This is a genomic window from Anaerovibrio lipolyticus DSM 3074, from assembly GCF_900141865.1.
In the GTDB taxonomy this organism is placed as follows: Bacteria; Bacillota; Negativicutes; order Selenomonadales; family Selenomonadaceae; genus Anaerovibrio; species Anaerovibrio lipolyticus.
Genome location: NZ_FQYW01000009.1, coordinates 115,343 through 156,482, shown reverse-complemented (window position 1 = coordinate 156,482; position 41,140 = coordinate 115,343). Strand labels below are relative to the sequence as shown.

Sequence of the window (41,140 nt, the reverse complement as noted above, 5' to 3'; positions counted from 1 at the left end):
TCAACAAATCAAAATTTATAAATTGCAATAAATAAAATAATAAAATGGGGGTGCCCGGTATGGCATCGAATTTTGAGCATTTATTGAAGAAAAACGGATATGAGCATTTTGCCCAAGCAGCGGTGGAGGCTGAGCGGTGTCTGGCAGTGTCGCCTGCCAGTGCGGCTATTCATGCCCGTAAGGCATTGGAATTAGGGGTAAAGTTTATATATTCTGTAGAGCCAGAGCTGGATATTCCCTACAGGGAAACTTTGTCTGCCCTTATTCATAACTATGTTTTTAAAGATATAATAGGCCTTCAGTTATTCCATTTGATAAAGTTTATTGTGCATTTAGGTAATACTGCGGTACATTCCAATAGCCCTATTAAACGGGATGATGCGGTGTTGGCGTTACGCAATTTGTATAATTTCTGCGATTGGATAGATTATTCCTATTCTGATGAATATGAACAAAAAGAATTTGATATTAGCATTTTGCCTTCTTCGGAATCTGAGCGTCAGACCAAGGAACAGCTTCAGGAGCTAGCGGATAAATTAAATAGTAAGACCCAGAGTATCGAGGAACTGACCAAAGCCAATAAGGAGTTGATGGCCCAGCTCCAACAGATGAAAGAGATCAATCAACAGCAGCGCACCTTCCAGATAGATAAGATCAGCGAAGCGGAAACTAGGAAGAAGTATATTGATGTAGCGCTGATGGATGCTGGTTGGCGTTTGGCTGAATCTGGTGTGATGTTTCCTAATTGTTACCCAGAAGTACCAGTGGAGGGAATGCCAAATACTACTGGACAAGGCTTTGTGGACTATGTGCTTTACGGGCAGGATCAGCTACCATTGGCAGTAGTAGAGGCAAAAAAAGCGTCGGTGGATTCATTGGTGGGGAGTCAGCAAGCAAAGCTATATGCTGATTGTTTGGAAAAACAGTATGGCCGCAGGCCGTTGATATTTACCACAAACGGTTTTGAGATTTTCTACAATAATGACTATATGCAGGAGACAAGGCGTCCAGTTTCTGGCTTTTTTACCCAAGATGAATTGCAGCTGGAGATGGACAGACGGCAAAGCCGAATACCACTGACTCATATAGAAATAGATGATAAGATTACCAACAGGCCATATCAGAAGGCGGCAGTTATTGCCATCTGTGAGGATGTTACCAATCATCACCGCAAGTTTTTGGTGGTTCAGGCCACCGGTACGGGAAAAACTAGAGTTGCCATTAGCTTGGTGGATGTTTTATTAAAGCATAATTATGTGAAGAATATATTGTTTTTGGCAGATAGAACGGCTCTGGTTCGACAAGCTAAGCGTAATTTTGTGGAATTGTTGCCAAATCTCACTTGCTGTAATCTCATGGAGAATAAAGAAGATCCAGAGCAATGCCGCATGATTTTTTCCACCTATCCTACTATAATGAATGCTATTGATGAGACCAAGAGTAAGGATGGCAACCGCCTGTTTACGCCAGGGCACTTTGACCTTATTATTTTGGACGAGGCCCATCGTTCAGTATATAACAAGTATCAGGATATATTTAATTATTTTGATGCTATGCTGGTAGGCCTTACAGCTACTCCAAAGAGTGAGATCGATAAGGACACCTATGGGGTGTTTGATTTGGAAAAGGGAAATCCTACCTATGCCTATGAGCTGGATACGGCCGTGGCAGAGAAATATTTGGTAACGTACAGCACTATCGAATACAAGGACAAGATAATGGAGAATGGTGTTCATTATGATGAGCTTTCTCAGGAGGAAAAGCGTCATTTTGAGGAAACCTTTGCTGATGATCCTGCGATCAGTGTTACTAAGGAAGTGCCTAATACTGCGATTAATAAGTGGCTGTTTAATCAGGATACTATAGATAATATGCTGAAAGAGCTTATGGACAAGGGCTTGAAGGTATCCGGCGGTGATATTTTAGGCAAGACTATCATATTTGCCCGTAGTAGTCTACACGCCAAGGCTATCGTTGAGCGGTTTAATAAGCTGTTCCCGGAATACGGCGGGGATTTTATCAAAGAAATTGATTACAGTATTAAATATGCGGACAGCTTGCTGGATGAGTTTAGCACCAAGGATAAATACCCTCAAATTGCGGTGTCGGTAGATATGCTGGACACTGGTATTGATGTGCCTGAAATTCTTAATTTGGTATTTTACAAGAAGGTTAAGAGCTATTCAAAATTCTGGCAGATGATTGGCCGTGGAACTCGTCTTTGCAAGGATTTGTTTGGACCAGGGCAAGATAAGGAGAAGTTCCTTATTTTTGATTTTTGTGGTAATTTTGATTTCTTTAGGGAAAATACCAATGGTCAGGAAAATCGTAAACAACTTACCTTGGTAGAGAGAATTTTTAATACTAAGACGGAAATATTGCGTTCGCTGCAGGAAGCAGAATACACTGCCGATGAGGAATATGTTGCTTTCAGACGCTCATTAGTAGAGGATATGTGTCACGATGTGACCAGTCTGAATGATGATAGCTTCCGGGTGAAGATGCGGCGAGAACAGGTGGACACCTATCGTGATATAAATAATTGGCAGGATTTGAATGAGATAAAGGTTGCAGAGATAAAAAACAAGATCGCTCCGATTATTGTGCCAAAGGACAAGGATGAGCTGGCACGGCGGTTTGATTTTGTGATGTACAGCATTATGCTTGGAAATCTTAATAAAACCAGTATAGATAAGCCAAGGGGCATTGTGGTGGAGAGCTGTACAATGCTTACAAAGAAGTATACTATTCCTCAGGTAGCTGCCAAGCGTGAGCTTATTGAGCGGGTGCTGACGGATGAGTATTGGAATGAATCAAGACTGCCGGACTATGAGCAGGCCAGAGAAGCTCTTAGAGAGCTGATGCAGTTCATTGATAAGGAGAAGCAAAAGATATACTATTCCCACTTTGAAGATAACTTCACCGATATTAATCCAGGGGAGCCATTGAGTGGCGGCACCCAGTTAAAGCCATATAGGGAACGGGTGCAGAGCTATTTAAAATGTCACGAAGATACCTTGGCGGTGTATAAGCTTCGCAATAATAAGCCGTTGACATCTGTGGACATGAAAATGCTGGAAGATATTTTGTGGCGGGAGCTGGGCACAAAGGACGAATATACCAAGGATTATGGTGAAAAGCCTATTGGCCTGTTGGTTCGTGAAATCGTAGGTATGGAGCAGTCTGCGGTAAATGAGGCATTTAGTGAATTTATATCCCAAGGAAACCTTAATAGCAAGCAGATTGATTTTGTGAACATGATTATTACCTATATCGTGAAGAATGGTAATATTGTTGATGTGAAAAAGACCTTTAGTCAGCAGCCGTTCAAGAATTTTGGGGGTGGAGTGAGCGTACTGTTTAGGGATAAAATGCCTACAGTAAAACTGATTATGGAGCGCGTGGCCCAGATAAAGAGAAATTCTGAAGAAATTGCAGATGTTTTGTAGTTATATGAGGTCTGGTACACTTACATCTCAGGGGTTCTTGCACATTTATTGACTTTTTTTTCTGAAAAATCTATAATTGTTGTAGGAAAAGATTGACTAACGACATATAGGCACAAAAAGAGACCCTCGATAGATGAATGGCCTGGAAAACTATCATCTTCGAGGGTCTTGCACTTTTAACGGCCGTGCTCAGTCGGGGCTGGCTGCTTATGGCAGGTGTCTGTCAAGCCACTTGCAAATATAGTAAGCAACTATACTTGCAAGGTAATGTTTTATGGGGTATAATTATTGCAAGGCAAATGGTGTTTAAGAAGGTTGATGGTTCATATTCACCAAAAGATGAACCCCTGTGATGAGTCTGCTACACTTATCACAGGGGTTCTTGCACGTTTATAGACCGTGCTCAGTCTTCGGCTGACTGCTTATTTTAAGAATCTGTCCAGCCATTTACAAATATAGAAGGCTACTATACCTGCAATAACAGATTCAAGGAAGGTTAAATGGTTCATAAGACACCTCCCTCTGCTACCGTAGTATAGGGGAAAAGCAGCAATTTAATTATAACATATCTTTTATAATTATATAAAGTAAATGTTAATATATACTTACAATAATAATACAAAATAACTATTTTACTAAAAATAAATAGTGCAACAAACTGTTGCACTTTCAGAAGGGATAAAATCTATATGATGACGGCGCAACAGCTAAAAAACAGCATATTACAGCGGGCTATTGAAGGAAAGCTAGTGGAACAACGCCCCGAAGAAGGCACTGCCAAGGAACTTCTGAAAGAGATAAAACTTGAAAAAGAAAAACTTGTAAAAGAAGGGAAAATCAAGAAATCCAAGCCCATGCCAGCTATTACGGAGGATGAAATTCCTTTTGAGATCCCAGAGAATTGGGAATGGGTAAGATTAGGGAATATAGGTGGATTAGAACGTGGTTCTGGATTGAAACGTTCAGAAGTTATAGCTGAAGGAAAACCTTGCATAAGATATGGTGAATTATACACAACTTATAACACAAGATTTTCACAAGCTGTTTCCTGTACATCGATTGATGTGTTTGATAGCTGTCATAAAGTTCATTTTGGCGATATTTTGATGTCACTTACAGGAGAAAATAAACAGGATATTGCCATGGCTCTCACTTATGAAGGCAAAGAAGAGTTGGCTATGGGTGGGGATATGACAAAGTGGTTTGCTCATGGTATGAATCCATTATATTTGACCTATGTGCTAAATTCTCCTTACGGAATATCATGTAAACAGTCTTTGGCAACAGGTAATATTATTATTCACATTTCAAATGATAAACTAGGAAGTATAATATTACCTATTCCACCATTATCCGAACAGCGTCGCATAGTAGAACGACTGGAACAGCTTCTGCCCCTTTGTGATAAGCTGATGATGGAGCAGTAAAGGGCAGTAGTCAGTTATTCGGAAATATCGAATAACTGGTCATTTAAAATATAAAAGGAGCAGAATTATGGCCATAGATTTTAACCGCAAAGACCTCATACAAAAGGCACTGGATAATATATCCCACGCGTATGCGCCGTACTCGCATTTTTATGTATCAGCGGCGGTGCTAATGTCGGATGGGAAGGTGTACACTGGGGTGAATGTGGAAAATGCTTCCTATCCGGCGGGGATATGTGCGGAGAGAAATGCTATTTTTCATGCCATAGCCCAGGATAAGGCTGCCAAGCTGGTGGCGGTGGCCATTGTGGGGGGGCCAGATGGGAAAATACGGGATTATTGCGCCCCCTGCGGTGTGTGCCGACAGGTGATGAGGGAGTTTGGCAAACCCGAAGAAATCAAGGTTATTATGGGAAAATCCACGGAAGATTTTAAGGAAATGACCTTGGCAGAGCTTCTTCCCATGAGCTTCGGTCCTGATTTTTTAAATGAGCATAGCTCTATTACAACATAATCAGTGTAAGAATGCTTGAGAATAGGTAATATGAAAACGGCCTATCAGAGTTTGTTAAGATACTCTGGTAGGTCGTTTTGTGGATTTGATTGCTAAATCATGTTTTGATATTCATACTGTTTACAGCTTTGCAAATTCAATCTCAGAAGGAACCTCCGGAGCTATGCCATCTGGATTGATGCTCTTCATTTTTCTGAGGGTCAGATCCAGATTGTGGAGGCGGTTGGCCTGGGACAGCTTAAAGGCCTCGCACAGCTGTGAGTATTGTGGTGTACTGCCACGGAGGCTGCGGTATTTAGCAGAGAAGGTGCAGTATTTAAAGAGAATTTCACGGGCTTCCTTGTTAAGACGGGACATACCCTGTGCCTCATTGAGGATATATTTCTCATAGTCAGCCACAAATACTACCTTATAATCGTTGCGGGCCTTCTGCAGCGCCATTTTGATGCTTTCCTTGGCGTCACTGGAGAGGTAACCGTTCTTGCGGTAGAACTGGAGATAGTTGGTGTACTCGGAGGTAAGGGATGGCTCGGAAATATCAGAGTAGCGTACACCCATGATACGACGGCACATTTCCCAACGGAAGAAGGCACACATCTTTACAACAGTTGCATCCAAATCCTCAGTATGGAAGATGGACAGCATCATGTGGGCAGGGGTCTCCTTACGAGGACCTTCTACCTCTTGCCACATAAGACCGCGGGTACCAATATTTGGCATCAGGATAATATATGGCTTAATTTCAGTGTTGTACATGAAATGCTGAATCTTGAACTCAGGATAAGATTTCAGCGCCGGACGGTAAAACAGACTGTAATCAATGTCCAAAACCTTCTGGAAGGATGCTCTTACATTTGATGGGGTAAGGAGGCATTTATCCAGTGGACGAATCACATCCTGGGCGTTAAACATTGGCACGAAGGAGGCCAGATGACCATGGGTTGTCTTGTTGGCGCCCATGAACATGTTGTGAATCTCATAATCAACCTTGGCACGACCGTCTTCCTTCAGCTTGTCAGCCTCTTTCTGAGTCATTCTATTGTTGCGGACCTCCTCACGGAGATAATCCAGCCAGTCACTGTCAAACTCATTCTTGGAAGGCATTGCCTCGCCCTTGTAGATCTTTACCAGCCAATCGTAGAAGGAAAGGATGCGTCCCTGTGGATCATGCTCCCAGCCTACTACAGTCTTGTAAAGGAACTCGGTATTGGCTTCACCGGCCATGCCCTCGTCAACGAAGCCGAAGTAGAAGAACATCTGAACCTCTACAGGCAGGTGGTCAGTTTCCAGGCTCTTATAGAATGCTTCCTCGTAAATCTTATAGAAGCCATCACAAAGGCTTCTGCGGAGGCGGCGCATTTCATCAGAGTGGGAATGGCGGTCCTCAACATCTATATATGCCTTAACATCCTTGCGGAAGTTATCAGCCACCTCAGAATCCACACCAGAGAATGCCAAAATCATATCAATTGCATTCTTGATGGCTGGAGCAGCACCGGATGAAGCAGAGCTGTTACCGCCAACACGAGACTTAACATCATAGAATTCTGAAGTGAAGTCAGCAGATGTAGACTTAGTGGTGTTAATAAATTCCAGAACAGAAAGAAGCTCCTGTATGAAGTAATGGCCAAGAGAAGTGGCACGCATAACTGTTTCAACACAGAAGTTTACATTGAGCGGGTAGAAGCTCTTTTCCAGCTCATCCTTGTTATCACAGAAGGCATTACAAATATCTGCCTGCCAGCCCGAAAGGGCCTCAGAAGGCTCTGGTGCAGCCAAAACATCCAGCAGAGGATATTTTGATGGAGCTTTTCCCAGCTGTACACACATAAACTGATATTCATTGTAATTGTATTTTAGTTCTTTGCAGAGATCATTTGCGGCATCTGTAGCCTCAGATAAAGCATGGAGCGTGTTTTTTACTGCTTCCATGCTGGCAGAAGCAATTGCAGGGGCCACAGCAGGGGTACTGGTTACGGCGGTTACAATATCATCCTCGGATTCATAATCAAAGCGCAGGATGATAGTGGTGTCTTTTGCCACATAATTAAAGGTATATCTTTCACCTGGCTTGTATGTTGCCCCTATCATAGAGCCATTGGTGAGAATTACCTCTGTGTTGGTGCCGTCTGTCATGGCAATTTCACCAGTCAGGACGATATCCAAATATTCCACTGGTTCGTCACACTGGTAAAGGGTTTGACCCTTTTCAATTTTAATCTTCTCCAAGAAGAGACCTCCCTAACATCATATAAAATATACACATTATCCATTAATTCAATTCTACCTAAATTGCAATATGTAAGCAAGGGAAATGAGTCCAATCTTTTAGGTGAAAAAATAGCACATCAAAGATAATAAATAATAATTTTTAATACACAGATTTTTTGTTGTATAATAATAAGAGTTTTTATTAAATAAAGTTTGGAGTAGTTAATATGATTTCAGTAAATAATAACCATTTTTCTGCACAAATAATTTCACGCACGGCTCTGGTTATTACCATGACAATAGTGCTTAATCAGATTCGTTTTTTCAAAATGCCTCAGGGGGGCGATGTGGGTTTTGGTACTATGATACCTCTCATATTGTTGGCTTGCTGTTATGGTGGTCGTATTGCTCTTTTGGCTGGTTTTATTTGTGGTATTATTGGACTTATGATGGATCCGTATTTTTATCACCCAGTTCAGGTATTGTTTGATTATCCATTCCCTTATATGGCCATGGCAGTGGTGTCTATATTTAAAAAGCGAATTATTTTAGGTGCCATGGTGGCGTATATTTTAAAGTTCATGTGTCATTTTACTTCTGGAGTGGTGTTTTTTGGCTCATACGCACCGGAAGGAACATCTCCTGTGGTGTATTCTGCTATTTATAACGGATGTACAGTTATACCTGAGATAATTATTTGCTGTCTTATTCTTCATTTTCTACCAACGGAGCGAATTATTACGGCTATGCAAAATGATTCTATTTAAAATACAACAATGTATTTTTACAGTGGACTATATAAAATATTGTCCTACAAAAAGGGATAATTTGCACACAATTGTCTGACAGTTTGCTGTTTTTATAAAAAAATATTACAAAATCAAATATTTTTCTTGACCTATATTAGGGATAGTGTTACTATATGTCACAACAAAACAACACAAATGCAAAGACTCAGGACGCGAGTGCAGATGTAGTGCTTTTCAGCGAGCTTCAATGTGGTGTGAGTGAGGCAAAGCATATTCTGTATTTTATCACCTGTCAGCAGAGGACTGAACCCAGTATAGGTATACTGCAATAAGTTTCTCCGGTGTCTTCACCGTTATCAAAAAGGGCAGATGCTGGTCTGCTATAAAGTGGCTGTCTGTATAGACAGTAAGAGAAGTGGTACCGCGGAGTTAATCCTTCGTCTTCAAGAAATTGAGGACGGAGGATTTTTTGTTGGTGTTGTGAGGCCTAATGTTTCTATTATTAATCTTGAAAGAAGGAATTATTATGAATGGATTAATGGTCGTTGGTTTTGCAATTGTATTTTTTGCAACAGCCTATCTCGTTTACGGCAGATGGCTGGTAAACACCTGGGGTATTGATGTGGATGCCAAAACTCCGGCTCATGAATTTGAGGATGGCAAGGATTATTCTCCTGCATCAAGGTTTACAGTATTTGCCGATCAGTTCTCATCTATCGCAGGAGCAGGCCCTATAACTGGACCGATTATTGCCGCTATGTTTGGCTGGCTTCCTGCACTTCTCTGGCTGCTGGTGGGTGGTGTGTTCTTCGGTGCAGTTCAGGATTTCACCGCTCTTTATGCTTCTGTAAAAAATCAGGGTAAGTCCATGGGGTTGCTTATTGAACAGTATGTGGGTAAAACAGGCCGTCGTCTGTTCCTGCTGTTCTGCTGGCTGTTCACCCTATTGGTAATCGCCGCTTTTGCAGACATCGTTGCCAACACCTTCAATGGCTTTGCCAAGGATGGCAGTCTGGCAGTTCCAAATGCTTCCGCAGCATCTATTTCCATGCTGTACATCTTTGTAGCCATGGGCTTTGGTTTCTTTATCCGTAAATTCCAGCCTAAGGAAGGGGTAAAGCTGGCTGTAGGCTTTGTTCTTTTCCTTGCTATGATGACTGCTGGTATTGCGTTCCCTATGTACTTTGATGCCACTGTATGGCGTTATGTGGTATTTGGTTATTGCTTCATTGCTTCTGTACTTCCTATGTGGCTTTTGATGCAGCCTCGTGATTATCTGTCTTCCTTCCTGCTTCTTGGTATGCTGGCAGGAGCTGTTATCGGTGTTTTGGTGGCAAATCCTACCATCAACATGCCTGCCTTTGTTGGCTTTGAGGTAAATGGTTTGAGCTTGTTCCCAATTCTCTTTATCACCATTGCTTGTGGTGCGGTGTCCGGCTTCCATAGCCTCGTTTCCTCCGGTACCTCCTCCAAGACTGTCAATAATGAAAAGGATATGCTGTCCGTAGGTTATGGAGCTATGCTTGTTGAATCCCTGCTTGGTGTTGTGGCTCTTGTAATTGTTTGCTCCGCTGCCAGCGATGGTGTATTGCCACAGGGTACTCCTTTCCAGACCTTTGCCGGGGCCGTGGGTGGATTCTTTATGATGTTTGGTCTTCCACAGCATGTGGCAGTTTGCTTTATGACCATGTGTGTATCTGCCTTGGCAATGACTACTATTGATTCTGTTGCCCGTATCGGTCGCATGTCCCTGCAGGAGCTGTTTGCGGCTGATGAAGGTGAAGAACAGAATGCTGTGGCAAAATTCTTTAGTAATAATTATGTATCTACCGCAGTTACCCTTTTATTGGCTTATCTCCTGTGTCTGGCAGGCTATATGAACATCTGGCCACTCTTTGGTGCTGCTAATCAGCTTCTGTCAGCTTTGGTTCTTATTGCTTTGGCTGTATTCCTCCGTACTACTGGCCGCAAGGGCTGGATGCTCTACGTGCCAATGACCTTTATGTTCCTGGTTACCATGAGTGCATTGGTTCTCAGTGTTATGGGCATCTACACCAAGCTGGGTACCGGTGACTTCGTATTTATGGTGGATGGTCTTCAGCTGATTTTGGCTCTGGCTCTTATGACCTTGGCAGTTATGGTGGTTAAGCACTGCGGCAAGGAGCTTATTTCAGGCCGAGTAGAGGATGATGAGGAAGAATCCAAGGAGCCTGTAGCTGGGATGTAAGATGTCTTTTTAAAGATAAAAAATAAAGTCATTTTTTTAGGAACACTTGCTTTTTGTCAAGTGTTCCTTTTTTTGCAGGAATTTTCTTTTTGGTGGAGAATTAATGTAAGTGTATATATGTGTGATATCATCACAGATTTTGGGGGAGAAGATATGTACGGTGATTTGCTGAGCAAGGAGAAAGAAATACTTCAGACTTACTCAAAGAACATTGATACCTACAATGAATTAGGTGAAATCCTTCATAATAAACTGACGGAGATGATAAAAAAGCATAATTTCTTTACGATGGAAGTTAGCTACCGAATAAAGACAGTTGATAGTCTGGCAGATAAGCTGCGCCGCAAAAGTGGTAAATATTCTTCTATTTATGATATAACAGATCTTTGTGGTGCCCGTATTATTTGTTACCTGAATGATACTGTAGACAAGATTTCCGAGGCTTTGCGGGAGACATTTGTTGTGGATGAGGAAAATTCTGTGGATAAGAGGGAGTCCCTCAGTGCAACACAGTTTGGTTATCTTTCTCTCCATAATATTGTTTCTTTACGTCCTGAGGATGGTTATAATGATGAGTTTTGCAAAATTCGTTGTGAGATTCAGATTCGCACAGTTTTGCAGCACGCCTGGGCTGAAATAGAGCATGATCTGGGTTATAAGAGCTCCTTTGGTGTTCCTAGTGCTATTCGCCGAGAGTTTTCCCGAATTGCAGGTCTTTTGGAAATAGCTGACAACCAGTTCGTGGAGCTAAGTGAAAATATCCAGAGGTACAAGGATGGAATTATCCAGCAGATTGCCCATGGGGAATATCAGATATTGCCTTTGGATGAGGTAACTCTTAACGAGTACCTTGCCAAGAATGATGAGTATCATGAGTTCATTGAAATGTATAGCACAGCTTTGCAGCTGGAATATTTGCCAACGCCGGCCTACAATCATTTGCGGCACCTTTTCTGGTTTGAACTCAAGACTTTGGGAGATTTGTATGGAGCCTTGCTTGAATACAGTGATACCATGCTGAAACTCACCAGATATTTTGCCCGTGAGACCCACACGGAATTCTTTACTACCAATATGCTCTTTAATAATTTATGTCAGGCGTTTCTTATAAAGAATAAGTACACCAGAGAGCAGGTTAAGCGTTTTTATGCCTTATCTGCCAGTGGCAATGAGGAGAAGATTAAGCATGATACTGATGAGCTCTTTGAGCTTAGCCGTAAGCTGCGACTGGTAAATGAAAGCAAGTGGATTTCCGGTATTTGGGGCGATGTGTGATTAAGTTAGCCGTATAATTATATTATATAAATGTTTTTTTGAGAGGAGAGTTATTATGGACAAGTATCAGTGTGGACCATGCGGTTATATTTATGATCCTGAGGTGGGGGATCCAGATGGCGGTATCGCTCCAGGCACACCTTTCGAGGATATTCCTGATGATTGGGTATGCCCAATTTGCGGTGTCACCAAGGATATGTTCGAAAAAGTATAAAAGGTCATACGGAAGAGCATAAGAAAAGCAGGGTCCCTTTATCAGGAATCCTGCTTTTTGAATTTACAAATTATACTAATTCGGTAGTTAATAAAACGGCAATTAATAACACGATAGTTAATAACACGGTCGTTAACAATTCGGCAGTTAATAATCGGCAAAAAACATCAACTTTCGACGACTGCTTACCGGTCTGCTTCCACGTTTTCCAGAAGGTCGTCTATTATTCCATCACCTTCTACCATAAAATCTCATACCAAATAGCATCCGTTTTGAATTTCACCTATGCACCCCCTTTTTTACTATGAAATCTTAGTTCATCAAATCTGAAAGATGCAGATGAACTTTAGATTTCGTGTAAGGGCTGATGAAAGCATGTATGCTTTCATTTTGCTTGGTTAGAAAAAAGAGTCAGACTTTATTGAATATTTTGTCTGTATCTTTATTATACTTATTTTGGGTACCTTTGTGAAGGGACTTAAAAAAATGCGAATAAATATCATTTAAATAGGAATTATTGGAAAAATCTGCAAATGAAAAGTGTATTTTTATTAAAAATTTAATACCAATAAAGGATATTTTATATATCGTAGCGAATTTTACAGGTGTGAAGTTGTGAACGAAAATGCAAGTCAGATTTTTAGGCTCAATTCGCTGAAAAGAGGGAAGAGTATGAAGTTAAAAACACAGGCAGTAATATTTGTAGATGGTTGTTTGCTGGTTGCGTGTGTATTGCTGGGGATTCTGGCTTACATAAATTCAGCAAAGGGCTTTGATGAAGCCTATATCAGCAAGGTGGCTGATGTGGCTGAGAGAGTAGAGCAGCTGATTGAAGTTAAGTACCCTGGTGAGTGGAATATCAAGGAGGGGAAGCTGTATAAGGGCTCAACCTTGATGGAGGGCCTTTCCAGCGAATTGGATGCTCTGGCTGGGGAAGAGGCTGTTACAATTTTCAATAATGATACCCGTGTTTCCACCAATGTTATGAAGGACGGTCAGCGGGCAGTTGGTACCAAGGCTAACGATGATATTGTTGCCACAGTAATGGGCAAGGGTGAGGTTGCCAATGTGGAGGCGGATGTAATCGGCGTACCATATTATACCTGCTATCAGCCTATTGTTGACGGCAGTGGCAAGCGTGTGGGCATGCTTTTTGTTGGTGCTCCAAGTGCGCCTGTTATAGCCCAGGAACGGGAATTCTTGTTTAAGATGGCACTGGCCGCAGTTGTTCTCTTTCTCATTGTTGGTGCAGTTTCTATTTATATCATCAACCGCAAGATGAATGCAGTATATGATGTAACTGAGACTATGACCAGAATTGCAGCCGGTGATCTTACTACCAATGATATTACAGTTATTGGTAATGACGAGCTGGCTCAACTGGCAGTAAATACCAACAAGATGAAGAACACCATGCATGAGCTGATGAAGAGTATTGGTGTGTCTGCATCCCAGGTGGCAGCGGGCTCCAAGAATATTTCCGACAGCGGCAATATGCTGGCCCAGGGAGCCACCACACAGGCGGCATCTGTAGAGCAGTTATCCGCCACTATTCAGGAGATTACAAACCAGACAGCCCAGAATGCCCAGAAGGCTGAACACGCCAACAATATTACCCGTGATGCCAACGGCAAAGCAGATATGGGTAACAGACGCATGAATGAAATGCTAAAAGCCATGGGGGATATAAATGAATCCTCCAACAATATAGCCAAGATTATTAAGGTAATTGACGAGATAGCATTCCAGACCAATATTTTGGCCCTTAATGCAGCTGTCGAGGCGGCCAGGGCCGGTCAACACGGCAAGGGCTTTGCTGTTGTGGCTGAGGAAGTAAGAAATCTGGCAGCAAGAAGTGCCAAGGCCGCCAAGGAAACTACGGATATTATTGAAGAATCCATTACCAAAGTAAATCTTGGAACCCAGCTAGCCAATGAAACCTCTGAGGCTTTAAAGAGCATCAAGGATGGTGTAGGTCAGGTGGCATCACTTGTCAGCGAAATTGCCGATGCTTCTGTTAAGCAGAATTCTTCCCTGCAAATGCTTAATCAGGGTGTGGTACAGGTGTCCAATGTGGTTCAGACCAATTCCGCTACAGCAGAGGAAAGCGCATCCGCTTCTGTAGAGCTCAGTGCTCAGGCAGAGCTGTTGCAGGAGGCTGTAAGACAGTTTAAGGTTTAAACAACTGTATATAATTAAATTATTATTAAAATAGGTGAAAGCATGGATTTTCACCTATTTTTTTCTTATAATAAAGGTAATAATTAAGTTAAAATTCGATAACATCGATAATATGGTAACAAATCTGTGTGTTGATGGCATAATGCTTATAGAGAGGTGATTCATTATGTTGATGAATTTGAGTGATGTAAGAAAACAAAAGGGGCAGGGTATAGTGGAGTATGCGCTGCTTTTGGCATTTATTTTGGGGATTGCCATAGCTATGCAGGGCAGTGGAATTGATGAAGCTATTTCCAATACATTTGCAAGAGTAGCCCATGCTTTAGGGGTTGAAACGGAACAGGACAAATGGGCTACTGCGGATATTAATTCAATTATGGATGATAAGGATTCGGCTGCAGGAAGATTAAAATCAGATCAGGATTTTTTAAAAAATATTGGAAGATACTTTATTGACAATAATTTTACAAGAGAGCAGATTCAGACTATGTTGGGTACAAGTAATAACAGTAATGTTTTGCTTGGAAATTTTATAGAAAATAATGATGGTACTACCTACTTCTCGAATGAATTAAGAGGGGATGGTAGTGTTCCGGAAACTGGCGAATTATTTAACTGGGCTACTGGAGCTGCTGCTGGTACACAATATGATACTTCGAGACGGTACTTGGTTTCTGATTATGCACTTCACAATATTCAAAGCACCACTAACATAAAAGGGCAAAATGTAGTTACTGGTAACGGAATTAAAATAATGGGTATAACATATGATGGTAATGGCAAAGATGCCAAAGTTAAAAGCATAAGAATAGCAGTAAATCCAAATACTGGTAAAACGGGAGAAGGTTATTCAAGAAGCGATCTTGATGTGACAGTTAACAGGTAATAATAGTAAATAAAAGAGGTTAGCCAATCGGCTAACCTCAATTTTTATGCCCCGAAGGGGGCCTTTTTACTTTTCAGCTACGGTTTTTACGATTTCCAGAGCCCATCTTGCAGAGTCGTACAAATCCTTAATTTCAATGTACTCATCCTTGGTGTGGGCCTTTTCCATTCCAACAGAGAGAACTACGGTAGGGACACCGTAGGTGTTGAAGTGGTTGGCATCGGAGCCACCGCCGGACTCCTCAAGATTTACAGGAAGTCCCAGCTTTTCAGCGGCTTTAACTGCTGTCTTGATAGCCGGGGAGTCCTTTTCGTGGCAATATGGGCCGTAATCAGGACTAACCTCTGCAGTAATCTTGCAACGGGTCTTGGCTGCACCATTTACGAAGTGGTCGCAAATGTCCTTGGTAATCTTATCCAGCTTTGCCTTGTCACGGCTGCGGCTTTCGTAGAATACATCACAGCTTTCAGCCACCACATTGGTAGCGGAGCCACCAACGATTTTACCCAAGTTACAGGTTGTTTCCTCGTCAATGCGTCCCTGAGGAGCATCAGCGATAAGCATACCAGCAGCGCAGATAGCATTAATACCTGCATCCGGGTCAACACCTGCATGGCTTGCCTTGCCCTCAATATGAATCTTAATCTGATTCTTGCCAGGAGCCATAAAGGTCATGGAACCAGGATGATTATGGGTATCAAGGGTAAAACCAAAATCAGAGTGGAGAAGACTGGTATCCAGATTCTGGGAGCCATGAACACCATTTTCCTCAGCTACTGTGAACACCACCTGAAGTGGGCCGTGAGGGAGATTATTCTCCTTGAGCTGACGCAGTGTCTCTAAAATAGCCACCACACCGGCTTTGTCATCACCACCAAGAATAGTGGTGCCATCGGAACGAATAATACCGTCCTTTATAACAGGCTTTATACCTTCACATGGTTCAACACAGTCCATGTGGGCTGTAAGCATTGTAGTAGGAGCTTCAATGGTACCAGGGAAATCTGCCACCAAATTACCAGTGTTGCCACCGATTTTACTGCCGGCATTATCTTCCTTTACAGTACCGCCTAAGGACTCTAAACGCTTTGTCAACAGGTCAGCTATCTCACGCTCATCATGAGTGGAACAGCGAATCTGCACCAATTCCAAAAACTCATCCAGCACACGCTGTTCATTAATCATGGAAATTCCTTCTTCCGTTTAATTCATTAATCAATTACAAGAAAAGCATCAGTGCAATTGCTGCTGCAATACAAGGCAGAGCATTGCGCTTGGTTACTTCCATAGGGTTAACCTTGGCCAGACCAGCGCAGATAATAGCTGCACCAGCCACTGGGGACATGGAACGGCCCATTGCACCGGCAATCTGTGCCAGAGAACCGAGGTTCATAATGCTGAGACCGAACTGCTCAGCAAATGGAGTTACTGCACCATTGAATGCAAAGGCAGCGGCATCACCGGAGCCGGAAATAACAGCAATGAGGAAAGGACCAAAGGTGCCGGCAGCAGCTGCTGCGGACTGGGAGCCCTCCATAAGGTCAGTCATGGCTTTGGTAAGACCGATAGCGGACATACCGGTGGTGAAGATGCTGGCGCAGACGATAAGACCGATTACATCGCTGTAAGCATCGCCCATACCTCTGAAGAAGTTTTTGCAAACCTCCTGTGCGTTGGACCAGGTAACCAGAAGACCGAGAACAACACCCAGAATCATGGAGAGAGCAACGCTCATTTCAGGAAGAACGGCAATCTGCTTGGAGCTGAGAATCAAAAGTACCAGTGGTACCAATGGCACAATGGCCTTGAGAGGATTTACCTTGAAGGAATCCAAATTCAGCTCACTATCCTCAGTGAGAGAAGCACGATAAGCTTCGCTGCGCTCCTCGTTGGCGCCTTCCTTCATAATAACAGCATAAGCAGTCATTACTGCAACGCAGGCGAAGGATGCAATAATGGAAGCTGGGGTCTCGTTGATGATAACAGTCATCATATCGGTGCCAGCCAAGTCAGCAACAAATGGATTATGAGCATTACCAGGGCTGATGGCACTACCCCAAGTACCAGCCAATACGGTGGCAGCAGCCATGGCTGGATGAACACCAGCTGCAATAAGAGTTGGAATCAAAATACTACCAACAGCTGCAGAACAACCAGATGCAGATGGGATAGCCAAGCTGATCCACCAGGTCAGGAAGAAGGACAATGGAACAAGAATAACGCGACCCTTCTTAAGAACTCCTGAGATGGACTGAACCAGATGCTGGTCGCACTCGGTCAGCTTCATAACATAGGAAAAACCCATTACGGTACAGATGGTTGGTACGAGAGAATTATTAGTCATAGCTTTGATAAAAGCAGGCATAATATCCTCTGGCATATTACCAATCAGGCACATGATAATACCAGCCAAGAACAGTACCAGGCGCGCCTCTACCTTTTTGATAATCAGCGCAAAAGTAAGAATAACAATAATAATTCCAGCGAGTAACATTTTTCTACCTCCTAATCTCACTGTATAAAAAATTTTCCTTAGTAATTATAAGCTAAACTTATATATTTTTCAAATTTGCAGAAAAATCATTTGCACTTTTAAGTAAGTGACGTAAATAAATAAAACTATATTTCTTATTTCAAAAAATCTTTTCATAGAATAATCAGAAAATACCCTCATAATAAATGCAAATGAGATGAAAAAAAAGAACATTTAGGGTATAATGTATTCCGTATGCAAACAAATACATCATACATCTTGAGAATATATATAGAAATAGAGGGATATAAGCTTTGTACGCAACTGATGAATATGCAGATATTGAGCAAAAAATATTAAATGGAGAAAGACTTACCAGAGAAGATGGCATCCGTCTTTTTAAATGCCATGATATTGCCTGGTTGGGTAATATGGCGGATATGGTGAGAAAAAAGAAGTGCGGCGATATTGTTTACTACAATGTGAATTGCCATGTAAATCTTACGAATATATGCACCTCCCATTGTAAGTTTTGCGCCTTTGGCAAGGATAAGGACAGCAAGGGAGCATACGCCTTTTCTGTTGAGGAGGCCCTTAATGTTGTTCGTGATGCCAAGAAGGACCCAAATTTGGCAGGACTTCATGTGGTAAGCGGGCTTCATCCGGACTGGACCTTTGAGGATTATTTGGAGCGGCTTCAGGCCCTGCATAATGAATTTCCGGAGCTTTATTTAAAGGGCTTTACAGGGGTTGAGATTACCCATTTTTCTAAGATTTCCGGCCTCAGTGTTGAGGAAGTGCTTAAAAAATTAAAGGCCGCTGGCCTTAAAGCCATTGCGGGAGGCGGTGCAGAAATTCTTTCCGACAGAGTAAGAACTGAGCTGTGCCCAAAGAAAGCCACTGCTGATGAATGGATTGAGGTAGCCAGAACTGCCCATAAGCTGGGTATCAAAACAAATGCCAGCATGCTGTACGGTCATATTGAGACCATTGAGGAGCGGGTGGATCACCTTATAAAATTACGTGATCTTCAGGATGAAACGGGAGGCCTTCAGACCTTTATCTGCTTCCCATTCCTGCCTAAAAATACAGAGCTGGGAAAGAGTGTAAAGCAGACCTCCATGTGGGATGACCTGAGAACCATGGCCATTTCCCGCTTGATGTTGGATAATATTAAGAATATCAAGGCCTATTGGGTAATGCTTACAGTCCCGGTGGCACAAATAGCTCTGGGCTTTGGTGCCAACGATATTGATGGCACTGTTCATAAGGAAACTATTCTTCACGATGCTGGGGCAACCAGTCCTACGGCTCTTAGTGAGGATCATATTATTAAGATTATTCGTGATGCAGGCCGTATTCCGGCTGCCTGTGACTGTAATTTCAATATATTGCGTCGCTTCGATTGAGCATCAGTTTAGTTCTTAAGGAGATTTACCAAAATGATTGAAGAAGCTATAAAAATTGCAAGGGCAAAGGCCGAAAACGGGGAGCGTCTGACCCTTCAGGATGCCCTTGCCCTTTACGAAGATAATGACCTTCTTTTTCTGGCCTCCTGTGCCCGCAAAATGAAGGAAAAGAAAAGTGGCAAAAATGTTTATTATAATGTAAACAGACATATAAATCTGACCAATATCTGCACCTCCGGCTGTCCTCTGTGTGCCTTCCAGTGTGAGGAGGGGGACAAGCGGGGCTATGTTATGGAACCGGAGGATATTGCCAAGGTCCTTGAGGATGCCAAAAAAGTCAAAAATCTTGGGGAAATCCATATTGTAAGTGCGCTGCATCCAACCAAGACCTTCGATTATTATTTGAATGTGGTGCGCCAGGTGAAGGCGGCCCTTCCAAATGTGGACATTAAGGCCTTTACCCCTGTTGAGGTGGTGCATTTTAGCCAGATGACAGGAAAATCTGTAAAGGAAATTTTGAAGATTTTGCAGGAGGCAGGCTTGTCCTCCTTGCCAGGTGGCGGTGCAGAAATTCTTAATGATCGTGTGCGCAAGGAAATTTGCCCTAAAAAGGCCACCACAGCCCAGTGGATAGAAACCATAAAAGCGGCTCATGAACTGGGTATTCGTACCAACTGCTCCATTATGTATGGTCACATTGAAACCATTGAGGAGCGGCTTCAGCACCTCTTTACCCTACGGGATATTCAGGACGAAACAGGTGGCTTCCAGGCCTTTATCGCCTTCCCATTTCATCCAGCCAATACCCAGCTTAGTCATCTAAAGCGTGTGGGCTCTTGGGAGGATATGAAAATGATAGCCATGTCCCGTCTGATTTTGGACAATATTGATCACGTCAAGGCCTTCTGGATTATGCTGACAACCCCGTTGGCACAGCTGGCCCTCGGTTTTGGTGCCGATGATTTGGATGGTACCATCGGTGAGGAGAAGATTATCCATGAGGCCGGGGCCAAGACTGGTACCGGCACAACCAGAGAGCGTCTTAGAAAGCTTATTACTGAGGCGGGGATGGTTCCTGTGGAAAGAGATACCTTCTATCATCCAATAAAGGAGGCGGAATAAATGCGTATGGAATCCAAGGAGGCCGTGGAGCTTCTAACTAACGGCGATCCAATAGAAATGGGCCGTGCGGCTGATGCAGTACGCCGCAAACGGTTTGATGATACCGTAACCTTTATTGTGGACAGAAATATAAATTATACCAATGTGTGCAAAAATGAGTGTCGTTTCTGCGCCTTTTTCCGTCGTAAGGACCACAAGGATGCCTACCTTCTTACCAATGAGGAAATATTGGCAAAGGTACAGGAGACTGTGGATGCGGGTGGTACCCAGCTGATGATTCAGGGGGGACTTTACCCTGATTTGGGCCTTAAATATTATGAGGATATGCTAAAGTCCATTAAGAGCAAATATGATATAACCATTCATTCCTTTACAGCCACTGAAATCCAGCATTTTGCCTATCAGGAGGGTATTTCCATATTGGAATGTCTGAAAAGATTGCAGGCTGCGGGGCTGGACAGCCTTCCGGGTGGCGGCGCTGAAATCCTGGTGGATGAGGTGCGCAAGCGGGTCAGCCCTAAGAAAATAATGACTGATGATTGGCTTCATGTTATGGAGTGTGCCCATTCCATTGGTATGGAATCAACGGCCACTATGGTTATCGGTTTGGGTGAAACCATGGCCCAGCGCATTGAACACATGGACAGAATTCGTCAGCTTCAGGATAAGACAGGTGGCTTCAGAGCCTTTATTTCCTGGACATTCCAGCCTCACAACACTGAAATGGGTGGGGAGAAGGTATCTGGTTGGGATTATATGCGCAATCTGGCCATGAGCCGTCTGTATATGGATAATATCAAGCACATTCAGGGATCCTGGGTAACCCAGGGGGAGCGTATCGGTCAGCTGACTCTTGGCTTTGGTGCCGATGATCTTGGCAGCATTATGCTGGAGGAAAATGTGGTGAGGGCCGCAGGAACAGCTTATGATATGTCCATTAATAAAATGGTGGAAATGATTAAGGGGGCCGGCAAGAAGCCAGCCCAGAGAAATACCAAGTATGAGATTTTACGGAGGTTCTGATATGGCTGATAATATGATTCCAAAGGCAGATTATGCTGTGGTGGGTGGTTCCGGCACTCTTTCCTCAAATTTTCCTGCCAATGTAAAGGATGAAGATGTTAAAATAGTGGCAGAGAACCTTTATTTTGATACTCCATACGGCAAAAGCCCGGCCTTCCGTCATTTTACTGTAGGGGAAAAGCACGTTCTCACAGTAAGAATGCACGGCTGGCGCAGTGGTGTCACCAGAGCAGATGCCTCCCGTCAGGTGTTCTGGGTGTTCCGTGAGGCGGGGGTAAAGCGTATTATTTCCGAGGGAGGCGTAGGAACAGTAAATAAGCTCCTGGATATCCGTGATTTTATGGTGCCGGATGATTACCTTGATATGTCTATGCGCAAGGATGTTATGCTGGATGGCAGATATTTGCTCGTAATGCGTGATGCCCTTTGCCCGGAGCTTCGTGAGGCCCTTATTAAGGCCACCAAAAAGCGCTTTGATGGACGTATCTTCACCAGAGGTACATACGCTGTAACCGACGGCCGACATTTTGAAAGTCCTGCTGAGGTGGCTATGCTTAACGGCCATGCAGATATTGTGGGCCAGAGCATGTGCCCTGAGGTGTATCTTGCCCGTGAAATAGGTGCCTGCTATGCGGGGTTGTATTTTACCGTTAATTATGGCGAGGGTATAAAAAAATGGTCCCATCAGGACATGACAGACATTTTCTATGACGACGCACCTATGATTGGTGAGATTATTTTGGAAACCATCAGAAATGTTGATGCGGAGGACAGAAAGTGCGAATGTCTTGAGCTGCGCAAGGAAACCCTGTTAAAGGATGTGTACAATCAGGAGTCAGCCAAGGGCTGATGATTTGATGTGAAATGGCGGTGATAATATGGTCTTTGTGAAATTTAAAATGAAGCTATTGGCTTTGGCAATGGCCTGCGCCTTTGTATTTTTACCTAATGCCTCTGAAGCATCAAAGATAAATGATGTTCAGCAGACCACGGTTATCCTGGAGAAGGAGGAGCCAAAGGGGGCAGCTGCTGATGTAGCTGATCAAAAGTATGTCAGTGCCAACAAGCCTATTGCTGATGGTGGCAGTCCTTGGATGGATGTCAGCGTTATCGACAAGAAGCATGAGGTGCCCAGCTTTTCTGCCAAGGATAATTTCTATTCCTACAACAACGATTATTGGATAAAGCAAATGGGTGAGTATGGTATCAGCTCATCCTATGACGTGTTCAACGAGGTAAACAGCAAGGTAGATTATAATATTGCTAATTTACTGGAAACCCCTTCCCTGTTTAGTCATGATGCCTCCATTTGCCAAAAGGTATATAGGATGGTTAAGGACTGGAACAAGCGTGATAAAATCGGCTTGAAGCCTCTGATGGATGATGTGAATAAAATCGAGGCCATTCAGACCCTGGAGGATATGGATAACTACATTATTGGTGATGTAGTTCCCAACAGTGCATTTTGTGAGCCTGATTTGCAGCCGGATTTGAATGATACCAAGCATTATGCCATGAATATTATTCCTATGGGACTTACCCTTGGGGATGCAGCGGAATATTCAAATATGACGGTCTTGGGCAAACGCATTAAAAATGCCAATGATGTGGCGGCCAAGAAAATGATGCTGTTGGCAAAGTACGATGAGGAAACAGCCAAGGCTAAGATAGAAGCCATGTATCGTCTGGAGTACGCTTTGGCTGGCAGCATGTATACCCGTGAGGAGGCCTCCAAGGCGGATTATCTTCAAAAGACCAATAATCCTGTAACCCTTGATGAGCTGAAGGAGATGGCTGGTCGTTATCCTATAATGGCCTATCTCAATAAATACGGTCTTGACCAGGCAGAGCGCTTTTCTGTACCAAATCCTGCATATATAAAGGCATTGGCGACATATTACAACGAGGAGCACCTTCAGGATATGAAGGATACCCTTATTGTTTATCGAATGCTGGAAAATATGGAAATGCTTAATTCCGCTGCCAATGATGTTGCCATGGAGCACAATCTGGCAGTGAGGGGCTATAAAGGAAGTGTTCCGGACTGGGTAAGAGGTGTGGAATATGTAAAGGCCGTATTGCCAGGCCCTTTGTCCAATCTTTATGCCGAGGCGTATTGCAGCAAGGAAGTAAAGCAGGATATTGAAGGTATAATAGCTGATGTAACCAATTATTATAGGGCTATGCTTCAGAATGAGGCCTTCCTGTCTCCTGAGGTCCGTCAAAAGGCCATTACCAAGCTGGATAATCTGAAGATTCGTGCAGTTATGCCGGATAAGCCTAAGAAGTGGAATGATATTAAGCTGAACAAGTGCAAGAATCTTATTGATGTGCGTAACGCCCTTTTAAAATGGGAGATTGGTGAGTACATCAAGAAGATGAACGGCGAGGTGGAAATAAACTGGATTCCTACCTACACCGTTAATGCCATGTACAATATAGCTGACAATTCCATCAATATTCCTGCGGGCATTCTCAATGGAGTATTTTATTACAGTGACTATTCCTATGAGGAAAAAATGGGTGGTATAGGTATGATTATTGCCCATGAAATTTCCCATGGCTTTGATACTACCGGCTCCCAGTTCGATGAAAACGGTAACATGAAGGAATGGTGGACACCAGAGGATAAGGCAGCCTTCAATGAAAGGGCCAAGAAAGTAGTGGACTACCTTAACAGCATTACTGTATATGAAGGACTTCATTGCAATGGTGAAATCAATAAGGGAGAGACTATTGCGGATATTGGCGGTATGCAGTGTATACTTTCCATTGCCAAGAATAAGCCGGATTTTAATTACAAGCAATTCTTCAACCAATATGGCAAGCTGTGGCAAAGCATATATACCAAAGAGTATGGCGAGCTTCAGGTGAATACGGATCCTCATCCGTTGCCATACCTAAGGGTCAATGTTATATTGCAGCAATTTGATAAATTCAATGAGACCTACGACATAAAGCCTGGGGACAAAATGTATCTGGCTCCTGAAAAGCGGATTCTTGTATGGTAGGTCTGAAATAAGCTAAATATAGCAATTAATTAAGCAATAAGAAAACTCTGCTGTTAGTCAGTTAAACTGATTAATAGCAGAGTTATTTTTTTAGCTAGTTATTAAGTTTAAAAGTTAATCCTCATCTATGCTTGGAAGGAAAACAAAGAGTATGGAGCTTACTAATAACAGATAAGGGTAAAGAAGATAAGGCAGTACGTGAAAAGCGGAAATTTCCCAGCCAAGGCTGGTTGCAATGGAAAGAGCCACCAGCATCTGGGCACCGTATGGAAGAATGCCCTGGAATATACATGAGAAGGTATCCAGCAAGGAAGCGGATTCCTTGGATGAAATATTAAAGCTCTCGGAAATTTTCTTGGCAATAGGGTTGGTCATTACGATAGCGACGGTATTATTGGCAGTGGCAATATCCATAAAGCCCACCAGCATACCTATGCCCAGCATACCACCCTTTTTGGTGCTGAAAATCTTATGTACTGTAGAAAGAAGGGCATTAAATCCACCATTATAAGCTATAAGACCACCAATGCAGGATACCAGAATGGCAACCATGGAGGTTTCGAACATTCCGGCAGTACCCTTGCCAATATTTGTCAGATAGTCCAAGGAAGATATTTCACCCATGCCCAGCATAAGAATAGAACCGCTGATAATACCCACCAGAAGCACTAAAAACACATTGAAGCCCATTACTCCGCCAATTAGTACCAGAAGATAAGGGATAATTTTAATAAGGTTATATTCCTCAATATTAAGGTCTCCAGCCGGGCGTTCCAAAGTGAGGAAGTAAAGAACTATTATGGTTAAAAGGGCCGCAGGAACAGCGATTTTAAAGTTAGCCTTGAATTTGTCCTGCATTTTACAGCCTTGACCGTTGCAGGCAGCGATGGTGGTGTCAGAAATAAAGGAAAGGTTGTCACCAAACATGGCTCCTCCCATTACGGTGCCAACACAAAGGGGCATGGGATAGCCAGTGCAGCCACCAATGGCTATTGCAATAGGTGTTATAAGTGTAATAGTTCCTACAGAGGTACCCATGGCCAATGATACAAAGGCACTGATAAGGAAAAGCACAGGAATAGCATAATCTGCCGGGATAAGGGACAGGAGAAAGTACGCCACACTTTCAGCACTGCTCCTTCCCAAAACGCCAACAAAAACGCCTGCCATAAGGAAAATTAAAATCATGGTGATAATATTGGGGTCAGCCATGCTGTTGGCCATGATTTTTAATTTTTCATTCATATTAATGCCATTTGCCTGTATGCAGGCCACCAGAAGGGCTATCATAAATACAACCACTACTGAAACATTATAAAAACCCATGGGTACATCCATTATGTACTCCAGGGTAATACCCAGTCCCAGATAAAGGAACACAAAAACTGCTATAGGCAGCAGTGCTCCAAAGCTTTTTTTATTTTCCAATTTCGTTCCTCCTAAACAAGATGAAGATTTACTTTACTAAGTTTTCCCAATAAATAAAAAGTCCTTGAACATTATACCCTATTTGTTAAAAATATTCTATTTTTCTGTGCTTTAAGCAGGAAAAATAGGGGGGAAGGGAGAAGTAAACTGAAGGTATAAAATAGAAGTAGCTGGATTATGTTTTTTTAGTTTATGCGTTTTAAATAGGTAATAAAAATGGGCAATTCACATAGGCTAATGGATAATTTAATGAATAGCAGTATGGAAATGAGCTTTGACTGTGAGGCAAAGCTTCGGGAACAGCTGGCAGTTGTTGATTCCATGTCAAAATTCTATATTTACATATATTCCTTTGATCTGGTGACAGAAATGTATAGGGAAATATATGTGGATGAGGCTCATGTCCATACTATTATGGGATATACTGGTAATATCAGTATATCTGTCAAGGATATGTGTCGGATGTTGGTTAAACCGGAGTATATATCTGGTATGGTGGCTTTTACGGAAATCAGCACAATGGGGTATCGTTTGCGGGATAAAAAGTATATTACCTATCAATATGAAGGAATTAATACCGGCTGGCTGGAGGCTATTCTTTTTCCTGGGCAGGTGGATGAGGATGGCGTTCTTACAAAGGCTATTTTTGCAGTCCGTGATATAAACTATGAGAAGAACAAGGAATCACAGCTTATTTATAATTCCTATATTGATGGTCTTACTCAGCTTTATAATCGCAAGATGTACAATGAAAATTTGCAGGAATATGATAATTCAAAGCTGCAAACTAACATGGTATTTCTGTCCGTTGATGTTAACGGTCTTAAAATTGTAAATGATACATTGGGTCATGATGCTGGAGATGAGCTGATTATTGGGGTTGCGGATTGCCTCAGACAGTGCTTTTCGCAGTATGGTCGGGTATATAGGCTTGGTGGTGATGAGTTTGCTGCGGTTATTTATATTTCTCCGGCTAATCTTCCACGTCTTATTTGCCAATTTAACAGTGTGGTGGAAGGCTGGCACGGCAAGCTGGTTGATAGCATGTCCATATCATTGGGTTACGTCACCCAAACAGAGTGCTGTGAGAAAGATATATATGAAATGGCCAAGATTGCCGATGAGCGTATGTATCGTGATAAGGAGCAATACTATGCTCTCAAGGGAGTAGACCGCACCGGCAGACAGAGTGCCCATAATGCCCTCAGCTGTATGTATGAAAAGGTCCTGAAGCTGAATCTTACAACTAACAGCTACCAGATTATTCATATTGATGAGGAGGAGTTTAAAAATTTCAATGATACCAGATATTCTCTTTCTGTAGATATAAAGCGTTACGTTGAGGCTGGGTATATTCATACCGATGATCAGGAAACGTTTTTAAAGTACATGGATTTAGAATTTGTTAAGGAATTTTTTGAAGGCAAAAAGAATTATTATTCATTTCCATATAAAAGGCTTGTAGGTGGGAAATATATTCCAGTTACTGCTGAGATGCTGCGGGCTGATGATTATTCAAAGGATAATCGGACCATATTTTTGTTTGTAAAAAAGTATAAATAAGTCGTAGAAAACGAAATATCCCCCTAAGCCATATGGTGCTCAGGGGGATATATTAGGTTTAGATGTTATTTGAAAGCCCTGTAGGAATCCCATAACATATTAAAGGATTTCTTTTCCTGAAGCTGGGTCAATAATTCCTTGGTATCCATCCAGCCAATGGCTCCCTGTTGAATTTGGCCACCGCCCAAGTGCTCCTGTAAGAGATTGTCATATCTTGATTTATCAATTTCTACAGGAGGCTGATCTGCGGTATGATTTTCTGCATCGCTGTTTAGCCATCCAGGCAGGTAATAGTGATTTGTTTCCGTGCCATCATAGCCGGATAATTGCCATTTCTTTATAGCAAATTCATCAATAAGTAAATCGCCAATCAGGCGTATAGCATAGGTTTTGGTGGTGTTCTCAAATTCTGTTTGCCATTTTACGCTGTCAAATATGTAATAATAAATCCCTTCCCCAGGATTTGCATATATTTGAGGATTTTTTGCTGAATCCGGTGCGCTGAAAATATCTGGATAATCCGATCCACCAGTAAGATATACACCCCAACGGCGTTCCAAGGTTTTTGCGTCCATTTCCTCACACTGGATATAAGCTGCCCCATCCAGGCCTGCCTCCTTGGCCTTGAATAGTTCAACATTGCCGTCATGATCAAGATCTGTTATGGCATAATGCCATTTTTCCCAATCCTTGTCCTTTGCCGGCGTTACGAACCAGCCTTTACTTCCCATACCTGTCTGAGACAAAATATCGATTTGGTGCGCCTGCTGCATAGGGGCTGCCAGAGCCGCTGTAGCAGCAACGGATGCCAATAATGTCATGGCTAATGATTTAAACATAATTTTTCCCATCGGTTTTAACCTCCCTTAAAGCACTTTCCTATACTTTAATCAAATTCGACAAAAATATCTGTCTTTCCTTCAATAAAAAAACATTTATTATATGAAGAATGATATACTATAGAAAAAATATTATGCATAGAAAATGATGAATGCGAGGTGTTGTTATGGGAAGTCCTCCAGATATTGAAACTTCAACTACTGCGGAGCGGGAGAAGTATATTTACGATAATTTTTACTGTCGCGGTAATTGTGAAATATGTGGTTTATGTCAGGTTTATCATGGTAAATCACCAGAACTTGTATATGCTGACTACATTGAAGGCAAAAGAACATTTCAGGAGATTGCCAATGAATATAATACGAGCCAAGGATAAATGAAAGAGACGGATAATATGAGAATATTTGTTGATGCAGATGGATGCCCGGTAGTTAGGCAGACAGAGGAAGTGGCTATTAAATATGATGTTCCTGTGACACTTCTTTGTGACACCAATCATATACTACAATCAGATTACAGTGAGGTAAAGGTAATTGGAGCAGGTGCAGATGCGGTGGATTTTGCTCTAGTTAATCTGTGCCACGAAGGTGATGTGGTTGTTACCCAGGATTACGGTGTTGCGGCTATGGCTCTGGGTAAGAAGGCATATGCTATCCATCAGAATGGCTGGCTATATACCAATGAAAATATAGATAGGTTGCTGATGGAGCGACACATCACCAAGAAGGCACGCAGGGCATCTGGGAAACATCACCTTAAGGGACCAAGGAAACGCTTGGAAGATGATGACATAAAGTTTAAGGAGGCCCTGGAAAGGTTGTTGGCAAGTATAACAGATTAATAATATAGCTGTTCTCAAATGAGGGCAGTTTTTTATTTTGGCCGCTTACAACACAACAATTTCACGACATAATGTTCGGTGAATTGGGCGTTTATAATGCCATGTGGTTATTGCTTTGTATTATAGAAATAGTATACTGAAAATATAAACAAATAGTTAATTTAAATTCAAGTTTTTCGATTATGATTATTTATTTGGTAAAATTAAAGCTGAATAATTGGATGGCACGATGTTTTTGGAGGTTAATCTCATAAAAATTGTTCCAAGGGGGGTTGTATATGAGTACTATCGTAGTGGTAATAGTTATTTTATTTGTTATGTATAAATTTGTTTATAGCCCATCTAACAAAAGTAATTCTAACATCGAAGAAGGGGTTTCTAGTCATGCTAGCTCTGTGGGGAACAAAACAAATGATAAATTAACCGATAAAATTAAGTATAAGGAACCAGAATATATTTCAAAGTATATTTATGATCAGAATATTTTAGAAAAGAACACTATTTTTAATCAAGATTATGATTCTATGGAACGTAAAATCCGTAAAATGGATTGGAGAAAGTTTGAATTGTTCGTATCTTCAGTATTTGAAAAGAATGGATATCATTGCGAAGTAACTCCCCCATCAAATGATGGGGGGATAGACATAAAAGCTACTAAAAATGGAAAGGAATATCTTATTGAGTGTAAGTATTATGAAAAAAGTTCGGTGGGAAGAGAGATTATACAGAAACTTGTTGGGGCTGGCTTGCAATATCACTGTAAAAATTTAATAGTTGTTACCACGGGTGTCTATAATCAAAATGCTGTAGAGGCTGCTGAAGAAATAAATAAGGAGGCCGGATTTAATATACAGCTTTTGGGCATTAATGATTTAATTAATATGACAAAACCAAAGGTTAATAGTAATAACGATATAAAAAATCGTTTTCCAAAAGGCTTACAAAAAATGGGTACTATAATGTTTTTCACCTATTATATTGACTTTGATAGTCTCAAAGTGGAAGAACGACCAGAAAATACTGTTTTTAAAATTAATTTAAATTTTTATAATGCTAGTGCTCTTCAAACGGTTTATAGATATATATTTAGAATTACCTACGTTTATTATGGCGGTAAGTATGTTGAATATAGTAAATTTGATCAGTTTAGTAATAAGTATTTAATCGGGGCAGAGGATTCTTTAGAGTATTTGAATAGAGACACCAAAGGTAATGAAGTAGAAAATGATGTATTATCTATTTTAGAAGCATACTATTGTACAAAATAGCAAAATTATTTGGGTATATGAATAATATAATGTTATTGCTCTCTTAATGAGGGCAGTTTTATTTTGCCAGCTTACAACACACCTATTTCACGACATAATGTGAGGTGTAGATACTATGTTGTGAGGAGGCATTCTTATGAAAAGCGACAAAGAAATAAGCCGTGTCGAAAGAACTTACCTACTTGGAATGAGAGTAAGGCTTTTGAAGAGGTATGGTCCCCAGTCACCACCGGCCGGAACCATGGGGACAATCAGGTGCGTGGATTTTCTCGGTTATATCCAGATAGCTTGGGATAACATATCGGGACAAGTCGTGGTTTTGGATGAAGATGACATTGAGATTGTGAGGACATGCCCAATCTGCGGCAAGGAGTACACTGGGTATCCTGCCTTGTCGAGGAAGGATGACAGGACGGAGATATGTCCTGACTGCGGTACAAAGGAGGCACTGGAGGCTGTGAGGGAAATCTACACGGTGTACTCCCAGAATGGCGACATGACCTTCATAATGGAGGATAAGTGCAACACAACATCGGTTGTCGGATTTTATTACGGTGAACCGGATGAGGAGTCTACAAAGGAGTTTTACGGGAAGCTCACGGCGGAGTTTGAATAGGGTATATACGAAAGGCTGCTCTCTTAGGAGGGCGGCTTTTTTTATATGAGGAGCAGGAAAAAGCATTGTTTATATTGAATTTAACTATTATGACATAAAATAATAACCTAAAAAATAAAAGCCAAAATAAAAAAGCCGCTACGCAATGTAGTAGCTTAATGAACAAAGGAAAAATGAGGGGAAATAATAGATGGACCAGTTTATTTGTGGTGAGTGTTTAGAGGAGATGAAAAAGCTGCCAGATAACAGCATCGATTTCATTTTTACTTCTCCGCCATATGCAGATCAGATAAAAGATTATGGAACAACAGGGATAAAGATAAAACCAGATCAATTTGATGACTGGTTTATTCCTCGTGCAAAGGAAATGTTCCGTATTTTAAAGCCACATGGAAGTTTTGTGTTGAATATAAATGATAAACTTGATGGAAAGTATCAGAGTATATTTGTTTTTAAACTGGTGATTATGCTTGTGGAACAGGTTGGTTTCCATCTTGTTCGTGATTATATTTGGTATAATCCAGCAACTCCTCCAAATGTTTTTTCCAGGGGTACGATGGGACGTACAAAAAAATCTCATGAATATTGCTTGTGGTTCAGTAAATCAGAAAAATGGACCTTTAATATGGATGCCATACGCAAACCATATAGTGATAAGATGTTGGAATTGTTTCAAGCTACTCCTAAGGGGGATAGAAATGCAAATTCTCGTCCTAGTCGCCACAATTTTGACTTAAGTCATCCGTGGAAGGATAATGGCGGCGCAGACCCAGGAAGCGTTATTTCAATAAGTAATACCAGTAGTAATGATACTTTTCACCGCTTGTGTAAGCAGTTTGGGATTGGTCATCCAGCTCGATTTCCACAGGCTCTTGTAGAGTTTTTCTTAAAGGCTGGAACCAATGAGGGAGATATTGTGTTGGATCCATTTGGTGGTTCTGGAACTACCGCTGTTGTAGCCAAACGGCTTGGACGTAAATTCAAATACATTGAAATCAATCCTGATTATCATGATATGGCGAAGAAGTGGTTTGAAGTCGAATTTTCAACTGAAAAAGTATATACCAGGAATATGAAGAGATTCTGTGATGAGATTCTTCCTATATGTAGGTGGAATCTTCTGCCATTTGGATTCCTCTATGATTTATATGAGGCATGGTTTCCTACCGTTGGTTTATATGAAAAGCCACAAACAAAAAAGAGTTTTGTTGAACGCATCACATCTTTTTTAAAGGATGATGCTAATTGGACAGTTGAAGATAGATATCTAATTGTCGATGAAGATAATATGCCTATGCCAGAGCCGTTAATCGCTCAATATAATTTGAAAAATTGGATGAATAAGGACTATGAGGGAGATGATCCGGCTTTTATATGTAGTCCTGTTGTTCGAACTAAGTATAAGGGGATATACAGAAATGACTAGCACACGATTGACACAGAAGGAACTGCATAGTTTGTTTTTGCAAGATATCGGTGTTTATGCAGATGCAGTTATGGATAATGGAAGGAAGCCACTGAGGCTTCATTTAAAATATCCCTTTAATCGAGATATAAAAGCATATATTTTCAATTGCACTGCACCGCCTGGGGGACGGTCCATTGATGAGTTTAAAGTTCAATTAATTCTCGATGGACAAAAAAGAGGTGAGCGTGGTCGATTTGATACATCGGATATTGGTACTGTTCTAATTGTTGGTTATGCAGCACCATTCATTGATGTTTTAAGTGGTATCTGGGTGTTATTTGAACTTGATAAACATATGGAATTTGCCTATTCAGCCAATATACAGGTTTATCTTAGACAAATGTTGCCTGCACTTGAAAAGAATGTGTATGTATGTCAGAAACATAATAAAGAAATACTTGTTATTTCTCAACGACAGTATTTATTAGATGCTTTGATAGAACGGTTCAATATTGACCTAGCTGTGATGTTAGAGAGGGCAGAACATGGAATTAACGGAACATGATTTTAGGCCTGATTATAATAAAAGTGACCATAATATAGCTGAGGATTTCTATCTTCCAGCTATGCGTAGTTCTTGTCGATATGATCGAATTTCGGGATATTTCGGCAGTACGATTTATATTCTTGCATGGTCAGCACTTCAAGAGTTTGTGGATAATGGTGGAAAAATTAGACTAATTTGTTCTCCTATCATTTCTGATGCAGATAAAGAGGCAATGACAGAAGGTTACTCTGCGGTAAATGATGAAATGGTAAAGGAGGCTCTTTCAAGAGAGTTGAAAGAATTGTTTGCGGTAGAGCGTTTATCGAAGCCATCTCGAGCGTTGGCTTGTTTAGTTGCTGAAGGAATAATCGATGTAAAGGTTGCTGTTCCTGAAAGTGGTATGGAACCTGATTTGGAAAGACTGTTTCATGATAAAGTGGGTGTTTTTTTCGATAGATCCGGTAATGCAGTTGGTTTTCGCGGATCAATGAACGAAACATTTCAAGGGTTGTCTGATGGAGGTAATCTCGAATCCATCGATGTGTTTCCAAGCTGGGCCGATTGGCGTGATTCTCAGCGTTTGGAAAGTGCTGTGAATTATTTTAATCGGTTATGGAGCAAAACAGAAAGTAATGTTCTGGTGTACGATTTTCCTGAAGCAGTACAAAAAAGTCTCATTGAAAAAAGTAATGGATATGATTGGCGAACATTGGTTAAGGAAATATCTACATCAGTTTCTTTGGCAAAGAAGTGGTCTCCAAATAAACGAAATTCATCAAGGGTTCCACGCGAACATCAACTAACCGCTCTGGAAAACTGGGTAAAAAATGGACGTAGAGGTATTTTGGAACATGCTACTGGGAGTGGAAAAACCTTTACAGCTATCTGTGCTATCAGAGATGCTTTAGATAGGGGGAAAACCGTGTTGGTTCTTGTTCCATCTAAGGAACTTTTACGTCAATGGAAAAACGAAATAGAGATTGCAATTAAGGATATTCCTATTCGATTTCTGATGTGTGGAGATGGGTTTAACTCTTGGAAGTGTGATAATACCTTGCAATTATGGACAAGACCGAGTAATGGAGAGAATAAGGTGACTATTGCTATTATGGATACTGCGTGTAGCAATCAGTTTGTTCAGAGTGTTGTGTCAGGTACGCATTTACTTCTTGTTGCCGATGAAGTTCATCGTATTGGAAGCCCTGCCAGAAAAAATACTTTACGTATTGATGCTGGTGAAAGACTCGGACTTTCTGCAACACCGGTACGGTATGGTGACCCTGTTGGTACATCAGCAATTTTTGATTATTTTGGTGGTGTGGTTCCTCCGGTATTCTCTCTTGAGGATGCAATTAAGTCTGGAGTCTTAACCAAATACTACTATCATCCACTTCAGGTACATTTAACATCTGAGGAGCAAGACGATTGGAATGCTTTCACTAAAGAAATTCGTCGAATGATTGCCATGTATAAGAAGAAGGGTGAGTCGATCAGTAGTATCATCGCATCTAATTCAAGGCTTCAAATGAAACTACTTGCCAGAGCAAGAATTGTGAAGCAGGCTAAGAATAAAATATCGCTGGCCCTTGATGTTGTAAAAAAATACTACAAAAAGAATCAGAAATGGATTGTATATTGTGATAATCAAGGACAACTAGGTACGGTACTTTCTCTCTTATTGAAGAACGGATATGATGCATATGAATATCACTCTGATATGAGTGGTGATAGAGATGAGACACTAAATTATTTTGGAAAATATGGTGGAGTTCTTGTTTCGATTCGCTGCTTGGATGAAGGCGTGGATATTCCATCAACTACACATGCATTAATACTAGCTTCTTCTAAAAATCCGAGAGAATTTATTCAGCGTCGGGGAAGAATTTTGCGTAGATATCCAGGAAAACATTTTGCTCAGCTATATGATGCTATTGTTGTACCAGAGCAATCATGTGGTACAGAAGATGATACTGATAGTTCGATAGTGTTGGCTGAATTATCACGTGCTATTCAATTTGGAGAATGGGCTGAAAACCCTTCTTGTGTGTCTGATTTACGTATTATTGCAAGACGGTATGGTATTAATTATCAGGATATAAAGGATGGAGGTCTTGAAGATGACGGCGAGACAGAATTTGAATGAATTGCTTGCTGTTTTGGAGGAAATTCGTTCAAAAGAGTTTCCGGATGTTCCAAAGGAAATGGTAGAAAAAATAGCATTGTCGCAGTATGACAATCAAGATGACAGGAATAAAGCAAGAACGGGTACGATGCAAGTAATTGCAGAGTATGTTAATAAGATTGGTTGAATGGAGGCGTAATATGTTACATTTTCGTAAAATGACGCTTCGGGATTTTGGCCCGTATAAAGGCGAACAAACTATTGACTTTACGGATAAATCCGGTGTAACTATTTTTTGGGGAAACAATGGACGTGGTAAGACTACATTGCTTAATGCATTTCGGTATGCACTATTTGGCGTTATACAGCGACGAAACGGTGTTCTTAAGAGCCTAAGCGAGATGAGTAATACTGAAGCAATGGCAGAAGGTAGGTATGGTTTTTCTGTTGTATTAGATATGACCAATGATAATGATACATATAGACTAACAAGGGAACTTGCTTTACGTGAAGGGGTTACGAAACCTTCTGGTGAAGAAGATTATGAAAAGATTTTGTCGTTAAATAAGAATGGCTCTATTTTATCTCCTGAAGGCAGAGAGCATGAATTGAACATGATTATGCCTGAGCAAGTTGCACGGTTTTTCTTATTTGATGCAGAGTTGCTTCAAGAGTATGAAGAACTGCTTGAAACTAATACATCAGAGGGGGATCATATTAAGACTTCTATTGAGAAGATACTGGGGGTGCCTGTTCTCCAAAATGGTGTGGTTGATATTGAAGAATGTCTGTCTAAATATGAAAAGCAAAAATCTCGTGCAGCACGTGATGATGGCAAAACAACACAGCTTGGTCAAGAGATGGATACCTTGACGGCAAATATCGATGAACATCAAAATATTATCAGGGAAAAACAGTCAGAACAGAGTGAACTTATTCGTAAAAAAAATGCTCTTGAAGGGCGTATGCACGATACAGAAAAATTGCGTAATTGGATAGTTGAACGTGATAAGGCGGAAAAAAACAAGAAGAAAGCTGAAGATGAGTTAGAAGAAGTTAAAGCAAATATCCGTGAACTTATGCGGGGAGCGTGGCGCGGTATGTTACTTAATACCGTGCGTGGTATTTGTGAATCTATTGAAAAGAAGGCTAGTGTTCTTGAATCTAAGCGGCAAAGGAAGACGGTTGCTGAGAAATTCATTATAGAAATGAAAAAAGCAATCAGTGACCGGGTATGCCCAGTGTGTGGACAGGACGTATCTGACGATATTATCCAGCATTTGCGTGAGCGTATCAAAGAATCAACTAATGAATATGCAGGCCTCTCTGAAGCAGAAAGACAGAGCCTTTTCGAGTTTCAAGCACAAATCGGGGCCTTAAAACGTCTTTCTGAAGGCACAGAAGATGCACGGTTCAAAGTTGCCGCTATTGAAGAAAGAATAGATTCTCTTGAACTGAATATTGGTCAGTACAAGCAAGAGATTGAAGAGCTTCGGGAGAATATTGAGCGTTACGGTGAAGATGCTGAAGAATCTGATGTATTGAGCATATCCAAGGCGTATTCTGATGTTGAACAGACACTCCGTGAAGTGAGACGAGGGATCGAGAATGAAACAACGAAGCTGAACGCCTTGAAGGCAAATAAGGAGAAAGTTGCAGCCACTATAGATAAAATGGCTGGTGGAGATGACTATCGCGCTGCGAGTCGTAGATATGAGCTGTGTGAGCATGTTTATAAAATATTTGAAAAGAGTAAAGCCTTGTATCGAGAAAGGCTTAAGCAGAATGTCGAAAAAGATGCGATTGAACTGTTTGTAAAATTGACCGGTGATAAAGACTATGTTGGTCTCAAGATAAATGACAATTATGGGTTGGAAATTATCCACAGATCTGGTCGTAAGGTGCCTGGTAGATCATCAGGATATGAACATGTTGTTGCTTTATCTCTTATTGGGGCACTTCACATGAATGCTCCACTTCGTGGACCTATTATTATGGACTCGCCATTTGGTCGTTTGGATCCAACACATAAAGCTAATATAGCCCGGACTCTTTCTTCAATGGCCGAACAGTCTATGTTATTGGCGTACACTGGAGAGATTGATGACCAAGTTGCAAGATATGAGATTGGCAACAAATTGGTTCATGAATATCAGCTTGAGCGTGTTTCATCTATGCACACTGAAATTAAGTGAGGAGGATAGGCATGGCTGAAAATATGACAAACCTTGTTCTTTCAAAACAAGCTACTGAAATTGCTAATAAAATGAAGGATACTGGAAAATTTCCAGATGCCTTGGTCGCTGCAAAGTTTGGAATGGCCTATGCTATAAAATATTATTGGGATGAAATCGATTCTTCTGAAAAATTGCGTGAACTGGACGGAATATATGATGCGCAGGGGAATCATTATAATATAGGTTCTGTGGACCCGGATAAGTATATATCCCAAATTATGGAAGCTCTTTATCCAGACTCAGATACTCCATATAAGTTTGCCAGAGTTTTGATGTGTTATGGATTAAATCAACTTGGCGATTTATTAGAGGACGGTAAATTATTCCATATCAATAACTATATGTGAGGTAATTATTGTGGCGCAGGTATCATATGCTTTGCGAGAAGATCAAAATACAATATTTTTACTGCAGGATGCCGGCAAGCGTTACAATAAGTATTGTCAGATTGCTGTGTTTGGAAGGAATATCATAAGACCTGAATTTTTCAGACAATACATGTATTTTGCCCCCTACACAGGCAATAGCGGAAAATACTATGGAAGTGTAACAGATGTTAGATTATCTATTGAAGATAATGATTATGTACCTGGCAGTAATTATGTTGCAGTTATTGATTCTGAAGTGGAATTCAAAGTTACACCTTCTGTTATTCGTCAGCTAAGTAAAGAATATATGCCTGCTTGGGGTGTTAAATCATATTTGGATTATTTTAACGATAGAAAAAGTGGCATACTGTTGTTTGTTCGAGTTTTTGAAGTTAATCAGGCATTGCCTCAATTCTATCTTGAAAAAGGAATTCGAGGTAGCTCCCAAGTTCTTAAATTATATGATGAATATGGTAGTGAGACATCTTTCACTGTAGATGAAATAAGGCCTGTGATTTCAGATAATAAGTTTTCCTATCTGAAAGATGAAATCCTTCATATGATGAAAGTTGAGGGAGCATTTATTGCGTTATATGATAATACGGAAAGAGGATTAAATGATCTTCAGGAACGTGTCATTGCAGACAGGCAAATACAAGGCACACATAGAAGATGGGAAAATCGTCATTTACAATGGCTTGAATCAGATGATGATTCTGACTTTGATATGGCTCAACTGGATTACGAAGCCATTTATCAAGAAGTGTTAGATATATGCCCAGGAATGCAGGGTATCATTGATTATGTAAGAAATATTCAAGCTGCTCGATTAGGCGAGTATGACTATTATTTGAAAGATATTCATAAGTATTATGATCCTAAAGGGGCGGCTTTTGCGAGAATTTTTGATATGAGCATTCGCTCAGCTGTTAAAAGCGCCTTGTATCATTCTAATCAATATAGAATTAATGTTGAAGATGCTTTCCAGGAAGCGTGTATTGGTGTGATAACAGCTATTCGTAAACATAGCGATACTGTTGAAGGTTTATTTCCATCATATGTTTCAATGTGGATGAGGCAGGTATTAAATCGTAATCTTGCACCGTATGATTATAATTTTCGGATTCCTGTTCATCATGGAACGCGAATATCACAGGTGCTTAAACAAGTATCTAAAGTATTTGATATGTCAGAAGTAGAAAACATCAGTTTCGGTGAGTTGTATTACTTATTGTTGAATTATTCTGATTGTGATGTAGATGAAGCAAAAAGAACAGCAGGTATTTTATATCCAGCGGAGAGCATGGAAGAAATACTTAAGAATCCTGAAAACGAGAGTTTATTTGTAGATAATAGTCAATTAAATGAGATAAATGAATCATTGTTAAATGAGATGGTTCATGATGCTTTGAGCATTTTGACGCAACGTGAAAGAGAAATAATTTTGAATAGATTTGGGTTCGGCTCGTATAAAGAATCAACTTTAGAAGATATTGGCAATATGTTTGGAATTACACGTGAACGGATACGCCAGATTGAAGCAAAGGCAATGCGAAAGATGCTTGACTATCTTTATCGTAAAAATTATATATCGAAAAATAAGTATTATTCTATTATTAATAGCAAGATTAAAAAGAAGCTTAAGATGAAATCGTAGAAAACGTATAAGTTGTTAAAAGCAAAAAATGAATAATACCACAAAAAAGTAAGCGTCAAAATATAGGTCGTATTCCCGCCAGCCCGGTCTCTGTGGGATAATAACACCAAGAAATTAAAGTTTTTCCGAATGTTTTCGTGTTTCGGGAAAACTTCAAAAAGTAAGGGGTTTTTACTTGGCGGAGAATTCGTTAAAAATACGAACCAAGGTCCGCATGGCCCAGTGGCAATCTATTATTAAAGAGTGCAAAGAATCCGGCATGACCGTGGCTGAATTCTGTGAGGACAGAAATATCAGTTGGCATGCCGACGGACATCATGAGACATTGGAGCAAGTGGGCATCGATAAAGAATATGGGGTGCCAAAACTCACATAAAATGTAGAAAGGGATAGGGAAGTAAACGACCAGATGACCCAGCAGGGCTGGATTGTGCTACGGTTCTGGGAAAGTGATATTAAAAAGGACATAGGGGCGGCGGTGGCTGAGATAAAAAGCTATCTGCCGTAAATGGATTTAAGGCGCGGAATAATCTGCGCCTTTAAATTTCCCGACTTTTTCGGAGTTGGGATTTTTAAGGTTAAGCCGTATTTCATGCGTAATCGTCAAAGATTAGGTTGTATTCCCGCCCGCCCATTCTCGTGAGATAATAACTCCAATAAATTAAAGTTTTGCCGAATGTCTTCGTGCTTCGGGAAAACTTCACATTGGAGGTGTTTTCTTTGGCGGATAATTCGTTAGAAATACGAACCAGAGTCCGCATGGCTCAATGGCAGTCAATAATTAAAGAGTGCAAGGAATCCGGCATGACGGTAGCTGAATTTTGTGAAGACAGAATTATCAGTTGGCACGCCTATTACTATTGGCTGCGAAAAATCAGGGAATACATTACTCAGCCCCAAACTACAGAAACCGAGTTTGTACAGTTGCCTTCGCCTACGGAGGTAGCTGCACCGACCAATCCGGGCACAATTACCATACATATTGGTGGAGTTGCAGTTGAAGTTGAAGGCAATGTGAGCAGAGTTTCCCTGAAAAATGTCCTGAAGATTCTGCAGGAAATGTAGCCATGCTGGTCAAGAATATTACGGCCAAGCACGTTTTCCTTGCTTGCGGCCATACGGATATGCGAAAATCTATTGACGGTCTGGCTGCCATAGTTCAGCAAAATTTTAAGCTGGATCCTTTTTCAAAGGACGTATTCATGTTCTGTGGACGGCGCAAAGACCGCATAAAGGCCCTTTTCTGGGATGGTGATGGCTTCAGCCTGCTGTATAAACGCCTGGATAACGGCAAATTTTGCTGGCCAAAATCCCCAAATGAGGTTATTAGCATTTCTGAACAGCAGCTTCGTTGGCTGATGGAAGGGTTGGAAATCTGCCAACCTAAATCCATAAAAATGTCCCAACCAAAGTCCATAATTTAATACTGTATACTTCGTCCAAAGCCCTTGTAAATGCTGCATTTGCAAGGGTTTTGTGGTACAATAAAGGTATACTAAATGAGGGAGAAATCGGTGTGTCAGATAATAGTTTATTGGAAAAACTCAAAGCTGAATATGAACAAAAAATTGCTGAAATGGAGTCATGCTATCAGCAAAAATATTATGAAATGGAGCTGCGTCATAAGCAGGAAATGGACCTAATGAAGGAACAACTTGCCTCTATGCGTAAGCTCCTTTTCTCGTCCAAATCTGAACGCACCAAGATAATATTGCCAAATCCTGACCAGTTGTCCCTTTTTGACGAGGTTGAGCAGGAAGCTGCTCCCGAGCCATCCGAGGAAGCCACAACTGTTAAGGCACATAAGCGCAAGAAGCAGCGCACCCAGAAGAAACTGGATCTTTCCAAGGCAGAGCGCAACGTTGTTGTTTTGGATATTCCAGAAGAGGACCGCCATTGCCCAGCCTGTGGCAGCAATGAGCTGGTTCCTGTTGGAAAAGAGCATGTCCGTGACGAGGTACGCATTATCCCGGCAAAGATTATTGTCGATGAGATATACCAGAAGGTCTACAAGTGCAAGGCATGTGAAAATGACGAACACGTGGAATTTGTAAAGGCACCGACACCTAAGCCA

34 protein-coding genes and 2 pseudogenes (1 of these 36 only partly in view) are annotated in these 41,140 nt (G+C 41.2%); 31 read left to right on the top strand and 5 right to left on the bottom strand.

Translation table 11 applies throughout. From position 1 onward, the window contains the following. Positions 1-59 precede the first annotated feature (59 nt). The 3 genes from B6K08_RS06360 (at position 60) to cdd (ending at position 5,390) form a co-directional block, all read left to right on the top strand. The gene (locus B6K08_RS06360; RefSeq protein ID WP_080325712.1) at positions 60-3,449 is read left to right on the top strand and encodes a DEAD/DEAH box helicase family protein; all 3,390 of its coding nucleotides are present in this window, start codon (positions 60-62) and stop codon (positions 3,447-3,449) included. A gap of 689 nt (positions 3,450-4,138) precedes the next feature. Continuing rightward, complete coding sequence (locus B6K08_RS06350) at positions 4,139-4,876, top strand: restriction endonuclease subunit S (RefSeq protein ID WP_039208254.1); 738 nt, start codon at positions 4,139-4,141, stop codon at positions 4,874-4,876. 67 nt (positions 4,877-4,943) lie between these two features. Beyond that, on the top strand, positions 4,944-5,390 hold the full coding sequence (cdd, locus tag B6K08_RS06345) for a cytidine deaminase (protein WP_080325710.1): 447 nt from the start codon (positions 4,944-4,946) through the stop codon (positions 5,388-5,390). A gap of 120 nt (positions 5,391-5,510) precedes the next feature. Here the strand turns inward: cdd and B6K08_RS06340 are convergent, their stop codons facing one another. Next, positions 5,511-7,619, bottom strand: coding sequence for a cyclic nucleotide-binding domain-containing protein (locus B6K08_RS06340; RefSeq protein ID WP_080325709.1), 2,109 nt, complete (start codon positions 7,617-7,619; stop codon positions 5,511-5,513). 209 nt (positions 7,620-7,828) lie between these two features. On the opposite strand from B6K08_RS06340, the gene thiT reads away from it, so the two are divergent. The 6 genes from thiT (at position 7,829) to B6K08_RS06310 (ending at position 15,133) form a co-directional block, all read left to right on the top strand. Then, positions 7,829-8,368 (top strand): energy-coupled thiamine transporter ThiT, encoded by a 540-nt coding sequence (gene thiT, locus B6K08_RS06335; RefSeq protein WP_080325708.1) that lies wholly within the window; start codon positions 7,829-7,831, stop codon positions 8,366-8,368. Positions 8,369-8,876: 508 nt separating this feature from the next. Further along, positions 8,877-10,577: a carbon starvation CstA family protein gene (locus tag B6K08_RS06330; protein ID WP_080325707.1), complete on the top strand. Its 1,701-nt coding sequence runs from the start codon at positions 8,877-8,879 to the stop codon at positions 10,575-10,577. Positions 10,578-10,730: 153 nt separating this feature from the next. Next, complete coding sequence (locus B6K08_RS06325; protein ID WP_159446721.1) at positions 10,731-11,852, top strand: GTP pyrophosphokinase; 1,122 nt, start codon at positions 10,731-10,733, stop codon at positions 11,850-11,852. A gap of 55 nt (positions 11,853-11,907) precedes the next feature. Then, positions 11,908-12,066 (top strand): rubredoxin, encoded by a 159-nt coding sequence (rd, locus tag B6K08_RS06320; RefSeq protein ID WP_071997179.1) that lies wholly within the window; start codon positions 11,908-11,910, stop codon positions 12,064-12,066. A gap of 672 nt (positions 12,067-12,738) precedes the next feature. Beyond that, positions 12,739-14,247: a methyl-accepting chemotaxis protein gene (locus B6K08_RS06315; protein WP_052212114.1), complete on the top strand. Its 1,509-nt coding sequence runs from the start codon at positions 12,739-12,741 to the stop codon at positions 14,245-14,247. A gap of 166 nt (positions 14,248-14,413) precedes the next feature. Continuing rightward, on the top strand, positions 14,414-15,133 hold the full coding sequence (locus B6K08_RS06310; protein WP_039208261.1) for a Flp family type IVb pilin: 720 nt from the start codon (positions 14,414-14,416) through the stop codon (positions 15,131-15,133). 66 nt (positions 15,134-15,199) lie between these two features. On the opposite strand, the gene B6K08_RS06305 is transcribed toward B6K08_RS06310, so the two are convergent. Both B6K08_RS06305 and dcuC read right to left on the bottom strand, forming a co-directional pair. Continuing rightward, a complete protein-coding gene (locus tag B6K08_RS06305) occupies positions 15,200-16,318 on the bottom strand; it encodes a M20/M25/M40 family metallo-hydrolase (RefSeq protein ID WP_039208262.1) in 1,119 nt (372 codons plus the stop codon). A gap of 34 nt (positions 16,319-16,352) precedes the next feature. After that, positions 16,353-17,627, bottom strand: a complete 1,275-nt coding sequence (gene dcuC / locus B6K08_RS06300) for a C4-dicarboxylate transporter DcuC (RefSeq protein ID WP_039208264.1) — start codon at positions 17,625-17,627, stop codon at positions 16,353-16,355. Positions 17,628-17,920: 293 nt separating this feature from the next. Here dcuC and mqnE (B6K08_RS06295) point away from each other — a divergent pair, with 293 nt between their 5' ends. From mqnE (B6K08_RS06295) to B6K08_RS06275, 5 genes are read left to right on the top strand one after another with little or no spacing between them, the layout of a single operon-like run. Continuing rightward, positions 17,921-19,015 carry an aminofutalosine synthase MqnE gene (gene mqnE, locus B6K08_RS06295; RefSeq protein ID WP_039208267.1) on the top strand — a complete coding sequence of 365 codons (1,095 nt, stop codon included), beginning with the start codon at positions 17,921-17,923 and terminating at the stop codon, positions 19,013-19,015. A 33-nt stretch (positions 19,016-19,048) separates the two neighbouring features. Beyond that, positions 19,049-20,137, top strand: a complete 1,089-nt coding sequence (gene mqnE, locus B6K08_RS06290) for an aminofutalosine synthase MqnE (RefSeq protein WP_080325705.1) — start codon at positions 19,049-19,051, stop codon at positions 20,135-20,137. Then, positions 20,138-21,160 carry a cyclic dehypoxanthinyl futalosine synthase gene (gene mqnC, locus B6K08_RS06285; protein WP_080325704.1) on the top strand — a complete coding sequence of 341 codons (1,023 nt, stop codon included), beginning with the start codon at positions 20,138-20,140 and terminating at the stop codon, positions 21,158-21,160. A gap of 1 nt (position 21,161) precedes the next feature. Continuing rightward, complete coding sequence (locus tag B6K08_RS06280; RefSeq protein WP_027397118.1) at positions 21,162-22,010, top strand: MTAP family purine nucleoside phosphorylase; 849 nt, start codon at positions 21,162-21,164, stop codon at positions 22,008-22,010. Between the two features lie 37 nt (positions 22,011-22,047). Further along, positions 22,048-24,171 (top strand): M13-type metalloendopeptidase, encoded by a 2,124-nt coding sequence (locus tag B6K08_RS06275; RefSeq protein WP_159446720.1) that lies wholly within the window; start codon positions 22,048-22,050, stop codon positions 24,169-24,171. Between the two features lie 114 nt (positions 24,172-24,285). Here the strand turns inward: B6K08_RS06275 and B6K08_RS06270 are convergent, their stop codons facing one another. Further along, positions 24,286-25,599, bottom strand: a complete 1,314-nt coding sequence (locus B6K08_RS06270; protein ID WP_039208279.1) for a Na+/H+ antiporter NhaC family protein — start codon at positions 25,597-25,599, stop codon at positions 24,286-24,288. 237 nt (positions 25,600-25,836) lie between these two features. Here B6K08_RS06270 and B6K08_RS06265 point away from each other — a divergent pair, with 237 nt between their 5' ends. Then, a complete protein-coding gene (locus B6K08_RS06265) occupies positions 25,837-27,162 on the top strand; it encodes a GGDEF domain-containing protein (protein ID WP_159446719.1) in 1,326 nt (441 codons plus the stop codon). A gap of 65 nt (positions 27,163-27,227) precedes the next feature. Here B6K08_RS06265 and B6K08_RS06260 read toward each other — a convergent pair whose 3' ends face one another. Next, on the bottom strand, positions 27,228-28,013 hold the full coding sequence (locus tag B6K08_RS06260; RefSeq protein WP_039208282.1) for a PHP domain-containing protein: 786 nt from the start codon (positions 28,011-28,013) through the stop codon (positions 27,228-27,230). Between the two features lie 140 nt (positions 28,014-28,153). Between B6K08_RS06260 and B6K08_RS06255 the strand changes: the two genes are divergently transcribed. The 16 genes and pseudogenes from B6K08_RS06255 to tnpC form a co-directional block, all read left to right on the top strand. Further along, on the top strand, positions 28,154-28,378 hold the full coding sequence (locus B6K08_RS06255; RefSeq protein WP_200810397.1) for a hypothetical protein: 225 nt from the start codon (positions 28,154-28,156) through the stop codon (positions 28,376-28,378). Next, positions 28,379-28,843: a YaiI/YqxD family protein gene (locus B6K08_RS06250; RefSeq protein ID WP_200810396.1), complete on the top strand. Its 465-nt coding sequence runs from the start codon at positions 28,379-28,381 to the stop codon at positions 28,841-28,843. Positions 28,844-29,121: 278 nt separating this feature from the next. Beyond that, a complete protein-coding gene (locus B6K08_RS06245) occupies positions 29,122-30,111 on the top strand; it encodes a restriction endonuclease (RefSeq protein ID WP_080325701.1) in 990 nt (329 codons plus the stop codon). Between the two features lie 136 nt (positions 30,112-30,247). After that, complete coding sequence (locus B6K08_RS06240) at positions 30,248-30,727, top strand: DUF4314 domain-containing protein (RefSeq protein ID WP_072033463.1); 480 nt, start codon at positions 30,248-30,250, stop codon at positions 30,725-30,727. 190 nt (positions 30,728-30,917) lie between these two features. Continuing rightward, positions 30,918-32,153, top strand: coding sequence for a DNA-methyltransferase (locus tag B6K08_RS06235; RefSeq protein WP_052212124.1), 1,236 nt, complete (start codon positions 30,918-30,920; stop codon positions 32,151-32,153). After that, complete coding sequence (locus tag B6K08_RS06230) at positions 32,146-32,700, top strand: hypothetical protein (RefSeq protein ID WP_039208288.1); 555 nt, start codon at positions 32,146-32,148, stop codon at positions 32,698-32,700. Before B6K08_RS06235 ends, B6K08_RS06230 begins: the two co-directional genes overlap by 8 nt. Beyond that, positions 32,681-34,825: a DEAD/DEAH box helicase family protein gene (locus B6K08_RS06225; RefSeq protein WP_039208291.1), complete on the top strand. Its 2,145-nt coding sequence runs from the start codon at positions 32,681-32,683 to the stop codon at positions 34,823-34,825. Before B6K08_RS06230 ends, B6K08_RS06225 begins: the two co-directional genes overlap by 20 nt. Next, positions 34,818-34,991: a DNA modification system-associated small protein gene (locus B6K08_RS06220; protein ID WP_159446718.1), complete on the top strand. Its 174-nt coding sequence runs from the start codon at positions 34,818-34,820 to the stop codon at positions 34,989-34,991. The genes B6K08_RS06225 and B6K08_RS06220 overlap by 8 nt, the downstream gene beginning before the upstream one ends. 13 nt (positions 34,992-35,004) lie before the next feature. Next, the gene (locus B6K08_RS06215; protein WP_159446717.1) at positions 35,005-36,999 is read left to right on the top strand and encodes an ATP-binding protein; all 1,995 of its coding nucleotides are present in this window, start codon (positions 35,005-35,007) and stop codon (positions 36,997-36,999) included. An 11-nt stretch (positions 37,000-37,010) separates the two neighbouring features. Then, complete coding sequence (locus tag B6K08_RS06210) at positions 37,011-37,388, top strand: hypothetical protein (RefSeq protein ID WP_039208298.1); 378 nt, start codon at positions 37,011-37,013, stop codon at positions 37,386-37,388. A 10-nt stretch (positions 37,389-37,398) separates the two neighbouring features. After that, on the top strand, positions 37,399-39,066 hold the full coding sequence (locus B6K08_RS06205) for a sigma-70 family RNA polymerase sigma factor (RefSeq protein WP_039208299.1): 1,668 nt from the start codon (positions 37,399-37,401) through the stop codon (positions 39,064-39,066). A gap of 175 nt (positions 39,067-39,241) precedes the next feature. Further along, positions 39,242-39,442: an IS66 family insertion sequence element accessory protein TnpA gene (gene tnpA, locus B6K08_RS06200; protein ID WP_052212126.1), complete on the top strand. Its 201-nt coding sequence runs from the start codon at positions 39,242-39,244 to the stop codon at positions 39,440-39,442. Between the two features lie 18 nt (positions 39,443-39,460). Next, positions 39,461-39,574, top strand: a pseudogene (locus tag B6K08_RS06195) (DUF559 domain-containing protein); the annotation flags it as partial. 212 nt (positions 39,575-39,786) lie between these two features. Continuing rightward, positions 39,787-40,131, top strand: coding sequence for an IS66 family insertion sequence element accessory protein TnpA (gene tnpA / locus B6K08_RS06190; RefSeq protein ID WP_039208302.1), 345 nt, complete (start codon positions 39,787-39,789; stop codon positions 40,129-40,131). Between the two features lie 2 nt (positions 40,132-40,133). Next, positions 40,134-40,490, top strand: a complete 357-nt coding sequence (gene tnpB, locus B6K08_RS06185) for an IS66 family insertion sequence element accessory protein TnpB (protein ID WP_039208305.1) — start codon at positions 40,134-40,136, stop codon at positions 40,488-40,490. Positions 40,491-40,642: 152 nt separating this feature from the next. After that, positions 40,643-41,140: pseudogene (gene tnpC / locus B6K08_RS06180) on the top strand (IS66 family transposase); its annotated part runs 537 nt beyond the window's last position; the annotation flags it as partial.

Bases quoted from the DNA above. Each gene is read 5' to 3' on its own strand.
- mqnE (WP_080325705.1), top strand. From the start codon at position 19,049: ATGATTGAAGAAGCTATAAAAATTGCAAGGGCAAAGGCCGAAAACGGG.
- B6K08_RS06325 (WP_159446721.1), top strand. From the start codon at position 10,731: ATGTACGGTGATTTGCTGAGCAAGGAGAAAGAAATACTTCAGACTTAC.
- B6K08_RS06280 (WP_027397118.1), top strand. From the start codon at position 21,162: ATGGCTGATAATATGATTCCAAAGGCAGATTATGCTGTGGTGGGTGGT.
- rd (WP_071997179.1), top strand. From the start codon at position 11,908: ATGGACAAGTATCAGTGTGGACCATGCGGTTATATTTATGATCCTGAG.
- mqnC (WP_080325704.1), top strand. From the start codon at position 20,138: ATGCGTATGGAATCCAAGGAGGCCGTGGAGCTTCTAACTAACGGCGAT.
- B6K08_RS06230 (WP_039208288.1), top strand. From the start codon at position 32,146: ATGACTAGCACACGATTGACACAGAAGGAACTGCATAGTTTGTTTTTG.
- B6K08_RS06240 (WP_072033463.1), top strand. From the start codon at position 30,248: ATGAAAAGCGACAAAGAAATAAGCCGTGTCGAAAGAACTTACCTACTT.
- B6K08_RS06225 (WP_039208291.1), top strand. From the start codon at position 32,681: ATGGAATTAACGGAACATGATTTTAGGCCTGATTATAATAAAAGTGAC.
- cdd (WP_080325710.1), top strand. From the start codon at position 4,944: ATGGCCATAGATTTTAACCGCAAAGACCTCATACAAAAGGCACTGGAT.
- B6K08_RS06260 (WP_039208282.1), bottom strand. From the start codon at position 28,013: ATGGGAAAAATTATGTTTAAATCATTAGCCATGACATTATTGGCATCC.
- dcuC (WP_039208264.1), bottom strand. From the start codon at position 17,627: ATGTTACTCGCTGGAATTATTATTGTTATTCTTACTTTTGCGCTGATT.
- B6K08_RS06330 (WP_080325707.1), top strand. From the start codon at position 8,877: ATGAATGGATTAATGGTCGTTGGTTTTGCAATTGTATTTTTTGCAACA.
- B6K08_RS06315 (WP_052212114.1), top strand. From the start codon at position 12,739: ATGAAGTTAAAAACACAGGCAGTAATATTTGTAGATGGTTGTTTGCTG.
- B6K08_RS06265 (WP_159446719.1), top strand. From the start codon at position 25,837: ATGGATAATTTAATGAATAGCAGTATGGAAATGAGCTTTGACTGTGAG.
- B6K08_RS06235 (WP_052212124.1), top strand. From the start codon at position 30,918: ATGGACCAGTTTATTTGTGGTGAGTGTTTAGAGGAGATGAAAAAGCTG.
- thiT (WP_080325708.1), top strand. From the start codon at position 7,829: ATGATTTCAGTAAATAATAACCATTTTTCTGCACAAATAATTTCACGC.
- B6K08_RS06245 (WP_080325701.1), top strand. From the start codon at position 29,122: ATGAGTACTATCGTAGTGGTAATAGTTATTTTATTTGTTATGTATAAA.
- B6K08_RS06310 (WP_039208261.1), top strand. From the start codon at position 14,414: ATGTTGATGAATTTGAGTGATGTAAGAAAACAAAAGGGGCAGGGTATA.
- B6K08_RS06215 (WP_159446717.1), top strand. From the start codon at position 35,005: ATGTTACATTTTCGTAAAATGACGCTTCGGGATTTTGGCCCGTATAAA.
- B6K08_RS06255 (WP_200810397.1), top strand. From the start codon at position 28,154: ATGCGAGGTGTTGTTATGGGAAGTCCTCCAGATATTGAAACTTCAACT.
- B6K08_RS06250 (WP_200810396.1), top strand. From the start codon at position 28,379: ATGAAAGAGACGGATAATATGAGAATATTTGTTGATGCAGATGGATGC.
- B6K08_RS06360 (WP_080325712.1), top strand. From the start codon at position 60: ATGGCATCGAATTTTGAGCATTTATTGAAGAAAAACGGATATGAGCAT.
- B6K08_RS06305 (WP_039208262.1), bottom strand. From the start codon at position 16,318: ATGATTAATGAACAGCGTGTGCTGGATGAGTTTTTGGAATTGGTGCAG.
- B6K08_RS06350 (WP_039208254.1), top strand. From the start codon at position 4,139: ATGATGACGGCGCAACAGCTAAAAAACAGCATATTACAGCGGGCTATT.
- B6K08_RS06210 (WP_039208298.1), top strand. From the start codon at position 37,011: ATGGCTGAAAATATGACAAACCTTGTTCTTTCAAAACAAGCTACTGAA.
- tnpB (WP_039208305.1), top strand. From the start codon at position 40,134: ATGCTGGTCAAGAATATTACGGCCAAGCACGTTTTCCTTGCTTGCGGC.